Source organism: Pseudolysinimonas kribbensis (assembly GCF_039531715.1).
In the GTDB taxonomy this organism is placed as follows: domain Bacteria; phylum Actinomycetota; class Actinomycetes; order Actinomycetales; family Microbacteriaceae; genus Pseudolysinimonas; species Pseudolysinimonas kribbensis.
On sequence record NZ_BAAAQO010000002.1, the window covers coordinates 534,204 to 590,494 of the forward strand.

Below are 56,291 nucleotides of genomic sequence, written 5' to 3' on the forward strand. Positions count from 1 at the left end.
CACGCTCGCCAGGAGCCCGAGCACCGCCGTCGGATGGGTGTGCGCCACATACGCGGTCGGCCGCACCGACTGCACAGCGGCGTGCACGAGCGTCTCGATCGAGCCGCGGCGCCGGATGCCGTCGTGCTCGCCGGCGTCGAGCATCGCGGTGAGGTCCTCCTGCGTGGCGGACGCGTCCTCCATGAGATCGACCAGCGGCGGCACCTCGGTGACGACGAAGTCCTCGCGGGCGGCTCCCGCCATGAACGATCCGGAGGCCTTCACGAGCATGCGGCCGTCGTCCAGGCGCATCGAGGTGTTGCCCTCCGCGAGGACCACGAAGTCCTTGGCGGGATCGCCGAGGCGGTGCGTGAGGGCGAGGAGCTCGTCGGGCACGAGGCCGGGCTGCCAGGCGGTGGCCATGGTTCTTCCTTCAGGGTCGGGCGTCGTGCGCTCGGGCGAGCGCGCGCGCGGGATCGGGGCGGCCGCTCGACGCGCGGACCACCAGCTCGGGGATGAGCAGCTCGTGGCGGTGCACGTGCACGGCACCGCGATCGATCTCATCGAGGAGCAGACGCACGGCTCGGCGGCCGAGCCGCTCGCGGGGCTGCCGCACGGTGGTCAGCGGCACGGTCGCGGCCTCCGACCACGAGAGGTCGTCGAAGCCGACGATCGAGACGTCGTCGGGCACCCGGATGCCGGCACCCGCGAACTCGAGCAGCAGGCCGAGCGCGATGAGGTCGTTGCCGCACATGATCGCGGTGGGCAGGTCGCCGGATGCCCGCGCCGCGAGCTGCGCGCCCGCCGCCCGGCCGTCGGTGATCCGCCACGAGTCGGTGACGATCCGCTCCGCGACGATGCCCGCCTCGGCCAGCGCCCCCGCGAATCCCGCGAACCGCCGATCGACCTGCAGGCTGCTGCCGAGGTTGCCGACGAACGCGATCCGGCGATGGCCGAGCGCGATGAGGTGCTCGCCGGCGAGCCGCCCGCCGGCGACGTCGTCGGTCTTGACCCAGCAGCGGGTGGAGCTGTCGTCGACGCGGTCGACGTAGACGAGCGGGATGCCGCGCGAGTCGAGGCGCTCCAGGTCCTCCGCCGACGCGCGCACCGGGGCGATCATGATGCCGTGCACCCGCTGGCGCACGAGCACCTCGAGGTTGTCCTGCTCACGCTCCGCGTCGTCGCCGTTGTGGATCATGACGACGCCGACGCCGAGCTCCTTGGCCTCGGCCTCGGCGCCCAGTGCGACGTCGACGAAGAACGGGTTGGCCAGATCCGCCAGGGCGAGCCCGAGGGTGCGCTGGCGGCCGGCGGGGAACTTGCGGGCGTGCTGGATGGGCGTGAAGCCGAGCTCGGCGATCGCCGCGAGCACCCGCTCCCGCGTGGGAGCGGAGACGTATCCGGGGCGGTTCAGCACGTTGCTGACGGTGCCGGCCGAGACGCCCGCGTGGCGGGCGACATCGTGGATCGTGGCCATGTCCGTCCTTCGCTCAGCCCGGATGGCCGGGGCCCGCGACGCAGAACGCCGCAGGCCCCGGCATGGTGTCCTGCTAGAAGGAGAACTTGCCGACGTTCGACTTGTCGAACACGAACATGGGTCCGAGAACGACCTCACCGCCCTTGCCGACCGTGAACTTGCCGAGCTTGCCCGCCTTGAAGGTGTCGCCCTCCTTGCCCGTGATGGTGCCCTTGATCAGGGCGTCCGCCGCGTACGAGGCGAGGTATCCGAGGTCCTCGGGGTTCCAGAGGCCGAACTGCTCGACGACGCCGCTGTTCACGTAGGTCGCCATCTCGCTCGGCAGCCCGAGGCCCGTGACCCACACCTTGCCCTGGAACTGCGGGGTGTCGGAGAGGTAGTGCGCGGCCTCCTTCACCGCGACCGTGTCGGGCGCGATGATGCCCTTGAGGTCGGGGATGCTCTGCATGAGGCCCTGCGCCGCCTGGTACGACTTCTGGTCGTCGTCCTCGCCATACGCGACCTTGGCGATCTTGATCTCCGGGTGGTCCTTCTTGATGAGGGCCGTCATGGCGTCCACCCACGCGTTCAGGTTCGCGGCGTTGGCGCCGCCGGACTCGATCGCGATCGTGCCGCCGGCCGGGCCGAGGTGCTTCGCCATGAGGTCGACGAGACCCTTGGCGATGCCGTCGACGGTCGCCTGGTTGATGAAGACGTCGCGGCAGTCGGTGTCGGTGTCGAAGGCGACGACCTTCACGCCGGCCTTCTGGGCGGCCTTCAGGTCGTTGCAGACCGCGCTCGGGTCGTTCGCCGCGATGGCGATCGCCTTCTGCCCGGTCTGGATCGCGGTCTGGATGAACGGCACCTGGTCGGCCGACCCGGTGGCGGTCGGTCCGACCTCCTTGAACTTCAGGCCGAGGGCGTCGGCCGCCGTCTTGGCGCCCTTGTCCGACGCCTCGAAGTACTTGTTGCCGAGGCTCTTCGGGATGACGGTGATGCTGCCGCCGGAGGAGTCGCCTCCGCCGCCGCCGGAGCCGCCGGTGGCCGCCGCGCATCCGGAGAGGAGCGCCGCCGCGGCAGCGATGGCGACCGCTCCCAGCGCGATGCGCCGGGTCGAGGTCGTTCTGAACGTGAACCTCATTGTCCTGCCTTCCTATAGGTCACTTGGTGCAGTCGGGGTCGAGATGGTGCGGTCATGCGCCTGCCGTGATGACGGAGGCCTTCGCCCGGCGCCGTCGCGAGATGAACCCCGCGACACTGGCGACGACGACGGAGAAGATGAGGGCGGCGCCGGTGACGACGCTGATGGTGTCGGAGCCGACGCCGGCGAGCTGCAGCGTTTTGTTCAGCGCCGCGATGAGCACGCCGCCGGCGATCGCTCCGAGCAGGGTGCCGCGGCCGCCCCAGATCGAGACGCCGCCGAGCACGATGGCCGTGACCACCTGCAGCTCGAGGCCGAGACCGTTGGTGCCGATCGCGTTGCTGTACTGCAGCGTGTAGTACACGCCCGTCGCCGACGCGACGAGCCCGCTCAGGATGAACAGGGTCAGTCGGGTGCGGTTGACCCGCACGCCCGAGAAGGCGGCGGTCTCGGGGCTCAGCCCGATCGCGAAGACGCCGCGCCCGAACGGAGTGAAGTGCAGGAGCACCGCGAAGGCGATGGCGAGCACCACGACCGCGACGGTGATGATCGGGATCGGCGCCCCGGTGAACAGCGGCGAGCCGACGAACGAGGTGACGTCGATCGGGAACTTCGTGATCGCCGTGGTGCCCAGCAGGCCGACGGCGATGCCGCGGAACAGCGCCAGCGTGCCGATCGTGACGGCGAGGCTCGGCAGCCCGACGAAGGTGACGAGGACGCCGTTCAGCGCCCCGACGAGTCCCCCGGCGACGACGGAGACGATGCCGGCGAGGGGCAGGGGCACGCCCGCCTGGAACATCAGGCCGAAGATCGCGCTCGAGAACCCGAGGATGCTGCCCACCGACAGGTCGATGTCGCCGGTGATGATGATCAGCGTCACCGGCAGGAGCATGAGCAGGATCGGCGCCGAGTTCAGGATCATCGTCAGGTACGTGTACGGCTGCGCGAAGTACGGCACGGTCGTGGTCGCGACGATCAGCAGCAGCACGATGGCGGCGATGATGGCCGCCTCGGTGCGCAGCAGGAGGCGGCGCCAGAGCGGCCGGCCGTGCGTCCGGTACGAGGCGGCGGCCTTCTCGACGGCGGCCGAGTCCACGGCGGCCGTCGCGGTGGCGGCGGTGGTGTCGCTCATGCCGCACTCCCCCTTCTCTTGGCCCGGCGGGTTCGGGTGATGAACAGGATGCGGTCGAGCAGGATCGCGCCGACGATGAGGATGCCGACGATGGCCTGCTGCCAGAGGCTCGGCACACCGAGCACGGGGAGCGCGTTGCTGATGGTCGCGAGGAAGAAGCCGCCCAGCGCGACGCCCCAGATGGTGCCCGAGCCGCCGACGATCGCGACGCCGCCCACGACGGCGGCGGCGACGGCCTGCAGCTCATACCCGGTGCCCACCTGCGCGTCGCCGGTGGCGAAGATCGCGAGATAGACGAGCCCGCCGAGGCCGGCCAGGGCGCCGCTCGTGACGAACGCCGCCAGGGTCAGCCGGCGCTCCCCGAGACCGAACAGGGTGGCGGCCTCCGGGTTGGAGCCGAGCGCGTACAGGTCGCGCCCCGACCGCCGGCTGGTCATGAACCATCCGATCAGCAGCACGACCACGAGCACGACGAGCAGCAGCACCGGGATGCCGAAGAACTGCAGCGTGCCGAACGAGCGGTACTGCGCGGGAAGCCAGCTGGAGCGGATGAAGTGCGGCCCGATCCACAGGATCGCGATGCCGCGGTAGGCGTACAGCGTGCCCAGCGTGATCACCAGGGACGGCACCCGCAGGAAGGCGACCAGCAGGCCGTTGACGAGTCCGAGCACCGCCCCGAGCGCGATCCCGATGAGGATCACCAGCACGATCGGGATGCCGGGCACGTTGGCGAAGAGGGTGCCCGCCGTGTAGGTCGACAGGCACAGCACCGACCCGACCGACAGGTCGATGTTCCGGGTGATGATGACGATCGCCTCACCCAGGCTGATGAGGATCAGGATGGTCGGCTGGCGCAGGAGCTCGCGCCAGCCGCCGTCGCTGAAGAGGAAGCCCGGCTGCGAGATGCTGGTCAGCGCCACGAGCGCGACGATGAGGACGACCAGGCCGAGCTCGCGGGCACGGACCAGCTTGCCGAGGAACGACCGCTGGCCGCCGACCGGCGGGAGGGTGTGCGCGACGCTCATGCTGCGGCCTCCGCTGCGTGCGTGGCGGCGAACATGACCTTCTCCGGCGTCGCCGCCTCCCGGGTCAGCTCCGCGGTGATCCGGCCCTCGCGCACGACGAGCACGCGATCCGCCATGCCCAGCACCTCCGGCAGCTCGGACGAGATCATCAGCACCGCGACGCCGGTGCCCGCCAGCTCCGAGAGGAGGCGGTGCACCTCCGCCTTGGTGCCCACGTCGATGCCGCGCGTCGGCTCGTCGACGATCAGCAGCTTCGGCTGGGTGGCCAGCCATTTGCCGAGCACGACCTTCTGCTGATTGCCGCCGGAGAGCATCTGCGCCTCGGCGTCGAGTGCGAAGGTCTTCACCTGCAGGCGTGCGGCCCAGGTTCGGGCGCTCGGCTCCTCGCGCGCGGAGGTGATGAAGCCGAGCCGCGCGAGCTTGTCGCGGATGGCGAGCGTGATGTTGCTCTGCACGCCGGCGGTCATGGCCAGGCCCTGCTTGCGCCGGTCCTCGGGCACGAAGCCGATGCCCAGCCGCATCGCGACCGCCGGGTTCCTGCCCGGCACCGCCCTGCCGGCGATCCGCACCGATCCGGAGTCGTACGGGTCGACGCCGAAGACGGCGCGGGCGATCTCGCTGCGGCCGGCGCCGACGAGCCCCGCCAGGCACACGATCTCGCCGGAGCGCACCGTGAAGCTGACGTCGTCGAACACGCCGGCGCTCGTGAGGTGCTCCACCTCGAGCACCGGGTCGCCGATCTGCGCCTCCTGCTTCGGGAAGAGGTTGTCGACGCTGCGGCCGACCATCTGCCGGATGATCTCGTCCTCCGTGGTGGTCGACGTCTCGTTGGTCGCCACGTAGCTGCCATCGCGCATGACCGTCACGACGTCGCACAGGGCGAACACCTCGTCGAAGCGGTGCGAGATGAAGATGATGCCGCGGCCCTCGTCGCGCAGCTGACGGGCGATGCCCATCAGGCGCTCGACCTCGACGCCGGACAACGCGGCGGTCGGCTCGTCCATGATGATGACCCTCGCGCCGACCGAGATCGACTTGGCGATCTCGACGACCTGCTGGTCGGCGATCGAGAGTCCGCGCGCGTCGCGGTCCGGGTCGATCGGCACGCCGAGTCGCTGGGTCAGCTCGCGGGTCTCGCGCCGCATCCGGGCCCGGTCGAGGGTGCCGAAGCGCGTGTACGGCTGGCGCCCGACGAACAGGTTCTCGGCGACCGTCAGGTCGGGGAAGAGCGTCGGCTCCTGATAGATGACCGCGATGCCGGCATCCTTCGCCTCGCGGGTGTTGTGGAAGTCGACGCTCTCGCCGTCGAGCAGGAACTCGCCGGCGTCGCGGCGGTACAGGCCGCCGATGATCTTGACCAGCGTCGACTTGCCGGCGCCGTTCTCGCCGATGAGGGCGTGGATGGAGCCCGCCCGCAGCGTCAGGTCCGCGCCGGCCAGCGCGGCCACCGCGCCGAACGACTTGGTGACGCCGTGCAGTTGAAGCAGCGGTGTGTCGGTCATGCGGCTTCCACCTCGATCTCGATCGCGTACGACCTGCTCTCGCCGGGCTCGAGCCGCGGCAGCTCGCCGGCGGCCCGAGCGGCCGCCCGGCCCTGGATCTGCGCGGTGTTGGCGGGCTCCAGGCCGAGCACGTAGTGCTTGGTCGCGGTGAGCTTCCACTGGAAGATCGCCGGGAGGGCCTCCGAATACCGCAGCGTCAACGTCAGCCCGCGGGCCTCGTTCGTCACGCGGGCGACGCGGTCGTCGCCGGCGACGTGGACGTACACCTGCTCGCGGGTGCCGACCACCGGCTCGCCGATCTCGGCCCGGCGATCGAACCCCGCGGCGGCGTCGGGGTCGCGCGGGGCGACCGATCGGGCGGGGATGTCGACGACGGTCCCGGCGTCGAGCAGCGGCCACCCGAGGTTCACGTGGTACAGGACCATGTGCGGATGGGAGCGCTCGCCCTCATTGGTCACGGTGTCGTCGATCCGGAACGAGGTGGAGCCCACGCGGGAGGTGATCCGGCGTCGCAGCAGCAGGTTCTCCTGGAAGACGCCGGTCTGGCGCACCTCGCCGGCGACCGTGATCAGCTCGCGGGTGGCGACGACCTCCGTGACGCGGGCGGGCACGTGGCCGATGCGGCCGTGCATCCCGGCGACGCCGTCCTCGTCGTCGGCGGGCGGGCCGAAGCTGTCCAGCCCGCAGGTCGTGACGAGTCCGCCGCCGAAGGTGCGCAACCAGCCGCGGCCCTCCGGCTCGTAGGCGTCGGGGCGGGTGATGCCCGACGCGGAGAGCCATGCGAGCGGCAGGCCGTTGATCGTGGCCGCCCCGATGTCGAGCGCCCGGTCCGGGTGCACGTCGAACTCGAGGCCGCCGCCGTTGACGACCCGGAGGCGGCGGGCGCCGCGCGCCGGACCGTCATCCTCCACGAATCGATCGACGCGGGCGACCTGATCGAGCGAACCGACCCGGAGGAGGGCCGACTCGACCGGGGCACCGAAGATGTCAGCCAACGGGACCAAGCTCCCGGTTGCCGGGACCGAAGTGCTTGAGGATGACGATGTCGTCGGTCGCGCTGCGATTGCTGATCGTCACGCCGGCGCGCGCTGCCGCCTCCGAGACGAAGAACTCGTCCTGGCTGAGCTGGCCGTAGCGGATCAGGGTGGCGGCCTGCGCGTCGTGCACGCCGAAGGTGCCGGAGCCCTGCACGAGGAGGGCGCCGTACGCGTCCTGGTCGGTGACGGTCACGGTCTGGCCGGGGCGCACCGTGAGCTCCTTCGCGCTGAACGAGTTCGAGCGGAAGACGATCCAGTTCTCCACGTACGCGCTGCCGCCGTCGGCCTCCGAGGTCGCGGTGGCGTACGGCCGCATGAAGCGGTTGGGCACGAAATCCACGTCGACGTTCTTGTCCCAGTCGAGCAGGTCGGTCACGAACTCGTAGTCGCCGTGGTGATCCTCGGGAACGTCCTTCCAGAGCAGTGCCTCCGGCACCTCCTGGTTGTTGCTCCACGATTCGCACATCGCGAACAGGTCGTTCGCGGCCTGCGGCTCGTAGGTGCAGATGCTCGCGGGCGCGTGCAGCACGCCGGCCGGGATGTCCCACCCCGTGCCAAGTTGCGTGCGGTATCCGAGCGAGAGGTCGGTGATCCGGTTGTCGCCGCCGTCGGCGAAGCGGCGCAGGCGCTCGATGAACTGCTCGCGCGTGACGCCCGGCTGCAGGCCGAGGAACGAGATCGGCTGAGTGCCGAGGTTGTCGTTCATATGCGGCGAGTAGTAATACGCCTCGGGCTTGCCGACCTTGCCGAGCTGCGCCGCCATCTCGTCCGTGTGGTGCACGTGCAGCGGCAGCGGCATCAGGTTGTCGAAGAACTTCGAGTACATCGTCCAGGCGCCGAAGGCGTCCCAGAGCCGGGAGCCGATCACGTCGGCGCGGTGGTGCGCGACGAACTCGTCGAACGGGAGCAGGCCGCCGTCGGGGTCGACGACGAGGCTGAGCCCCTCATGAGCACCGGTCAGCGGTCCGTTGTCGGCGCGGATCGCGGAGGCGAGCCAGCGCTCGTCGATGCCGCCGCGCCCCTGACCCAGCGGGAAGTAGTCGTCGGGGTGCAGGCGGATGCGCTTGCCCGGCGTGCAGAACGCGCGCGGCACCCAGGCCGGAGCGAGACGGACGATGCCGTCGCCGGCCTCCAGTGCGCGGTCGTAGGCACTGGCGGATGTCACGACGTTGTCGTAGGCCTCTGAGCTCATCGATGACGCTCTTCCTGGTTCAGGCGTCGCCGTCGTGGCGACGCTGCCGATCGATTGGGTTCAATGAACCACGTCCGGGGACAGTAACACCGCGTCCCGGCTGCGTCAATATTCCGGATCGACACACGTTCGTTCCCCGCCAGAATCAGGCATCGGGGCCCTCTCCTGTTACAATTGGAGGTGAAGTTAACATCAGACTCACACGCGAAGGGGCAACCATGGCCACCACCGGCAGCACGGAGTCGGAGGCCCGCCGCAAGCTGCTGCTCGCCTCGCTGGAACGCGAGAACGTCATCCGGCTGACCGAGGCCGCCGACACGCTCGGCGTCTCGGCGATGACCATCCGCCGCGACCTCGACGACCTCGAGAGCGAGGGCCTCCTGAGGCGGGTGCGCGGCGGCGCGATCTCCGTCATCGGCCCGCGGCCGTTCGAGGAGCGACGGGCCGTCCGGTCCCGCGCGAAGGAGGTCATCGCCGAGAAGGCGATGGGGCTCGTGCCGCGATTCGGCTCGATCGCCCTCGACGCCTCCACCACCGTCGGCACGATGGCGAGCAGGCTGGGACCGCGGTCGGGGCTCATGGTCACCACGAACTCGCATCCGACCTACGCGATGCTCAAGGGCACCGTGGGAGTGACACCGATCCTCGTCGGCGGCGAGACCGAGGAGGCGACCGACACCTTCGTCGGCCCGCTCGCGGTGCAGGCGGCGCAGTCGCTGCGCTACGTGCGGTTCTTCGCCTCGGCGAGCGCCGTCGACGCCTCGTTCGGCACCACCGAGGTCTCGCTCGCCGAGGCGCAGATGAAGCAGGCGTTCGCGCAGGTCTCGAAGGAGGTCGTGCTCTGCATGGACTCCTCGAAGCTGCGCCAGGAGTCCATCGCCGCCGGTCTCGAGCTCTCCAAGGTGGCCGTGCTCATCACCGAGCTCGCCCCGGACGACCAGCGGCTCGAGGAGTTCCGCGACCTGGTCGAGCTGCGCTGACCCGGGCCGGGCGCCGTGTGACTTTTCGTGTGAAGTCTTGTTACATTTCACACCTGCGCACATTCCGCCCTATCATCGCGGTCAGACCCTCCACGGATGCAGGAGCACCAGCACCATGACCAACCCCACGGCGGCCGAGCTGGTCGCACGCAGCAACCGGCTCGGCAGCGACCCCCGGATCACCAACTACGCGGGCGGCAACACGTCGGCCAAGGGGACCGAGATCGACCCCGTCACGGGCGAGCCCGTCGAGCTGCTGTGGGTCAAGGGGTCCGGCGGCGACCTCGGCACGCTGACCCCCGCCGGGCTGTCGGTGCTGCGCCTGGACCGCTTCCGCGGACTGCGCGACGTCTACCCGGGCGTCGACCGCGAGGACGAGATGGTGGCCGCCTTCGACTACTGCCTCCACGGCAAGGGCGGCGCCACGCCCTCGATCGACACCGCGATGCACGCCCTCGTCGACGCCGCGCACGTCGACCATCTGCATCCGGACGCCGGCATCGCGATCGCGACCTCCGCCGACGGCGAGGAGCTCACGGCGACGATCTACGGCGGCCGGGTCGTCTGGGTGCCCTGGCGCCGCCCCGGCTTCCAGCTCGGGCTCGACATCGCCGCCATCAAGGAGCAGAACCCGGATGCCGTGGGCTGCATCCTCGGCGGCCACGGCATCACCGCGTGGGGCGACAGCTCCGAGCAGTGCGAGGCGAACAGCCGCTGGATCATCGACACCGCGCAGGCGTACATCGACGCGCACGGCTCGGCGAACCCCTTCGGCGACGCCGTCCCCGACAACGCCCCGCTGCCGGAGCCGGAGCGCCGCGCCAAGGCCGCCGCCCTCGCCGCCACGATCCGCGGCATCGCATCCCAGGACCGGCCGATGGTCGGTCACTTCACCGACGACCCGCGCGTCCTCGAGTTCCTCGCCGGCGCCAAGGCGGCGCAGCTGGCCGAGGCGGGCACCAGCTGCCCCGACCACTTCCTCCGCACCAAGATCAAGCCGATGCTGCTCGACCTCCCGGCCGGTGCCCCCGTCGACCAGTCGATCGCGCGGCTCACGGAGCTGCACGACGCGTACCGGGCCGACTACACCTCCTACTACGAGGCGTACGCCGCACCCGACAGCCCCGCGATGCGCGGCGCCGACCCGGCGATCGTGCTCGTGCCCGGCGTCGGGATGTTCAGCTACGGCGCCACCAAGCAGACCGCTCGGGTGGCCGGCGAGTTCTACCTCAACGCGATCAACGTGATGCGCGGCGCCGAGGCGCTCTCGACCTACACGCCGATCTCGGATGAGGAGAAGTTCCGGATCGAGTACTGGGCGCTCGAGGAGGCGAAGCTGCAGCGGATGCCGAAGCCGCGCTCGCATCAGGGCAGGATCGCGCTGGTCACCGGCGCCGCATCCGGCATCGGCAAGGCCATCGCCACCCGCCTCGCCGCGGAGGGCGCGTGCGTCGTCGTGGCGGACCTCGACGCCGCGAAGGCGAGCGCCGCCGCCGCGGAGCTCGGCTCGACCGACGTGGCCGTCGGTGTCGCCGTCGACGTCTCGGACGCGGCGGCCGTGAAGGCGGCCGTCGACGCGGCGCTGCTGGCCTTCGGGGGGCTGGACCTGGTCGTGAACAACGCGGGGCTGTCCATCGCCCGCTCCCTCCTGCAGACGAGCGAGGCGGAGTGGGACCTGCTCCACGACGTCATGTCGAAGGGATCGTTCCTGGTGTCGCAGGCCGCGGCGACCCCGCTCATCGAGCAGGGGATGGGCGGCGACATCGTCTACATCTCGTCGAAGAACTCCGTCTTCGCCGGACCCGACAACCTGGCGTACTCGGCGACCAAGGCCGACCAGTCGCACCAGGTGCGCCTGCTGGCCGCGGAGCTCGGCGGCCACGGCATCCGGGTCAACGGGATCAACCCCGACGGCGTCGTGCGCGGCTCGGGGATCTTCGCGTCCGGCTGGGGAGCCAACCGCGCGAAGACCTACGGGGTCAAGGAGGAGGACCTGGGGCAGTTCTACGCCAACCGCACCATCCTCAAGCGCGAGGTCGTGCCGGAGAACGTGGCCGACGCCGTGTACGTGCTGACCGGTCCCGAGCTGAGCCGCACCACCGGGCTGCACATCCCGGTCGACTCCGGCGTCGCCGCCGCCTTCCTTCGCTGAGCGCCCCGTGACCGGAGGGGCCGTCGCCGCCATCGACCTCGGCGCGAGCAGCGGGCGCGTGGTGCTGGGGCGGATCGACGACGGCATCGTGCGGCTGGACATCCTGGAGCGCTTCGCGAACACGCCGGTGCGCGTGTGGGAGGGCTCGGGCTCCGGACTGCACTGGAACCTGCTCGAGCTGTACCGGCCGATCCTGCAGGGGCTTCGCCGGGCGGTCGCCGCCGAGCCCGGGCTGCGCAGCATCGGCATCGATTCGTGGGGGCTCGACTACGGCATCCTGCGCGACGGGGCCCTGCTCGGCAACCCGTACTCCTACCGCGACGAGCGCACCGCCGGCGGCGTGCGGGCGACGCACGAGCTGATCGCGCCCGAGGAGCTGTACGCGATCAGCGGGCTCCAGTTCATGCCGATCAACTCGATCTACCAGTTCACCGCCGACCGTCTCGCCGGTCGCCTCCAGCCCGGTGACACGGCCCTCCTCATCCCCGATCTGATCGGGTACTGGCTCACCGGCGAGGTGATCGCCGAGCGGACCAACGCATCGACCACCGGGCTGCTCGACGTGCGCGCGCGCACCTGGTCGGCGAGCCTGGCCGACCGCCTCGGGCTCTCCGCCGGCCTGCTGCCTCCGATCGTCGACCCTGGCACGGAGGTCGGGACCCTGCTCCGGCCCGTCGAGGTCGAGGTCGGGGCCTCGGTGCCCGTCGTCACGGTGGGCTCGCACGACACGGCCTCCGCGGTCGTCGGCGTTCCCGCCCTCGACGACGACTACGCCTACATCTCGTGCGGCACGTGGGCCCTCGTGGGGGTCGAGCTCGACGGCCCGGTGCTCGACGACGCGGCTCGTGTCGCCAACTTCACGAACGAGGCGGGCCTCGACGGCCGCATCCGGTTCCTGCAGAACATCACCGGCCTCTGGCTGCAGTCCGAGAGCATCCGCACCTGGGAGCGCGACGGCCGCGACATCGACCTGACCGCGCTCCTCGAGGCCGCCGAGGCGCTCGGCACGGGATCGCTGTTCGATGCGAACGACCCGCGCTTGCTTCCGCCGGGCGACATGCCCGCCCGGATCGCGCAGTGCTGCCGCGAGGCCGGGCAACCGGTGCCGCAGAACCCCGCGGAGTTCGTGCGGGCGATCAACCAGAGCCTCGCCGAGGCGTTCGCGGTGGCGGTGCGCACGGCGGCCGACCTGTCGGGCAAGGATGTGAAGGTGATCCACGTGGTCGGTGGCGGCTCGCAGAACGCCCTGCTCTGCCGGTTGACGGCCGACCGCAGCGGACTCCCCGTCGTCGCGGGACCCGTCGAGGCGACCGCGCTCGGCAACGTCATGTCGCAGGCCCGCACGGCGGGACTCGTCACCGGCGGTCTCGACACGCTGCGCGCGACGGTCGCGCGGTCCACGTCGCTGCGCCGCTACGAGCCGAGAAGCGGTGCTCGATGACCCCCGCCCGCCTCTCCGGCAGCGTCGCCGCGGTCGACCTCGGCGCGACGAGCGGCCGGGTGGTGCTCGGCCACGTCGGCGGCGGGGAGCTGCGGCTGACCGACGTCGCCCGGTTCGCGAACCAGCCCGTGCGCACGCTCGACGGCCTGCACTGGAGCGTGCTCGAGCTCTACCGCGACGTCGTCGAGGGGCTCGCGGCGGCCACGCGCCAGGAGCCGCAGCTCGCGAGCATCGGCATCGACTCCTGGGCCGTCGACTACGGCCTGCTGCGCGGAGGGCGGCTGCTCGGCGATCCCTACGCCTACCGCGACGAGCGCAACGCCGCCGCCGTCGACATCGTGCACGGGACGATCGGCGCCGACGAGCTCTATCGGCGCAACGGCCTGCAGCACCTGCCCTTCAACTCGCTCTTCCAGCTCACCGCCGACCGGACCGCCGGCGTGCTCGACCTCGCCGACGCGTTCCTGCTGCTGCCCGACCTGCTCGGCTACTGGCTCACCGGGAGCAGCGTCGCCGAGCGCACCAACGCCTCGACGACCGGGCTCGTCGGCGTCGAGAGCGGCGCGTGGGACGCCGACCTCATCGAGCGGCTGGCGCTGCGACCGGAGATCTTCCGCCCGCTCGTCGACGCGGGGACCGACCTCGGCGGGCTCGCGCCGACCGCGGTGCGCGGGGTGGGCGCGACGCGTGCGCGGGTGAGCGCCGTCGGATCGCACGACACCGCCTCGGCCGTGGTCGCGATCCCGGCGACCGGACCCGACTTCGCCTACATCTCGAGCGGCACCTGGTCGCTCGTCGGCGTCGAGCTGGAGCGCCCGGTGCTGAGCGACGCGTCGCGGGAGGCCGGCTTCACCAACGAGGGCGGCGTCGACGGGCGAGTGCGCTACCTGCACAACGTCATGGGCCTGTGGCTGCTGACCGAGTGCATCCGCGACTGGGAGCGGTCGGGGGAGACGGTCTCGCTCGCGGCCCTGCTCGAGCAGGCCGGCGCGGTGACCGCGGACGTGCCGGTCTTCGACGCCGACGACGAGGCCTTCCTCGCGCCGGGAGACATGCCGGCCCGGATCGCCGCGTGGCTCACGGCGCACGACCGGCCGGTGCCGGCATCCCGCGCCGAGCTCGTGCGCTCGATCCTGCAGAGCCTCGCGAACGCCTACGCCGGCGCGGTGCGCAGCGCCGCCCGGCTGAGCGGCCGTGACGTGGGCGTCGTGCACATCGTCGGCGGCGGATCGCAGAACGCACTGCTCTGCCAGCTCACCGCCGACGCGACCGGGCTCCCGGTGCTCGCGGGACCGGTCGAGGCGACGGCGATCGGCAACGTGCTCGTGCAGGCGCGCGCGCTCGGCTTCGCGTCCGGTGATCTGGAGGCGCTGCGCGCGCTCGTCGTGCGCGCCTTCCCCGTGACGACCTATCGCCCGCGGTCGTCTCACTAGCCTGGCGAGCGTGACCGACCCAGAGCGCATCGCCTACGGACCCCTCGAGCTGAACTACGGGCTCCTCCATCGCGCGACCGGCCCCTCCCGGGGCACCGTGGTGCTGATCCACGGCGGATTCTGGCGGTTCCGGCCCGAATACATGGACGGCCCCGTGCCGCTCGGCGCGGCGTTCGCCGAGCGCGGCTGGGATGTCTGGGAGCCCGAGTACCGCGCCCTCGGCGCCGGCGGCGGCTGGCCCGCCACCCTCGACGACGTGGCGGCCGCGATCGACCACCTCGCCGAGCTGCACGCGTCGCACGGCATCGCCGCCGACGCACCCGTCACGGTCGGCCACAGCGCGGGGGGCCATCTCGCCGTCTGGGCGACCACCCGCGACGAGCCGCGCGTACCGGTGCGCGCCGCGATCAGTCTCGCGGGGGTGCTCGACCTGGCGCTCGGCGAGCGCGAGGGCATCGGCACCGGGGCGGTCGTGGGGTTCCTCGGCGGCACATCGGCCGAGCATCCGGAGCGCTACGCCGCGGCGGACCCGGCCGCGCGCATCGTGCCGGACGCCCGGGTGCGGATCGTGCACGGCGACACCGACGACGTGGTGCCGATTTCGCAGGCGCACGCGTACGTCGCCGAGGCGACCGCGGCCGGTCAGGACGCGCGGCTCGACGCCGTCGCGGGCGACCACGACGTCGTCATCGACCCCGCCGATCCGAGCTTCGCGATGACACTCGCCGCGCTGGAGGAACTCACCGTGCCCCACCCGCCGGTCGGGTAGCGCCGTCGGCGCGTATCGAGGCCTCGGCGCCGCGCGACATTGTTCGACAATCTGCTACCTTGTCGAGCAATGTCCGCTCCCGCCAGCGTGCTGCCCGGCACGATCGCCGACGCCCTGCGCGCCGACGTCGTCGAGACGCGCCTCGCCCCCGGCGAGACCGTGACCGAGGCGGCCGTCGCGCTGCGATTCGGCGTCGCCCGCTCGACCGCGAGGATCGCGATCGAGAAGCTCGTGGCCGAGGGGATGCTGCGCCGCGAGGTGCATCACGCCGCGCGGGTGCCCGAGCTCTCACGCGACGACATCGTCGACCTGTACGCGACGCGCGCGGTCGTGGAGGGCGCCGCCATGCGCTGGCTGGCCGAGCAGGGCGCCGTTCCGGCGGACGCCCTCGCGGCGCACCGCGGCATCCGGGCGGCCGCGAAGGACGGCGGCGCGTTCGCGGCCCAGGACATCGCCTTCCACCGCGCGCTGGTCGCCGGCCAGCGTTCCCCGCGGCTCGCCCGCGTGCACGACCAGCTCATGGGCGAGATCGAGCTCGGCATCGGGCAGGTGCAGGCGCACGGCCTGATGTCGGCGATGACGATCGCCGAGCAGCACGAGTACGTGCTCGCCGCGGTCATCGCCGGCGACGGCGAACGCGCGGAACGCCTCGCCCGCGAGCACGTGATGAGCGCCCGGGACGCGCTCCTCGCCCACTTCGACACCACCCACCGACCGGAGGACTGATCCATGGTCCAGCGCCAGTTCCCGAAGCCCGCCCAGGTCTTCGAGCTCATGAAGTTCAAGAAGCCGGTCTGGAGCGCGAAGGAGCGCCGGCTCAGCGCCGCGCTCACGATCGACGACCTCCGCCTGATCGCGAAGCGGCGCACACCGAGGGCCGCGTTCGACTACACCGACGGCTCCGCCGACGACGAGATCTCGCTCACCCGTGCGCGCCAGGCCTTCCAGGACATCGAGTTCACGCCCGGCATCCTGCGCGGGATGTCGGACGACGTCGACACGACCCGCACGATCCTCGGGGGCCCCTCCGCTCTCCCGTTCGCGATCGCGCCGACCGGCTTCACGCGCCTCATGCAGACCGAGGGAGAGACCGCGGGGGCCGCAGCGGCGGGGGCGGCCGGCATCCCGTTCACGCTGTCGACGCTCGGCACGACGTCGATCGAGAACGTCAAGGCCGCCAACCCCGGCGGCCGCAACTGGTTCCAGCTCTACGTCATGCGCCAGCGCGAGATCTCGTACGGCCTCGTCGAGCGCGCGGCGAAGGCCGGCTTCGACACCCTGCAGTTCACCGTCGACACCCCGGTCGCCGGCGCGCGGCTGCGCGACAAGCGCAACGGGTTCTCGATCCCGCCTCAGCTCACGCTCGGCACGATCGTCAACGCGATCCCGCGCCCATGGTGGTGGGTCGACTTCCTGACGACCCCCAAGCTCGAGTTCGCGTCGCTCTCCTCCACCGGCGGCACGGTGGGCGAGCTGCTCGACGCCGCCATGGACCCGTCGATCTCGTTCGCCGACCTCGACGTCATCCGGGGCATGTGGTCGGGCAAGATCGCGATCAAGGGCGTGCAGTCGCTCGAGGACGCGAAGAAGCTCGCCGACCTCGGGGTCGACGCGATCATCCTGTCGAACCACGGCGGCCGCCAGCTCGACCGGGCGCCGATCCCGTTCCGGCTGCTGCCGCACGTCGTGCGCGAGGTCGGCGACGACGTCGAGATCGGCGTCGACACCGGCATCATGTCGGGCGCCGACATCGTCGCGGCGATCGCGCTCGGCGCCGACTTCACGATGATCGGCCGCGCCTACCTCTACGGCCTCATGGCCGGCGGCCGCGCCGGCGTCGACCGCACGATCGCGATCCTCGCCGACCAGCTGCGACGCACGATGAAGCTGCTGGGCGCCGCCTCGCTCGACGAGCTGACGCCCGCGATGGTGACCCAGCTGCAGCGCCTGGTGCCGGTCGCCGCGCCCTGACCGCTGCACCCCGACCTCCGGGCGGCGGCGCTGTGGTGGTCGCCGCCGCCCGGTCGCACACCGGCACGCGTCGCCATCCCGCGCTAGGACGACGCCTGCGACTCCGCCCCGAGCCACGCGCCCGCGATGAGCGTCGCGCCGAGCTCGGTGGGGTGCACGCCGTCGGCGGCGAGCGCCTCCTCGCCGTACTGCCGGGCGGCATCCGCCATCACCTGGGCGAGCGGCACGAAGCCGGCGCCGAACTCGTCGGCCAGCCGGCGGACCACGGCGCGCTTGGCATCCAGGTCCTCCTCGGCCCAGTGCTTCTGGGCCGACGTGACCGGCGCGACGAACGGCTCGACCAGGATGACCCGCGGCGCGATCGTCTCGTGCGCGCGCTTCAGGATGGTGCGGTAGTCGTCCTCGAACGCCTCGGCCGTCGTGGGGTCGCCGCTGTCGTAGCGGCGCCAGGTGTCGTTGATGCCGACGTACACGGTCAGGATCTCGGGATCGTGGTCGAGCGCGTCCGCCTTCCAGCGCGCCCGCAGGTCGCGCACCCGGTTGCCGCCGATCCCGGTGTTGACGATCGGCCGCTCGTCGCCGCGCTGGGCGAGCTCGGTCGCGACCATCCGCACCCAGCCGTGGCCGAGACCCTCGGGATCCTCGCGGCGCCCCGCGTCGGTGATGCTGTCGCCGATGAACACCAGGGGCCGCGCCATGTGGTCAGCCTAGGTCGCGGGGCAGGCGAGGATGGACCCGTGGAATTCTGCATCTTCGTCGAGCCGCAGGAGGGGCTGACCTGGGAGCAGCTCGCCACGATCGCGCGGGAGACGGAGCGCCTCGGTTTCGACGGCTTCTTCCGCTCCGACCACTACATCGCCCCCGATCGCGCGCTGCGCGGCGCCCCCGCGATCTCCGACGCCTGGACGACGCTGGCCGGCCTCGCGGTCGCGACGGAGCGCGTGCGGCTCGGCACGCTCGTGACGCCGGTGACCTTCCGGCATCCGGGCGCGCTCGCGGTGCAGGTGGCGAACGTGGATGCCATGTCGGGCGGGCGCGTGGAGCTCGGGTTCGGCGCGGGCTGGAACGCTCCGGAGCACGCGGCCTACGGCATCCCGTTCCCCGGCAAGCGCTTCGGCCTGCTCACGGAGGCGCTCGAGGTCATGACCGGGCTGTGGGCGACCGCGCCCGGCGAGACGTTCTCGTTCGAGGGCGAGCACCTCCGCCTCGACCGCGCCCTCGGGGTGCAGCGCCCCGTGCAGGACGCGATCCCGCTCATCATCGGCGGGGGCGGCGCCACCCGCACCCCGGCGCTGACCGCCCGGTTCGCGACCGAGTACAACACCGGATGGGAGCCGGATGCCGTGATCGCCGAGCGCTTCGCCCGCGTCGTCGCCGCGTGCGAGGCGGCCGACCGCGACCCGGAGACGCTCGGCCTGTCGGTCGCCCTCACGGCCACGATCGGCGCGACCCCCGCCGACGCGGATGCGCGGGCCCGCGCGATCGGGCTCGACCCGGCCCGGCAGCGCACGCACGGCCTGCACGGCACGCCCGCGCAGGTCGCCGACCGTATCGCCGACCTGGCCGGGCTCGGCGCCGGACGCGTCTACCTGCAGCTGCTCGACCCCACCGATCTCGAGCAGCTCGAGCTGCTCGTCGAGGCGACGCAGGCCGCCGGATGAGCGCCGGCGACCTCGTCATCGTGCTGCCGGGCGGGGGCTACGGCACGCACGCGCCGCACGAGGCCGAGCCGGTCGCCGAGTGGTTGGAGGGCCTGGGCGTCGCGGCGAGCGTGTTCCGCTACCCGGTCGCGACCCGGCACCCGGGTCCGCTGAACGCGGTGCGCGCCGAGGTGCGCCGGGCACGAGCAGCCGGCGCGACGCGAGTGGCGCTGCTCGGGTTCTCGGCGGGCGGACATGCGGCCGGGATGGCGGCCCTCGCCCCCACGGCGGCGCCCGACGAGCGCGTCGACGCCGCGATCCTGTGCTACCCGGTCGTGTCGATGCAGCTGGCCACCCACGCGGGGTCGCGCCAGAACCTGCTGGGGGACGCCCCGACGGACTCCGAGCGCGCCGCGACCTCGCTCGACCGGCTCGTCACGCCGCAGGCGCCGCCGTTCTTCGTGTGGCACACCGTCGCCGATCGGGCGGTGCCGGTCGAGCATTCGTACCTGCTCGGCTCGGCCCTCGCGGCGGCCGGGGTGCCGCATGAACTGCACGTGTTCCCCGACGGGGTGCACGGCATCGGGTTCGGCGCGGATGTGCCCGGAGCGAACGCGTGGCCGCGGCTCTGCGCCGACTGGCTCGAGCGCGGAGGATGGGTCACATGAGCAACTGGAACGACACCGTGCTGCAGCAGTTCCACGACAACGGCGGGTTCGTCGAGCGGTTCGGCCGCCGGCTCGTCGTACTGCACACGATCGGGGCGAGGTCGGGCGCGCCGCGGGAGAACCCGGTGATGGGGCTGCCGGAGGGCGACGGCTGGATCGTGGCCGCCACCTTCGCGGGCCAGCCGGTGGATCCGGCCTGGGCGCACAACCTGCGGGCGCACCCGGATATCGACGTCGAGGTCGCCCTGCCCGACGCCGGGATCGAGAAGCACGCCGTGCATGCGACCGAGGTGGCGGAGCCCGAGCGCTCCGAGCTGTGGAAGCGGTTCCTGGCCGCGTCACCCGGGTTCGCGTCGTACGAGGAGAAGACCGACCGGGCGTTCCCGATCTTCCACCTGACGCCGCGCTAGATCTGATCGACCGACGGCCGAGACGGCCGTCGGCGCTGGCGTCGCGGCGGAGGCCAGAAATGGCCTCCGCTCATAGCTCCAGCGCGCCGAGGAGGTTCGTCGCGACGGTGGAGTGCACCGACTCCGTGTCGGAGGGGTGGTAGATGCCCGCGAGCACGTCGCGCTGCAGGCGGGCGAGCTCGCTGCCGGCGCCGTACCCGCCGCCGCCCGCGAGCCGCATCGCCTGGTCGACGACGTAGCGCGCCGTCTCGGTCGCGCGGTGCTTGGCGCCGGTGAGCTTGCGGAACCAGTCCCCGCCGTGGTTCACGAGGCCGTCGACGTCGGCGGCGAGGGTCTCGAGGTCGGGGGCGAGCGCGTCGAGGGCGAGCGCGGCATCCGCGACCCGCCAGCGCAGGTCGGGGTCCTGCGCGTAGGAGAGCCCGGTGCGCATCGAGGTGCGCCGCCTCGTCGCCTCGACGCCGAGCACGAGCGCCCGGTCGGCGATCCCGGCGTAGACCGATCCGATCAGCAGGAGGAAGTTCGCGAAGATCGCGAACACGAACGGGTCGGCGTTCGGTCCGATCGGCAGGAACCGCGAGATCCGCTCGTCGGGGACGAACGCCCCCTCGAGCCGCGTCGTGTTCGACTGCGTCGCGCGCATGCCGAGGGTGTCCCAGTCGTCGAGCGTCGTGACGCCGGGGGCGTCGGACCCCGCCGCGTCGCGGGTCAGGAACCCGTGCACGAGCCGCGGCCCGTCCGGGCCGTCCTCCTGCCGCCCGAACACGCCGAGGCGGGTCCACGCCGGGGCGAGCGAGGTGAAGATCTTGGTGCCCGTGAACGCGAAGCCGCCCTCGACCGCGTCGACGCGGGTGCGCGAGTCCCACAGCACGAGGTCGTTGCCCGGCTCGCTGTTGCCGAACGCGAACAGCTCGCCGGCCTCGGCATCCCGCAGCACCCAGTCCAGGGAGCCGTCGCCGCGCTCGTGCAGCACCCGCGCGACCCCGGTCCAGACCAGGTGCATGTTGATGCCGAGCGCGGTCGCCGGAGCGTACGCGGCGAGCAGCCGCTGGTCGCGCGCGGTCTCCAGCAGCGGGCGCGGCGCGAGATAGCCGGCCTCCCGGAGCGCATCGAGATCCTCGGTGAAGAACGCGTTGTCGCGGTCGTAGCCGGCGGCGCGCGACCGGATGCCGTCGAGCAGCTCCGGGGTCAGCGCGCGGGATTCCTGGGTCGCCACGCGCCCAGGCTAGTCAACGGGCGCCGGTGCCGCGCGGGTTCCGGCCGCGATCGCGGTGGCGACCGACGCGGCGGCCACCAGGGCGATCGCGACGACCGAGCCGGCGATCCCGAGCACGGGGGCCAGCGCGCCGCCCCCGAGCACGAGCACGGCGGCCGGGATCGCGACCGCCGCCGGGAACCCCGGGCGATCCAGCAGCGGCGCGTGCAGCGCCCAGATCAGCAGGAGGGCGGCTCCCGCCGGCACGGCGAGCGACAGGCCGACCACGAGCTGCTCGCCCGGGGCGGGCCGCGCCCCCACCTGCACGGCGGCATCGAGCGCCGCACCCACCGCCGCGAGCGCGGCGAACAGCAGGTAGTGGCCGTAGCCCCAGACGAACGAACGCTGCCGCCGACGCGCGAGCCCCTCCCCGGCGGGCTGCAGGAAGTAGGCCCACCAGAGCGCGACGAGCAGCACGAATCCGGCGATCGCGATCGTGACGAGCGGCGCGGTGACGCCGTGGGCGGCGAGCGCCGCATGCAATCCGTTGACCGCGGCGAGCACGGTCTCGCCGAGCAGGATCAGCACGAACAGTGCGTACCGCTCGGCGATGTGGTGCGGATGCCACGCCAGCCCGCGCCCCCGCTCCGCCCACAGCGGCGTCGCGAACTCGAGCACGACGAGCACGAGGAACGTCGGCAGGAACAGCCACCCGACGTCCGGCAGCAGCAGCCGAGCGCACCACAGGATCTGCACCACGAGAACGCCGCCGCCGTAGCGGAGGGCGACCGGCCGCCCCTCGGGATGCTCGATCGCCGCCCGCACCCAGAGCGCGATCTGACCCAGGCGCATGATGACGTAGCCGAGTGTGACGACCGCGAAGTCGTCGTGCGCGAACGCGTTCGGCACGCCGGCCGCGAGCACGAGCACGCCGGCCATCTGCAGCACCGCGAGCAGGCGGTACACGACGTCGTCGGTGTCGTACGCCGAGGCGAACCAGGTGAAATTGATCCAGGCCCACCAGATCGCGAAGAACACGAGCAGGAACGGGATGATCCGCGGCGCCACCGTGCCGTGCTCGATCGACGGAGCGAGCACGGCGACGAGCGAGCCGACCGCGACGACGAAGACGAGGTCGTAGAGGGCCTCGAGGGGGCTGGATGCCCGGAACGCCTCGGTCGTGTCGCGCGCCCGCATCCGGATGTGCACGGGCCCGCGCCGGATCATGCGGTGAGCCTAGAGCTCAGAGCGCCACGGCCACGATCGTCGCGATCAGACCGGTCAGCTGGCCGGCGAGCAGGAACACGGCGATCCCGATCGCCGCGCCCGGCGACGCCTTCGAGACGCCCGGGCGCAGCGCGGCGACGACGCCGATGACGAGCGCCGCGATCGACAGCAGCCCGATGGGCACGGCCACCCCGATGACGACGGCGGCGAACGGCGTGCCGCCCCGCACCTGCATCAGGAGCTGGATCGGAGCGGCGGCCACGCCGGCGACCGCGGCCACGATCGCCAGGACGAGCGCCACGACGCCCAGGGTGTTGGATGCCGGTCGCGGTGCCGCCAGCGCGGCCACCTCGCTCATCGCGGCACCAGCGCATTCGCGACGCTCGAATCGAGCGCGAAGACGAGCACGGTGGTCGCGGCCGAGGTGATGCCGACCGCCATGCCGGCCGCGGCGAGGCCGTGCGGCGATCCCGGCCGCGTGACCCCGATGATGCCGATCGCGGCCGCGGCGAGGGCCAGCACGAGTCCGACGACGTCCATCGCGTTGAGCGCGCCCGCGATCGAGGCGGGTGACAGGTGCGCCGTCTGCGCCAGGGTCGGCAGCGCGACGGCGACGATCCGGCCGGCCAGCGAGCAGCACGATGCCGGCGAGCACGATCGACAGGATCCCGAACGGAGCCCGGGCCGACGATGCGGCGGGGATGGCGGGGGCGGTCATGCCGGCAGCCTACGGGCGCTCCCGAGCCCCTTCTCGTCGGCCCGACGCGCTGCCCACTCGTCGTCGAGGATCGCCCACACGCCCGTGTCGGCCCAGCCTCCGGGTGCGCGCGGCTCGCGCAGGTCGCGCACGAAGCGCGCCTCCTCGCGCATGCCGAGACGTCGGCAGAGCGCGATGGACGCGTCGTTGCGGGGATCGAGCTCGGCGCGCACGCGGTGCATCCCGAGCCGGCCGAAGGCGAGATCGAGCAGGGCCGTCGCCGCCTCCCGTGCGTAGCCGCGCCCCTGCGCATCCGGATGCAGCGTCCATCCGATCTCCGCGCCGAGGTTCTCGACACTGTGCAGGTGCAGGTACATGTGCCCCACGACGCGACCGTCGAGCTCGACCGCCGGCTCGATCCAGTCGCCGTCCTGCTCGAGCCGGGTATGCGCCGTGCACAGCGTGATCGCCTCGGCGACCTGCTCGCGGGTGCGCGCGGGGTGCAGCAGGAACTCACTCACGTCGTCCCTGCCCTGGTAGTCGAGCACGTCATCCAGGTCGGCCGGCGTCATGGTGCGCAGTCGCAGGCGGTCCGTGCGGAGGGGCTCGAAGTCCCAGGGGAGGCCGGCGCTCACGCGATCGACGCTAGCGGGCGCCGGGTGCGGCCCACCAGCACGGCGTCAGCCGCGCCGCCTCACCAGCGCACCCTCACCAGCGCAACTCGAGCGTGCAGCACTTCACCCCGCCGCCGCCGAGCAGCAGCTCGCTGAGGTCGATGCCGTGCGGCACGTAACCGCGCTCGCGCAGCGACGCCTCGAACCCCGCCGCCCGGGACGCGATGACGACGTTGCGGCCGTCGCTGAACGAGTTGAGTCCGAGCACCGCGGCATCGTCGTCGCCGACCAGCACCGAGTCGGGGTAGCGCTCCTCGAGGATCTCGAGCGATGCGCGATCGAACGCGGACGGCAGATAGGCGATGCCGGGGTGCTCGGGGTCGGGGTCCAGCACCGAGAGCGCGGTGTCGAGGTGGTAGAACGACGGGTTCACGAGCCTCAACGTCACGACCTCGCGGCCGAAGATGCGCCGCAGCTCGTCGTGGCTGCCGGCGTCGGAGCGGAAGCCGGTGCCCGCCAGGATCGCGTCGCCGACGAGCAGGAAGTCGCCCTCCCCCTCGTTGACCGACACGGGCTCCGCGACCTCGAAGCCGTGCTCGCGGAACCAGTCCATGTACGCCGGCCCCTCCGGCCCGCGCTCCGGGTACTGGAACCGGGCGCCGTAGGCCATGCCGTCGAGCGTGAAGCCGCCGTTGGCCGCGTAGACCATGTCGGGCAGGCCGGGCAGCGGATCGATGAGCTCGATCCGGTAGCCGAGCGACGCGTACAGGTCGTGGAGCGTCTGCCACTGGGTGAGCGCGAGGCTCGTGTCGGTCGGGTCCTCGGGATGCATCCACGGGTTGATCCGGTAGCTCACCGTGTAGAACTCGGGGCGGCACATGAGCACGGTGCGCCGGGTCGCGATGCGCTCGTGGCGCGTGGAGGCCGGGGACGTCATCGTCATGGTTCGATGCTCGCACGCACCCATCCGGCGATTCCCGGCAGACGGCGCAATGCTCGCGCGTGGTTCCGGGGTCAGACGCAAGGAACCCGCGTACGCTCGACGTCGTGGACAGCCTCGACTACGGGATCATCGACCTCCTTCGGCAGAACTCCCGCGCCGGATACGCCGACATCGGCGATCGCGTGGGGCTGTCGGCGTCCGCCGTCAAACGCCGGGTGGACCGGCTCGTGGCGGAGGGAGTCATCCGCTCGTTCACGGTGCAGGTCGACCCCGCCGTCGACGGCAACACCACCGAGGCGTATGTCGAGCTGTTCTGCCGCGGCACCGTCGCGCCCGACGAGCTGAAGCGGATCCTGACCGGCGTGCCGGAGGTCGTCGACGCGTACACGGTGACCGGTTCGGCCGACGCGGTCGTGCACATCCGCTCGCGCGACATCCCGAGCCTGGAGGACGCGCTCGAACGGGTGCGGATCGCGCCCAGCGTCGACCACACGCGCAGCGCGATCGTGCTGTCCCACCTCATCCACCGCCACTACGACTGATCGCTCGCCGGCGCCGGCGCGCCCCTCCCTCCGGATCCGATCGGCACTTCGCCATCCGTCCGGGTGCGCGCGGGCTGCATCGGATGGCGAACCATCGATCGGATGCGTTCATCGCCGCTGACCGCCTTCGGCGACGAGGCGCTCGACGTACGGGGTCGCGGGGGCGGCGCGCAGCTCGGCGAGCGCGCCGCGCTGGGTGACGGCGCCGCGCTCCAGCACGACGACGTCGTCGGCGAGCGCCGCCACGTCGGCGACGCTGTGCGTGACGACGACGACCGGGATGCCGAGCCCCCGCAGCCGCCCGGCCAGCTCGGCGCGCAACCCGGCCCGCAACTCCACGTCGAGGGCGGCCATCGGCTCGTCGAGCAGCAGGACCGCCGGTTCGGCGGCGAGCGCGCGGGCGAGCGCGACGCGCTGCGCCTGACCGCCCGAGAGCTCGCGCGGGTAGCGGTCGGCGAGGCCGGCGAGGTCGTAGCGGTCGAGCCAGGCCTCGGCGGCCGCGCGGCCCCGGCGCCGTCCGAGCTCGAGCCGTCTCGCGAAGGCGACGTTGTCGCGCACGGTCAGGTGGCGGAACAGCACGAGGTCCTGGAACAGCAGCCCGACCCCCCGGCGCTCCGGCGGCAGCGGTACGAGGTCGTGCCCCCCGACCTCGATCGTCCCGTGCGCCGGCAGCAGTCCCGCGATCGCGCTCAGGATGCTGGACTTGCCCGCGCCGTTCGGCCCCACCAGCGCGAGCGGCCGGCCCGCCTCCGCCTCGAAGGCCGCGCGGATGACGGTGTCACCGCGGTGCACCACGAGGTCCGCTGTGAGCGCGCCGCCCACGCCCCCGCTCATCCGCGCACCCCGGGCAGCCAGCGGTCGCGCAGGGTCAGCAGCACCGCCACCGACACCGCGATGAGCACGAGCGCGATCGCGATGGCCTCGTCGGGGTCGGACTCCAGCGCGAGGTAGCTCGCGATCGGCAGGGTGCGTGTCGTGCCGGGGAAGCTGCCGGCGAACGTGATCGTCGCGCCGAACTCGCCGAGTGCCCGGGCGAAGCACAGCACCGCACCCGCCGCGATGCCGGGGGCGACCGACGGCACCGTGACGAAGCGGAAGACCTGCAACGGTCGGGCACCGAGGGTGGCGGCCGCGGCCTCCGCGCGCCGGTCGCTCGCGCGCAGCGCCCCCTCGACCGCGAAGACCAGGAACGGCATCGCGACGAAGGTCTGCGCGATGACGACGGCGCCGGTCGTGAACGGGATCGTGACGCCGACAGCCGCGAGAGCGCCGCCGAGCACGCCGCTGCGGCCCAGAAGCATGAGGAGGGCGATGCCGCCGACGACCGGCGGCAGCACCATCGGGATCGTCACCGCCGCGCGCAGCAGTCGCCGCGGCACCGCCGGCCACGACTCGGCGCGCGCGAGCACGATCGCCAGCGGCACCCCGAGCACGAGGCACAGCGCCGTCGAGATCGCGGCGGTGAGCAGCGACAGGCCGAGCGCCTGCAGCACGTCGCCGCGGGCGACGAGACCGCCGAGCGCGGCCCAGGGCGTCCGGATGAGCACGGCCACGAGCGGCAGCACGAGCAGCGCGAGACCGAGCGCCGCCACGATCCAGACGACGACCGAGGGTCCGCGCCGCCGCGCCGCGCGGGGCGTGTCCCTACGCGGACGGCGGACCGAAGCCGGCATCCCGCAGCACCTTCCTGCCCTCGGGGCCGAGCACGTAGCGCACGAACGCGGCCGCCGCCGCCGGATGCGGTGCGTGACTCAGCACGACGATCGGGTAGCGGTTGATCACCGTCGCCGCCTCGGGCACGGCGACCGTCTGCACGTCGCCCGCGGCCGCCTTGGCGTCGGTGACGTAGACGAGCCCGGCATCGGCCTCATCGAGCTCGACCTTGGTGAGCACCTGCTTGACGTCCTGCTCGAGGCTCACCGGTGTGACGTGCACGCCGGTCTTCTGCAGCAGGGCCTTCGCGGCCGCGCCGCACGGCACGGTGACGTCGCACAGGATGGTCGTCACCCCGGGCTTCGCGAGGTCGGCGAGCGACGTGATGTGCGCCGGGTTGCCCTTCGGCACGATCAGCTCGAGCACGTTCGTCGCGAACTCGGTGGGGTGGCTGGCGAGACCGGCCCGTGTCACCGTCGTCATGGGCTCGTCCGCGGCCGAGGCGAACACGTCGGCCGGTGCCCCCTGCACGATCTGCTGGGCGAGGGCGCCACTGCCGCCGTAGGCGGTCTGCACGGTGACACCGGGGTGCCGCTTCTCGAAGCCTGCCGCGAGCGCGTCGAACGACTCGGTGAGCGATGCCGCGGCGAGCACCGTGACGCCGCCGGCGAGCGTGTGCGTCGGGGGATGGGGCGCCGGGCTCGACGAGGCGCCGCCGGTGCACCCGGCGAGGGCGACGGCGAGCGCGGTCGCGGTCGCGGCGACGGCGAGCGGATGGCGCACTCAGCCCTCCGGGAGCAGCTCGACGACGACGTTGGTGGCCTTCACGCTCGCCGAGGCGAGCATCCCGGGCTCGAGGCCGAGCTCGTCGGCCGCCTCCCGGGTCATGAGCGACACCACGCGGAAGGGGCCCGCCTGCAGGTCGACCTGCGCCATGACGCCGTCCTTGACGACGTGCGTCACGAGGCCGACGAACCGGTTGCGGGCCGATGTCGCCGCGACCGGGAACGCCTCGGCCATCGCCGCGCGGGCGGGATGCTCGGTGAGCAGCGGCACGAGGTCGGAGCCCTCGACGGTCTGCCGTGTGCCGTCGTGCCGGATCGGCAGCCGGCCCGACTCGCCCCAGCGCCGCACCGTGTCGTCGCTGACGCCGAGCAGCGCGGCTGCCTCGGCGATCCGGAATCGCGTCATGGTCCCTCCGCATCCGCGGGTGTATGACCCCACGTTAGCCGCACCTGCGGGAGGACGCTCGAGCGGCCTCGGCACCCCGGGAGCCGCGCCAGCGGAGCGCCCACGTTTGCACCATTTTGGCCAGCACACCCGTGCCCAGGTGATGCAGACATGGGCGCTCGGCATCTGGCACCCGGCGCTCGGCATCCGGCGCACGGGGGCGTCAGCGGTGTCCGGCCGAAGTTGCGAGAATCGGGGGATGGCGGTGGACGCGGGCGGTGACCGGTTCCTGCGCCAGCGCGCCCTCCTCGGGTTCGGCCGCCCGGCGCAGGAGCGCCTCGCCGCCGCCCGGATCGCGGTGATCGGCGCCGGGGGACTCGGCAGCGCCGTGCTCCCGGTGCTCGCGGGCGCCGGCGTCGGCGCGATCGCCATCGTCGACGACGACACCGTCGACCTCGCGAACCTGCACCGGCAGACCCTGTACACCGCGGCCGACGTGGGGCGCGGCAAGGCCGAGGCGGCGGCAGTTGCTCTCGCCCGGATGGCCCCGGATGCCGAGATCACTCCGCTCGCCGTGCGGTTCACGCCCGACACGGCCTCGCTCCTCGACGACGTCGACCTCGTCGTCGACGGGAGCGATGCCCTCGCCACCCGCTACCTCGCGGACGACGCGGCGGCCGAGCGCGACATCCCGCTCGTGTGGGGGTCGGCGCTCGGCTGGGCCGGCCAGGTCGGGGTCGCCTGGGAACGGTACGGCGTCGGCTACCGCGACCTCTACCCGGAGCCCGCCGACGACCTCGCCGGCGACACCTGCTCGACGGTCGGCGTGCTGCCGTCGGTGTGCACGGTCATCGGGGGCCTCATGGCGTCGGAGGCGCTCAAGCTGCTCAGCGGCTCCGGCGATCCGCTCCTCGGCCGCGCGATCGTGTACGACGCGCGCCGCGGCGACCTGCGCGAGATCGCCTACCGTCGCGAGGGCGAGCCGGTGCGCCGGATGCCGGCGGCGCCCGTCCCGCACGAGACGGTCAGCCCCGCCGAGCTCGCCGCGCTGCTCGGCACGCCCGCCGGCGCCCCGGTGCTACTCGACGTTCGCGAAGACGAGGAGGTCGCGCGCGTGACGCTGCCGGGCGCCCGGCACATCCCGCTCGGCGACCTCGAGCGCCGGGTCGGCGAGCTCGACCCGGATGCCGCCACCGTCGTCTACTGCCACCTCGGCGTACGCTCCGCCCACGCGCTCGACGTGCTCGCCGCGGCCGGGTTCCGCCGCGCGCGGCATCTCGCCGGCGGCATCGACGCGTACGCCGCGCAGGTCGACCCCGCCCTCGCACGGTACTGAGGGCGCGGCACGGACATGGCGCGCACCCCCGTCGAGACCCACGCCGCGCGCGTGCGGGAGCTGCTCGCGCCGTTGCGGGAGCGCGGCACCGAGACGGTCGGGCTGCCCGATGCGCTGGGGCGGGTGCTCGCCGAGGCGGCGCGCTCGCCGATCGCGCTGCCTCCGTTCCGCAATTCGCAGATGGACGGGTTCGCCGTGCGGGCCGCGGACCTGCCGGCGACGCTGCCGATCCGCGGGGAGGTCGCGGCATCCCCGGGCGAGCCCGCCGCCCTCGCGCCCGGATCGACCGTGCGGATCATGACCGGCGCCCCGGTGCCGGTGGGCGCGGATGCGATCGTTCCGGTCGAGGCCGCCGCGATGGTGGGCGATGCGGTGCGCCTTCCCGCGACGGCGGCCGGCGCGTACGTGCGCGAGGCCGGGTCGGACCTGGCCGCGGGCGACGTCGTCGTGCCGGGCGGCATTCGGCTCGCGTCGCGGCACCTCGCGGCGCTCGCCGCCGCCGGCCTGACCGACGTTGACGTCACGACCCAGCCGCGCATCGCGATCATCAGCACGGGCAGCGAGCTGGCCGAGCCGGGCGCGCCGCTCGCGTTCGGGCAGATCCCGGATGCCAACGGCGTCGCGCTCGACGCCGCGTCCCGCGCCTCCGGGGCCACGGTCGTGCACCGCGGTCGCGTCGCCGACGCCCCCGATCGGCTCGCGGCAGAGCTCGACGCCGCCCTCGCCGCGGGCGCGGAACTCGTGCTGACGAGCGGCGGCGTCTCGATGGGGGCGCACGAGGTCGTGCGCGACCTGCTCGAGCCGCTCGGCGCGCACGTCGACGTGCTCGCGATGCAGCCGGGTGGTCCGCAGGCGACGGCATCCTGGCGGGGCGTGCCGGTCGTGTGCTTCCCGGGCAACCCGGTCTCAAGCCAGGTGAGTTTCGAGCTGTTCGTGGCGCCGATGCTGCGCGAGGTCGCGGGGCTGCCCGCGGCCGCGGCCTCACACGCGCCGCTGGCGGCGGCGCTCACATCGCCGCCCGGCAAGCGGCAGTACCTGCGCGGGCGGCGTCGAGACGACGGCGCGGTCGAGACGGTGTCGGGCCCGGGCTCGCATCTCGTGGCGGGCCTCGCCGCCGCCGAGCTGCTGCTGGTCGTGCCCGAGGAAGTGACCGCCCTCGCGGCGGGCGACATGGTGGAGGTGCGGGCGCTGTGAGCGGATTGAGTCACGTCGACGACGAGGGGCGGGCGCGCATGGTCGATGTCGGCGGCAAGCCGGTGACCCGGCGCACCGCGGTCGCGAGCGGCCGGCTCGACACGACCGCGGAGGTGATCGGCCTCGTGCGCGACGAGCGGATGCCCAAGCGCGACGTGCTCGCGACGGCGCGGCTCGCCGGCATCCAGGGCGCCAAGCGCACGAGCGAGCTGATCCCGCTCGCCCATCCGCTGCCGCTCGACACGGTCGAGGTCGAGGTCGAGCTGCACGACACGTGGATGGCGATCTCGGCCACCGCGGTCGTCACCGGCCGCACCGGGGTCGAGATGGAGGCGCTGACCGCGGTCGCGGTCGCGGGACTCACGCTGCACGACATGGTCAAAGCGGTCGATCCCGGGTGCGTGCTCGGCGACATCCGGCTCGTTTCGAAGACGGGCGGCAAATCGGACATCGGGGTCGCGAATGTGAGCGACGCGGCGATCGTGCTGGTGTCGTCGACGCGCGCCGCGGCGGGCGAGCGGGAGGACGCGACCGGCCCGGCGATCGCGGAATGGGCGTCGGCCCAGGGACTCGCTCCCGAGGTGCGCGTCGTCGCCGACAAGGAGATCGCGTCGGCGCTGCGCGCGGCGGTGTCCGAACGTCCGGCCCTCGTCGTGACGACCGGCGGCACCGGGGCGTCCCCGAGCGATCGCACGCCGGAGGCCACCCTCGCCGTGATCGAGCGCGAGCTGCCGGGGGTCGCCGAGGCGATCCGTGCGGCCGGCCTCGCGAAGGTGCCGACCGCCGCGCTGTCCCGCGGCGTGGCGGGACTGGCGGGCGGCACGATCGTCGTCAACCTGCCCGGGTCGACGGGCGGCGTGCGCGACGGCCTCGGCGTGCTCGACGCGCTGCTGCCGCACCTGCGCGACCAGCTGGCCGGAGGCGACCATGCCTGACGTGCTCAGCCGGATCGTCGACGGCCCGATCGACCGCGCCGAGCTCGAGACGTTCGCCCGCACCGATCGCGACGGGGCGGTGGTCGCGTTCGAGGGCGTCATCCGGAATCACGACCACGGCGACGCGGTGTCGGCGCTCGACTACCGCGCGCATCCCGATGCCGCCGCCTTCCTCGAGCGGATCTGCACCGAGGTCGCGGAGTCGACCGGTCTGCGCATCGCGGCGGCGCACCGCATCGGGCGGCTCACGATCGGCGACGTCGCCCTCGTCGCGGTCGTCGCCGCGCCGCATCGCGCGGAAGCGTTCGCCGCGTGCTCCCGACTCGTCGACGAGATCAAGGCCGGCGTGCCGATCTGGAAGAAGCAGCAACTCGCCGACGGCGAGACGGAGTGGGTCGGCCTGTAGGCGCCGACTACTCGGCCACCGGCAGGCGGGAGCGCCCCAGCGTCAGCACCCGATCCTCGGGCAGCCGGTCTGCCGCGCGGTGCGAGACGAGCACCACGATGCGGTCGCCGGCGGCGCGCCGCACGTCGCGCATGACGGCATCCGCGGTGGCGTCGTCGAGGTGCGCGGTCGGCTCGTCGAGCACGAGCACGTCGCAGCGGCGCAGGATCGCGCGGGCGACCGCGAGACGCTGGCGTTCACCGCCCGAGAGCGCCGATCCGTGCCGGCCGACGCGGAGGTCCAGGCCCTCGGCGGCGTCGGCGACCACACGGTCGAGGCCGACCGAGGCGAGCACCGCGTGCATCTCGTCCTCCGTCACTGGGTCGGTGCGCGGGCGCGCGACGAGCAGGTTGGCGCGCACGGTCGAGTCGAAGACGTGCGCCTCCTGCGGGCACCACGCGACCCGGGCGCGCCAGGCGTCACGGTCGACGTCGCGCAGGTCGCTGCCGCCGGCCAGCACGGCGCCGTGCGCGGGCCGGAGGTCGCCCAGCAGCGCGGTGACGAGCGTGGTCTTGCCCGCGCCGGACGCGCCGTCCACCACGAGCCAGCCCGGGGCCACGACCTCGGCGTCGAGACCGGTGACGACGGGTCGACCGTCGTCCCAGGCGAGGGCGAGGTCGCGCAAGGCGAGTCGGCGCACCACCGGTGGCAGGTCGGCACCGGCTGCCGCGACGGCAGCCCCGGCGGTTCCGGATGCCCCTCCCGCGGCGAGCCGCGACAGCACCGCCCGCAGCGCCGGGATCCGCTGCGCCGCCACCGCGGCGGACGCGACCGGCTCGAGGCAGGCGAGCACGAGGAGCGCGGCGACCGCGGCCGCCTCGGCGGTCGGCGCGAGGAGTGGGGCGAGCACGGCGGCGGTCCCGGTGCCGATCCCGGCGACGAGGGATGCCGCGGCGGCGACCGACGCCTGCCGGCGTTCGCGGCGCTCCTGCATCCGGCCCAGGCGGTCCACGACGTCGACCGCGGCGGCGTCGGCTCCGACGGCGCGCAGGTCGTCGGCCGCGTCGGCGAGCGCGGCGACGCGAGTGGTCAGCGCGGTCGCGCCCGCGACGAGCGCGCGCTGGTCACGGCGGCCGGCGAGCCAGGCCAGCAGCGGCGCGACGACGCCGGTGACCGCGAGCGCGACGGCCACCGGCCAGGCGGTGGGCGCGACCGCGGTGACGACCGCCGCGGACGCGAGCGTCACGAGCACGCCCCCCGCGAGCGGGGTCAGCACCCGCGGCAGCAGGTCGCGAAGCTGCGCCGGCAGGTTCACGAGCAGGTCGAGCGCGCGGCCCGCGTCGCGCGCGCCCCGGGCGGCCGCGCCGCGCTCGGCGAGACCGGTCCAGAGCCGCAGCCGCAGCCGGTCGACGAGCGCGAGCGCGGCGGCGTGACCGACGAGCCGCTCGGCGTACCGGGCGACGGCGCGACCGAGTCCGAAGAACCGCACGCCGACGATCGCGACGAGGAGGTACATGATCGCGGGCTCGGCGGCCGCGCGCACGATGAGCCATCCCGAAACGGCCGTGAGGGCGAGAGACATTCCGCTTGCGATCGCTCCGAGGAGGATCGCGAGCAGCCAGCGCGCGACCGCGTGGGGCGCGCGAGGCGTTCGGGTCGCGGCAGGCGCGGCGGGCGAGGGCTCAACCGGGGCGACGGCCGGAGCCGCCACGGTGCCACCCGCGGGCTCCGCGCTGATCGCGGGCGGCATCCACGCGGCCTCGCCCGCCGTCGCCGCACCGCCGAGGTCGATGACGAGCCCCGCATCGGCGCGCATCCGGGGATCGTGGCTGGAGACCAGCACGAGCAGCGGCGCCGCCCGCCGCCGGACCGCCGCGAGCACCCGCTCCGCGTTGACGGCGTCGAGGTGCGCCGTCGGCTCGTCCAGCACCAGAACGCGCGCGCCGGCGTCGGCCCGGGCGAGCGCCCGCGCGACGGCGAGCCGCCGCTGCTCGCCGGGGCTCAGCCGCCCGATGGGCGCGTCGCCGAGCCCCGCGAGATCGAGCTCGGCGAGCACCTGCCCGTGCCCCGGGCCCACGAGCGCGAGTTCGGCGAGCGGGGTCGCGGCCGCGAACCGCGGCGTCTGCCGCACCATGGCGATCCCGTCGCGCGGGATGCCGACGACGGCGCCGTCGACCTCGGCGCCCGCTCCGGCGATCCCCGCGATCGCGTCGAGCAGCGTCGACTTGCCCGCGCCGCTCGGCCCGGTCACCGCGACGACGCCCCGGCGCGGCAGTCGCGCGTTCACCGGTCCGACCGTCGCGCGCCCCGGATGCCGCACCGTGAGCCCGACGAGTCCCGGCCGGCCGAGGCGGCGCTCGGCCACGGCGCGCGTCCGATCGAGCACGGCCCGCACCCGGCGCAGCGCCGCGAGGCCGTCCTGCGCCTGGTGGTACGCCGCGCCGACCTCGCGCAGCGCCGAGAAGCAGTCCGGGGCGAGCAGCAGCACCAGGAGCGCCGCGTCGAGCCCCACCGAACCGGAGAGCAGCCGAAGCCCCAGGGTGACCGCGACGACCGCGACCGACAGCATCCCGACCAGTTCGAGCGCGAGCGCCGACAGCAGCGCGCTGCGCAGGGTGCGCTGCAGCCGGCGGCGGTAGCCGTCCTGCACCGCGGCGAGCGCCCCGGTCTGCTCGGCGGCGCGGCCGAGCCCGACCAGCACCGGAAGCCCCTCCGCGAGCTCGACCAGATGCTCGGCGAGCCGGGTCAGGGCCGAGGCCGCCGCGTCGGCCCGCTCGCGGCTGTGCAGACCGATGAGCACCATGAACACCGGCACGAGCGGCAGCGTCACGGCGACGATGAGGGCGCTGAGCGGGTCGGAGATCAGGATGCGCAGCCCGAGCGCCGCGGGGATCACGAGCGCCGACACCGCGGCCGGCAGCACCGTTCCGAGGTAGGCGTCGAGGTCGTCGAGCCCGTGCCCGGCGAGCAGCGCCTCCTCCGCACCGCGCCCGCCCTCCGCGGCCACGTGCCGCACGAGCCGCTCGCGCCAGCGGCGCTTGGTCGCGGCGGCGATCCGGCCGGCGAGCGCCCCGGATGCCCAGGACGCGACGGCGCGCAGCAGCACCCCGGCGACGCCCGGCAGCACCTCGGCGATCGTCGGCGCGTGGCCGGCGGCGATACCCGTCACAGCGGCCGCGATCGACCCCGCGATGAGCACGAGCGCCACCGCGCGCAGGCCGGCGAGCGCCGTCAGCGCGGCGATGCCCGCGCGGGCGCCGGGTCCGATGTCGGCGGTGATGCGCGTGCGCCCCACCCGCGCCCCTGTCATCGCCGCACCGCGGCCACGACCGGATGCGCCGCCGGGATGTGCTCCGGCCGCACCCGCCGCCGGAACACCCACACGCTCCACGCCTGGTACGCGATCACGAACGGCAGCGCGCACGCCGTGATGACGCTCATCACCCCGAGCGTGTAGTCGCCGCTCGCGGCGTTGGAGATCGTGAGATCGAAGGCGGGGTCGATCGTCGAGGGCAGCACCACCGGGTACACGGCGGTGAAGATGGATGCCGCCCCCGCGGCGAGGAAGATCGCGAGACCGATGAACGCCCACCCCTCCCGCCGGGCCCGCGCGGCGAGCCAGCCGAGCACGACCGCGAGGACCGCGACGCCCACGAGCGTCCAGGAGGCGGGGCCGCCGTGCTGCACCTGCACGAGCAGCACCCAGCCGATCAGGGGCAGCAGCGCGACCGGCGCCATCCGCGCGGCGTCTCGCCCCGCCCGCTCGCGCACCGGCCCGTCGGTCTTCAGCGCGAGGAAGTTCGCGGCATGGACGAGGCAGAATCCCACGACCGCGAGCCCGCCCAGCACCGCCGCGGGGCTGAACCACGCCAGCGGCCCGCCGACCCGGTCGCCGTTCGCGTCGATCGGGAGGCCGGTGGTGGTGAGCGCGAGGGCGGCGCCCACGCCGAAGGCCGCGACGAACGACCCGAGGCCGATCGCCCAGTCCCACGCGCGGGTGGCCCGGGCGCTGTGCATCTTGCCGCGGTACTCGATCGCGACGGCCCGGAAGATCAGGCCCAGCAGCAGGAACACGAGCGGCACGTAGAGGGTGGAGAACAGGGCCGCGTACCAGAGCGGGAACGCGGCGAAGGTCGCGGCGCCGGCGACGATGAGCCAGACCTCGTTGCCGTCCCAGATCGGGCCGATCGTGTTGAGCATCACGCGGCGGTCGTTCTCGCTCCGCGAGCGCACCAGCAGATGCATCCCGACGCCGAGGTCGAATCCCTCCAGCAGCAGGTAGCCGATCCACAGGATCGCGATGGCGACGAACCAGACGGTGGGCAGGACGTCCATGGGCTTCTCCGATTCCGATCAGTACGCGAACGCGAGCACGTCGTCGCGGGCCCCGTCGCCGGGTCCGTTCTCGCCGGACCCGGCCTCGTCGTCCGGGCCGTGCGCGAGCTCCGGCATCGCGGCGACCACCCCGCCCCGCACGTAGCGGAACAGCAGCACGACCTCGACGACCAGCAGCACGGCGTAGACGCTGCCGAGCGCGATGAGCGAGAACAGCAGCTCGCCCGCGGTGACGCCCGGCGACACCGCGGCGGCCGTGAACATCCAGACCCCGTCGACACCGCCCGGCGTCGGATTGGGCGCGACCACGAAGGGCTGGCGGCCCATCTCGGTGAAGACCCAGCCCGCGGTGCTGGCGGCGAAAGGAGAAAGGATGCCGAGCACCGCGAGCCGGGCCAGCCAGGTCGAGCGCGGCACCGTGCCCTTGCGGGTGAGCCACAGCGCGACGGCCGCGGCGAAGGCGGCGAGCGCCCCGAACAGGATCATGAGCCGGAATCCCCAGTAGGTGACCACCATGAGCGGCGCGTACTGGATCGTCGTGCCCGCCGCCGCGCCGTACCCGGCCTTGTCGGGGATCGTCGCGCCGTACTTCGCCTGGTACTCCGGAATGAGGTCGTCGACGCCCTTCACGGTCGTGTTGACGTCGCCGTTGGCGAGGAAGCCCAGCACCCCCGGGATCTCGACCAGGCCGACGACGCTCGAGCAGTCCTTCGCGCCGGGATCGCCGATCGAGAGCACCGAGAAGCTCGAGCCGGTCTGACACGCGGCCTCGGCCGAGGCCATCTTCATGGGCTGCTGCTGGAACATGAGCTTCGCCTGCTGGTCGCCGCTGATCGCGACGCCGGCGAAGCCGACGATCGCCACGAGGGCGCCGATCCGCAGCGAGCGCAGCCAGACGCCGTGGTCGGCGCGGTCGCGACCCGGGATCTCGGGGGCGTCGCCCACGACGACGCGGCCCCGCGCATCCACTGTGTCGATCCCGTCGTGCCGCCGGCGCCACAGGTGGTACCACGCGATGCCGAGCAGGAAGGCGCCGCCGACCGAGATCGCACCGAACAGCGTGTGGATGTACGCGGCCACGGCCGTGTTGTTGGTGAGCACGGCGCCGAGGTCGTTCAGCCGCGGGCGCCCGTCGACGAGCGTGATGCCGACCGGATGCTGCATCCACGAGTTCGCAGCGATGATGAAGAACGCTGACAGCCACGATCCGAGGATCGCCAGCCACAGCGTCACGAGGTGCACGCGCTGGGGCAGGCGGCCCCAGCCGAAGATCCAGAGACCGAGGAACGTCGACTCGACGAAGAAGGCGAGCAGTCCCTCGAGTGCGAGCGGGGCGCCGAAGACGTCGCCGACGAAGCGCGAGTACTCGCTCCACGCCATCCCGAACTGGAACTCCTGCACGAGCCCGGTCGCGACACCGAGGATGAAGTTGACGAGGTAGAGCTTGCCCCAGAACTTCGTCATGCGAAGCCACCGCTCGTCGCCCGTGCGCACCCAGAGGCCGTGGAACACGGCGACGGCAGGACCGAGCCCGAGGGTGAGCGGCACGAGCAGGAAGTGGTACACGGTCGTGATGCCGAACTGCCAGCGGGCGATGTCGAGCGCGTCCATCGGGATCCTTCCGATCTGTCTTCTACACATCGTAGAACTGATTTCGACAACAGGTAGAAGTATTTCGACGCGCTGTAGAATGACGGCATGGCGCTGGGCGATCTCGAACGCGGGGTGATGGACCTGCTGTGGCGCTCGCGCGCCGGCGCGACCGCGTACGAGCTGCAGGACGAGCTCGCGGCGGGCGGCCGGCAGCTCGCCGCCACGACCCTCCTCACCGTGCTCAGCCGGCTCGAGAAGAAGGGCTTCGCGATCGCGGACCGCAGCGCCCGGCCGCACCGCTACACCGCGGCGGCGGAGCGCTCGGCGCACGTCGCGGAGCTCATGCACGACGCGCTCGGCGAGGCCGACGACCGGCAGGCCGTGCTCGAGCGCTTCGTCGGCAGCGTCAGCGCCGACGACGCGGCGATGCTCCGCCGGATCCTCCAGGGCGGCGCGGCGCGATGAGCCTCATCGCCGCGATCGTCCTGGCCGCGGTCGCGGTCGTGCTGGCGGTGCCGGCGCCGCTGCTCTTCTCGCGCGCGGGCTGGCCGCTGCGCCACCCGGTGCTCTCTCTCGTGGTCTGGCAGCTGATCGCCGTCGTCGGCGGTCTCGCCACCGTGAGCGTGCCGCTGCTGCTCGGCGAGGCGATCGGTCGCGTCGGGCTGCTCGTCGGCATCCCGGTCGCGGTCGCGGTCGCCGCCTACCTGGGCATCCACCTGCTCCGCACGATCGTGCGGCGCGAGGCACGCCGGCGACGGCACCTCGCGCTGCTCGACCTGCTGAGCACACCCGCGCCGGCGCCGCTCGAGGCCCGCCTCATCGAGCAGGACGAGCCGCTCGCCTACTGCGTGCCCCGCCCCCGCGGCGCCGTCATCGTGATCTCCACCGGTCTGCTCGAACGGCTCGACGAACGCGAGGTCGCGGCCGTCGTCGCACACGAGCGAGCCCACGCCCGGCAGCGGCACGACGTGCTGCTGCTCGCCTTCGAGGCCTGGCGCGCGGCGCTCCCCGGCTTCCCGGTCGCGCGCATCGCGAGCGACCAGGTGGCGCGACTCGTCGAGCTGGCGGCCGACGACCGCGCGCGGCGCAAGGTCGGATCCCCGGATCTCGCGCGCGCGATCGCGCGGATCGCGCCCGCGCACGCGCACCGCGAGCACGAGCGCATCATGCGCCTCGCCGCCGCCTGACGCGGAGGACCACGGGGCCCATCCGGCCGAATGGTGGCAGCGCGTCGACGCCGAGGTGGGCGTCGCGGGAGTCGAGCGGTCGGCGGGCGTTGAGGAATTCGCCGCGATCGGTAGCTGGCGCCGCCGACCGGAACGAACTACCGATCGCGGCGCATTCGTCGACGCTCTCCTCGAGCACCCGCCTCGCGGACGCCCGACGCCTCGCCGCCGCCTGAACCCCTGCCGCGCCGCCGATCCGGGGGTCTACGGTGGCCAGATGCAGAAGGTGTCGTTGATCGCCTCGGGCCGACATCACCTGGAGCATGCGCAGCGCGCCTCGAGCGGACGCAGCGCAGAGACGATCTTCGGCGGCCACGAGCATCGCCTGCGCCAGACCCTCATCGCCCTGCGGGCAGGCCAGTCGCTGTCCGAGCACGAGAACCCGGGCGAGGCGACCGTGCAGGTGCTGTCCGGCCGGGTGCTCCTGCGATCCGGGACCACCAGCTGGAACGGTTCGCCGGGTGATCTGCTGACCGTCCCTCCGGGTCTGCACACCGTCGACGCGACCGAGGACTCGGTCATCCTGCTGACGACCGTCGTTGCGCAGGCGTCACCGCCGGGCTCACCCGAGGCGTAACGCGCGAACGGCGTGGCTCAGATGGACTGCCGGTAGCCGAAGAACTCGTGGTCGTTGTTGTAGCCACCGAGACCGCCGCCGACGTCGGCGAACTGCTCGACGAACTCGATGCCCTTGATCCACTTGACCATCTTGAAACCGAGCTGGGTCTCGTTGCGCAGCCGCAGCGGCGCCCCGTGCCCGAACGAGACCGGCTCGCCGTTCATGTCGTAGGCGAGCATCGTCAGCTTGTAGCTCATCTGCTCGATCGCCTGGGCGTCGTAGTAGAGCCCGCCCTCCGGACCGACCGCGTAGGAGTAGAAGACCACCCACTTCGCCTCGGGCTTGGGCTGCACGAGGTCGAGGATCGTCCGCATCGAGACCCCGCCCCACTTGGCCACGCCCGACCAGCCCTGGATGCAGAAGTGCTGGGTGATCTGCTCGTGATACGGCAGCGCGCGCACCTCGGCCAGGCTCAGGGTGACCGGATTCTCGACCAGCCCGCCGATCGTCAGCCGATAGGCGGCGAAGTCATCGGCCTGCAGCCTCTGGAACTCCTCCGTGTCGGGGTAGTTGCCGTTGTGCCAGAAGTACGGCGAGATGTCCTTGTCGGTGTACTGCCCCGGCTTCGAGTCGATGTGCTCGAACAGGCGCTGGGCCGGGCCGATCAGCGCGAAGCCGACCCGCTGCACGATGCGGGGATGCCGGTACGTGAACGGCGTCGCCGCCACCCAGCCGACGATCATCACCACGAGCGAGATCGCGAAGAATCCGAACCCGACCCACGACTCGTCGTCGCGCGCGGCGTACATGTGGTTCAGGTTGCGCAGCGCGCCGGTGGTGACCACGAGCGCCACGTGCACGACGATGAACGCCACGAACCAGCACAGCACGAGGAAGTGCAGCGACCGGGCGACCTGGATGCTGAAGATCGAGCTGATCCGCCGGAACCGGGTCGAGAGCGCGGGCGACATGCCGAGCCCCGTGATGAGCGCGAGCGGGGCGGCGATGAACACCGTGATGAAGTACGCGATCAGCTGCAGGCTGTTGTAGTTCGTCCAGCCGCTCTCCGCCGGCCAGTCGAGCGACGCGTACTGGATCGCGACCGAGATCGCGTTCGGGATGACGTCCCAGTGGATCGGGACCAGCCGCATCCACTGCCCCGTCGAGAAGATCAGCACGTAGAAGACGATCCCGTTGACGAGCCACAGGGTGTCGACCCCCAGGTGCCACCAGCGGGCGAGGCCGATCGAGTGCCGGCGACCCGGCAGGCCGACGCCGTCGGGGAGGGTGATCGAGTCCTGCTTCGCCGTGTACAGCGGGTCGGTGGGCACCGGCTTCTGAATGCGGAACCAGTCCCTACCGGGCGTCGAGTGGCGGGTCCAGTACAGCCGCGGATGGTCGGCGAGGATCGTCACCCCGGCCCGGATGAGGAAGATCATGAGGAAGGCGTTGAGCACGTGCTGCCAGGCCAGCCAGGCCGGGAAGCCGACCGGCGCGCCGGCGGGCAGCTCCGACATCCCGGGGTAGGTGCGGATGAACGACTCGACCGCCGGCAGGTCGCGCAGCCCCTTCGCGACCGCGATCGCGATGAGCGCCAGCGCGAAGCCGATCGGGAGCAGCCACAGCAGGTTGAACCACTTGCCCTGCCCGATGCGCACGCGCGGGGCGACGCCGTACTGCGCGGGCACGCCGCCGGCCCAGTCCTCGTCGACGACCGTGTATCGCCGGGCGTCCAGTTCTTCGCGGAAACTCTTCGTCGAGCCCCCCGCCCCGATGTCGTCCGCGGGAACGGGATTCGGATCCGTATCCATGGCCGAAACCTAGCCCTCATCCGTTCCGACCGGAACCGACGCCGCGGACGCGATCTCAGCCGATCGTGAACGCCACGGTGCGCACCGACCCCAGGCGCCCGGTGGCGGGATCGAAGTAGCGCACGCCGATCGTGTGCGGCCCGTCCGGCAGCCCCGGTGTGACGCGCTGGATGGGCGAGGTACCGAGGGTGTGGACGTTGCCCGTCCATACGCCGTCGATGAGGATCTGGATCCGCTCACCCGGGGTGCCGGAGACCTGCAGCGTGACGACCGTCTCGGCGCCCGCGGAGGGCACGGCCGCGCCATCCGCCGGCGCGTCGATCGTCGGCCGCTGGAACGACAGCGGCGCGGTGGCGTCGGAGGGTGCCGACACGTTGCCCGCCGGGTCGCGCTGCACGGCGGTGAGCGTCGCGCCGTCACGGCCGAGGTCCGGCAGCGGGATGCTCCAGCGCCCGGCGTTGTCGCCCGTCGCCGTGCCGATGGTCGCGCCGGTGTCGTCACGCAGCGTGACCGTGGCCGCCGGTTCGGCGCTGCCCTGCACGAGCGGCAGGTATTCCAGCGGGCTCGCGGGGAGCGCGTCGAGGACGGGGGGCAGCGCCACCGTGTCGACCGTCAGCGTGCGGGTCGTGGGTGGGGAGGCATTGCCGGCCCGGTCGAGCTGCAGGATCCGCAGGCGCCACGTGCCGTCCGGTACCACGACGTCCGGTGTCATCGTCCAGGAGCCGGCGGGGCCGACCACCGCGGTGCCGAGCGGCCCGAGATCGTTCACGCCATCCGGACTGAGCCGCTCGACCTCAACGGTCGCTCCCGGCTCACCGCTGCCCGCCAAGGGGGGCCGGGCGGTGTTCAGCAGCGCGGCCTCCGCCGGCACGGAGAGCACCGGGGCGAGGGGCGCCACGACATCGGGAGGGTTCGGCGGCGGGGACGCGACGGAGCCGGTGGGGGGAACCGCGCGAGGCGCCGCCGGGCGGGCGGGCGGCGCGGCGACGCGCGGCACGGCCGGAGCCGGACTCGCGAGGGGGACGGACGTCTGGTCCGGCCGGGGCGCACGGGTCGCGGGAGCCGGATGCCGCGTCGCGGTCGCGCCGGATGGCGCCGCGACCGGGGCGCCCCCTCCCACACCGCCCGCCGCGGCGACGGCGGTGATCGCGCCCGCGACGATGACCACGGCGGCGGCGGCGATCGTCGCGACCAGGCGCGTCGGGGCTCGCAGCATCATCGGCACGACGACCCCGGAGGGTGAGGAGGCCGTCGGATGCGCGCCGCCCGGCGGGTTCGATCCGGAGCCGGCGGCCAGCTTCTCCGCGAGCAGGGCGGCCCCGCCGGCACCGAGTGTCACGGGGAGCAGGATCGCGGCGAGCCGGCCGGAGACGTCGTCGATCTCCTCGAGGAGGATCGAGCAGCGGGTACAGGTGTCGAGGTGCTGGTCGAAGCGCGCGCGAGCGCGAGGCGTCAGTGCGCCGCGGTTGTAGTCGGCCATCCGCTCGGTGGTCCATCGGCACTCGGGGGGCACGCGCACGTCGCTCACGTGGGCCTGCAGCCACGCCTTCTTGAGTCCGTCGCGCGCGCGGTACGCGAGGGCGGCCGCGCCGTTGGCGGTGAGGCCGAGGTAGGGGGCCGCCTCGGCGGGCTCCATCCCCTCCACCTCCGTGTACCAGAGGATGGTCTGCCAGCGCTCCGGCAGGGTGCGGAAGGCACGCACGGTGATCGTGTTCTCGAGGGTCGCGGTCTCGATGTCGGGCAGGTCGCTGGGAATGCGCTCGGCGACGTCGTCGATGTCGACGGTCTGGCTCTTCGGCACCCAGCCGAGGGCGACGTTGCGGATGGTGCGGTAGAGGTACGGGCGGAACGCCTCCCGGGGACCCCCGCCGCGCTGCACCGCGCGGAGGATCTGCAGGTACGCCTCCGACACGATGTCGTCGGGGTCGGCGATGGACCGGAACTGCCGCGCCGCGGCCAGCCCGGCCTTCGCGTGCCGGGTCCAGAGCTCGGCGAACGCTCCCGTGTCGCCGGCGCGTGCGCGCTCGGCGAGCTCCTCGTCGCTCATTCGTCCCCCGGTCGGCGGGTGCGGTCGCTGTCGCCGCATTGATTACACACCCCGGGTGCGCCGGTGATGACGCCACATCGCGAAGTTCGTGGATGAGGGGCCGCCCGTCAGGGGGCGGGCGGCCCCTCGGCCTCCTGCTCAGTCAGAAGGCGCCGGATGTCCTCAGTGCCGTCGCTCGGGGGCGGTGCGGCGGCGGCTGAGCGCGAACCCAGCCATGCCGAGGACGATCAGCCCGCCGGCCAGCGCCGCCGCGGGGGCCACCCCGTCGACACCGGTGTGGGCGAGCTGAGCGGGCTCCGACGACACCGGGAGAGCGTCCGTCGGAAGGTCGGGCAGGTAGAACCCGAAGTCGAGCGTCAGGTTTTCGTCACCATTGCCCGGCAGGTCACCGGACTCGGCCGATGCGGTGGAGGAGTCCGCCGCCGTGTCGGCGCCGGCATGCTCGGGAGAGGTGACCATGCCGGCGAGCGCGGCGGCGGACGCCGCCCCGTCGATCGTCACGGTGTAGTGCTGACCGGCGGGCAGGGTGGGAAGGTCCTCGAAGAGGTAGTGACCCTGCGCATCGGTGACGGCGGGAGCGACGGGGGTGCCGCCGACCGTGGCGACCGGCTCGCCGTCGGGACCGGTGAGGTCGAGGGTGACGCCCGCGATCCCGCGCTCGTCCGTGCCCTGCACGCCGTCCTTGTCAGCGTCGAACCATACGTAATCCCCGACCGACACCTTGCCCACGAAGCCGAAGTCGAGGGTGGGGTCGCTGGCGCCGTTGGTGGTGAGGTCGATCGACGTCGCCGATCCGGTCGAGGAGTCCCTGCCGCGATCGGCGCCCGCTGCGGCGACGGTCGGGGTCAGGCCGGCGAGAGCCTGGGCCGAGGCGGACGCATCGATCGTGACCGTGTAGTGCTGCCCCGCGGCGAGCACCGGCAGGCCCGCGAACGAGTAGTGGCCGCTCGCGTCGGTCGTGGTGGGGCCGACCACAGCGCCGGAGACGGAGGTGACGGGTGCACCGTCGGGGCCGGTCAGAACCAGCGTGACGCCCCGGATGCCGCGCTCGGCGCCGTCCTGGACGCCGTCGTGATCGGTGTCGAGCCACACGTAGTCGCCGACGGACACGCTCTGCATGCCCGCGCCGTCACCGCCCTGGGACGTGCGGACCATGGTCGTGTCCTTCGTGCTGGTGACGCCGGCGGCGGTGAACGCGACGTGGTTGCCGAATCGGCCGGCATCCTGATCGGTGATGGTGCCCTTGTACGTGACGGTGACGAACTCGTCGGCGGCGATCCGGTCGAGGGTCAGGTCGAAGCCCGCGGCGTCGCAGTCGAGCGTGTAGCGGCTCGGGTCGAGGGCGCTCTTGATCGCGCCGGAGGCGAGGCCGTCCTGAGTGGTGATCTTGACGGTGCCGCAATCGATGGTGCTGCCGGCGGCGGGGGCGTCGGCGACGTCGATGGGTCCCGCGTACCCGGTGGTGTTCCCCGGGAGCGCGACGGACCAGTTGATGTTGTCGTTCGCGTCACGGGTGCCCTCGAACGAACCGTCGGCCCAGCCGCCGCTCTTGCCGAGCGAGCGGGAGGTCGCCACGGGCGGGGGCGGGGGGCAGTTCTCGGTGCACGGCGGGGTCGGGGCGGGCTTCGGGTCGATCGTCACCGGCACGGCGATCCCGTCGAAGTCGAGGTTCACCGGGCCACCGGTGGTCGTGACGACGCTGTGATTCCACTGCGTCGAGACGAAGCCGGTGCCGCCCACGTGGTCGTGGGTGTCGGCGTAGCCGGTGAGCGTGAAGACGATGTCGTAGCTGCCGTCGGCCTGCTTCTGCCAGACCGCGTCCGCGACCGCGGCGCCCGCGGCATCCCGCAGCACGAACGGCGCCTGACTGACCACGGTGAGCTCCGGCGGGAGCGCGAGGGTGAAGGTGTCGCCGACGGAGGCGGAGTCCGGCACCGACCAGGTGAAGGCGAGCTTCTGCCGCTCGTTGTAGCCGTACGAGGTCTTGTCGAGCGTGACGCCGGTGATCGCGGACGGGACCTCTGCGGCGTGCGCCGCGGAGGTCGGGAGCACCAGGCCGGCGAGCACGGCGACGGCGGCCGCGAGAAGGGCGGCGGCGAGGCGCACGGAGCGGGAACGGACGCGTCGAGCGCCCGAGAGGGGGAGTGTCATGGGTGAGCTTCCTGAGTGCTGAGGCGCGGCCGAACGACACCATGCCGGCGACCGGGGGGACGCCGACATTGCGAACCCACTGGATGACATGGGGAACGCGGGCCGGTTATGACGCGGTTCTCAAAAAAAATGTCCGCCATTATGCGGACAGGCGTCGCCTACCCGCCGCTGAAGGGGGGCAGCACGTCGACCCGAGCGCCGAGCGCGCGCTCCGGGTCGCGGGTGACGACCCCGTCGACCAGGAACGATCCGGATGCCAGCACGCGCTCCATCGCGCCGCCGTAGCGGTCGGCGAGCAGGGTCCGGAGTTCTCCGGCGGTCGCCGCGTCGAGGATCTCCTCCGCCCGGCCGGCGGCGTCCTCGGCGGCGGCGAAGTACCGCACGAGCACCTCAGCCACCGATGCCGCCCATCGAGCGCACCGGCCGCAGGAATCCGGGATCGTCGATCCCGTGCCCGGCCTTCTTCATCCACATCGCGCCGCGCCAGAGGTCGGCGATCTGCTCGTCGTCGGCGCCGCCGCGCAGCAGCGCGCGCAGGTCGGTCTCGTCGTCGCCGAACAGGCACGAGCGCACGCGACCCTCGGCGGTGAGCCGGGTGCGATCGCAGGCGCCGCAGAAGGTGCGCGTGACGGAGGCGATGATGCCCACCGTCGCGGGACCGCCGTCGACGAGCCACTCCTCCGCCGGCGCGGCGGGGTCGTCGCGGCCGATCGGCTCCAGCCGGAAGCGGGTGCTCAGCACGCCGAGAAGCTCCGACGCCGACACCATGGCGTCGCGGGCCCAGGCGGCGTCGGCATCCAGCGGCATCTCCTCGATGAACCGCAGCCGGGCACCCCGGTCGACCGCCCACGCCAGCAGGTCGGGCGCGTCGTCGAGAGTGGCGCGCATGAGCACGGCGTTGACCTTGAGCGGGGCGAGGCCGGCCGCGACGGCCGCGTCGACGCCGCGCAGCACCGCGGGCAGCCGGTCGCGCCGGGTCAGCTCGGCGAACCGGTGCCGGTCGACCGTGTCGAGCGAGACGTTGACGCGGGTGAGGCCGGCATCCCGCAGCGCGACGGCGTGCCGGTCGAGTCCGATGCCGTTGGTCGTCATGGCGAGCGGGATGCCGGGCGCGACCTCGGACGATCGGCGCACGATCTCGACCAGGTCGGGGCGCGTGAGGGGCTCGCCGCCGGTGAAGCGCACCTCGTGCACGCCGAGGCGGTGCACGGCGATGCCGACGAGCCGGGCGATCTCCACGGGGCTCAGCAGCTCGTTGCGGGGCACGACCGGCAGGCCCTCCGCCGGCATGCAGTAGACGCAGCGCAGCGAGCACGCGGTGGTGAGCGAGATGCGCAGATCGCGGGCGATGCGGCCGAACCGGTCGACGAGCTCCGACGTGTCCGGCCGACCGCTGACGTCCGGTGCGGTCCGGCGCACCGCGGGGATGCCGAGCGCGATCGTCATGCCGACCCCACCGGCTCGGGATGCCGCATCCCGGCCCGCTCGATCGGTGCGGCGGCGCGGCGGATCCGGTCGTCGCGCGTGTACACGTTCATGCTCGTGCCCCGCACGAACCCGACGAGCGTCAGCCCGGAGCGGGCGGCCAGCTCGACGGCGAGCGACGACGGCGCCGAGACGGCGCTGAGCATCGGGATGCCCGCCATGACCGCCTTCTGCACGAGCTCGAAGCTCGCCCGGCCCGACACCTGCAGCACGGTTCCGCGCAGCGGCAGCCGGTCGTTCAGCACGGCCCAGCCGACGACCTTGTCGACGGCGTTGTGCCGGCCGACGTCCTCGCGCACGACGAGCAGCTCGCCCGTCGCGGCATCGAACAGGGCGGCGGCGTGCAGGCCGCCGGTCTTCTCGAACACGGCCTGGTGCTCGCGCAGACGCTCCGGCAGCCGGAGGATCGCGGCGGCGTCGACCGTCATGGGGTCGGCGGCGACGTCGTAGGCCGACACCGTCTCGACCGCGTCGATCGACGCGGTGCCGCAGATGCCGCACGAGCTCGTCGTGTAGAAGTTGCGCGACCGGTCGGGTTCGGGGCCGGCGACGCCGGGTGCGAGCGCGACGTCGAGCACGTTGTAGGTGTTCTCCGTGGCGCCGGCGAGCGGCCCGCCGGTGCCCGATCCGCCCATCCCCGGCCCGCCGCAGTGGATCGCCGAGCGGAACTGCGCGCCGTGGTGGATGACGCCCTCCGACACGAGGAACCCGGCGGCCAGCTCGACGTCGTTGCCCGGCGTGCGCATGGTCACCGCGAGCGGTTCGCCCGCGATCCGGATCTCGAGGGGCTCCTCGACCGCGAGCGTGTCGGCGCGTCGCTGCTCGCGATCGCCCTCGTCCGTGCCCTCGTCCGCGGCGACCGTGAGGCGCACGACGGAGCGTCGCGCGGTGATCCGGCCCATTTTCCGAGCCTAGCCCCGCGTCCTCCGCGCTCGCCGGGCGCGGTCGTTAGCGTGGGGGCATGCCGCAGGACAGCGCGCCCCTGCGCCCGCTCGACGACCAGATCGCGCGCGTGCTCGGGCTGGCGACCCCGCTGCCGATCGTCCGGATGCCGCTCGCCGAGGCCGCGGGCCGCACCCTCGCGGCACCGGCGGTGGCGGCCGTCGACCTTCCGCTCTTCGACAGCGCGGCGATGGACGGGTATGCGGTCCGCGCCGCCGACGTGAGCATTACGCCGGTCACCCTGCGCGTCGTGGCCGACATCCCGGCCGGCTCGGCGCTCGACCCCGAGCTGCCGCCGCGGTGCGCCGTCCGCATCATGACCGGCGCGGCCGTGCCGGGCGGGGCCGACACCGTCGTGCCGTTCGAGCAGACCGAGGGCGGACGCGCGGCGGGGCGCGGGTCGCTGCCCGCATCGGTCACGGTGCTCGCGGCGACGGCGGGCGCGCACGTCCGCCACCGCGGCGAGGACGTGCGGCCGGGCGATTCGGTGCTGCCGGCCGGCGTCGAGCTCGGCGCGCGTCGGCTGTCGACGGCCGCCGCGGCGGGCATCGCCGAGGTCGACGTGCGCCCGGCGCCGCGGGTCGCCGTCATCTCGACGGGCAGCGAGCTCGCCGCGCCTGGCGCCGCGCTCGGCCGCGGGCGCGTCCCGGAGTCCAACTCGCTGCTGATCGCCGGTCTGGTGCGCGAGGCGGGGGCGCACCCCGTTCTCGTGGCGACGGTCGCCGACCGGGTCGAGGGGCTGCAGCGGACCCTCGCCGACGCCCGAGCGGCCGGTGCCGACCTCGTCGTGACGACCGGGGGCGTGAGCGCGGGCGCCTACGAGGTGGTGCGCGACGCCCTCGCCGCCGAGCTCGAATTCGTCGAGGTGGCGATGCAGCCCGGGCGCCCGCAGGCCTCCGGGCGGCTGCCGGGCGGCCCGCTGGTCGTCTCGCTTCCGGGCACGCCGACCGCGGCTGCGGTCGTGTTCGAGCTCGTCGTCCGGCCCGCGCTGCTGGCGCTGCAGGGGCGCGCGGCGCTGCACCGCCCTCGACTCCGGATGCCCGTCGACGCCCGGTACCGGCGCCGCCCGGGACGCACGGGCTACCGTCCGGTCGCGATCGATCGCGACGACCCGGCGGCGTGGATCGCCCGCGACACCGCGAGCGCCGTCTCCCGCTCGGGCCCGCACTCGGTGACCGGGCTGGGCTCCGCCGACGGGCTCGCGGTGATCCCGGCGGGCGAGGGAGCGATCGAGCCGGGCGACGCCGTCGAGGTGGTGCTGCTCGGATGACGACGCCGGATGCCGCCTCCGTGACCGCGACGCCGGCCGCGATCGTGCTCGCCGGCGGTCGGGCCGCCCGCGTCGGCGGCGCGGCGAAGCCGCTGTTCGAGATCGGCGGTGCCAGCCTCCTGGCGCGCACCGTCGCCGCGGCCCGCGCGGCCGGAGCGGACCCGGTCCTCGTCGCGGGGCCCGAGCTCGATCCGGCGCTCGACGTGACGTGGGTGCGCGAGGACCCGCCGTTCGGCGGCCCCGCGGCAGCGACGCTCGCGGCGCTCCGTCGGGTCGGCGATGCGGAGACCGTGCTGCTGCTGGCGGGCGATCTCGCGGATGCCGGGGGTGCCATCCGGACCCTGCTCGCGCCCGGCCCGCTGGCGCCCGACGTCGACGGCCGCTGCCTCGTCGACGCGGACGGCCGCCGTCAGTGGCTCGTCGGCTGGTACCGCACGACGGTGCTGCGCGCGACGCCGCTCCCGGACGGCGGCCGCGACGCCTCGTTGCGCGCCCTGCTGGCCGGGTCGATGATCGAGGAGGTGCCGGATGCGGCGGATGCCGCGGCCGACATCGACACCTGGGACGACCTGCGCGCCCACGGCGGCGCACCCGGTCGGGCCCGACGGACGGAGGACACCATGCCCCAGCACCTGCCCCCCGAGGCGCTCGACGACTGGGCCGACGCCCTGCGCGCCGAGCTCGGCATCGACGCGGCCGAGTCGCCGATCCCGGCGATCCTCGACCTCGCGCGCGACGTGTCGAACGCGGTCGCGCGACCGGCGGCGCCGCTGAGCGCCTTCATGGCGGGCCTCGCCGCGGGGCGTGCCGGTGGCGGGGAGGCCGCGGTGCGCGAGGCGATCGCGGCCGTCACGCGGGCGGCCGCCGCCTGGCCGACCCCGCAATCCTGAGCCGCGCGGGCGACCCGGCTCAGCGGCGCTCGAGCCGCACGATCACCGACTTCGACGTCGGGGTGTTGCTCACGGCGGCGACCGAGTCGAGCGGCACGAGCACGTTCGTCTCCGGGTAGTAGGCGGCCGCGTTGCCGCGCGGGGTCGAGTAGCCGACGACCCGGAACTCGGGCGCGCGGCGCAGCTGCAGCACGCCATCCGGACCCGTCCACTCCGACACCAGGTCGACGATGTCGCCCTCGGCGAACCCGAGCGCGATCACGTCGTCGGGGTTCACCAGCACCACGCGGCGCCCGCCGTGGATGCCGCGGTACCGGTCGTCCTTGCCGTAGATCGTGGTGTTGTACTGGTCGTGGCTGCGCAGGGTCTGCAGCAGCAGCCGGCCCTCGGGGATGCGCGGGTACTCGACCGGGTTCGCGGTGAACCGCGCCCTGCCCGTCGACGTCGCGAAGCTTCGGGCGTCGCGCGGCCCGTTCGGCAGCACGAACGTGCGGCCGCCCGCGATGCGTTCCTCGAAGTCGTCGAAGCCGGGCACGACGCGCTCGATGTGGCCACGGATCCGCGCGTAGTCCTCCTCGAGGCCCGCCCAGTCGGCGCGCGGCGACCCCGGGCGGTCGCGGAAGGTGCGCTGCGCGATCCGGGCCAGGATGGCGACCTCGCTCAGCAGGTCGTCCGAGGGCGGCGCGAGCCGGCCGCGCGACGCGTGCACGGCGCTCATCGAGTCCTCGACGGTCACGCGCTGCTCGCGTCCGCCGCGGCGGTCGCGGTCGGTGCGGCCGAGCACGGGCAGGATGATCGCCCGCCGCCCGGTGACGACGTGCGAGCGGTTGAGCTTGGTCGACACCTGCACCGTGAGCTCGGTGCTCCGGATGCCGGCCTCGACGACCTCGGTGTCGGGCGTCGCGCTCACGAAGTTGCCGCCGAGCGCCATGAAGACCTTGGTGCGGCCGTCGCGCATGGCGCGGATGGCGTCGACCACGTCGTGCCCCGGCTCGCGCGGCGCGGAGAAACCGAACTCGGCGTCGAGCGCGTCGAGGAACGCGGCCGGCGGCTTCTCCCAGATGCCCATCGTGCGGTCGCCCTGCACGTTGGAGTGGCCGCGCACCGGGCACACGCCCGCGCCGGGGCGCCCGACGTTGCCCTGCAGGAGCAGCAGGTTGACGACATCCCGCAGCGTGGCGACCGCGTGCGGATGCTGGGTCAGGCCCATCGCCCAGCACACGATCGTGGATTTCGAGGCGAGCAGCTCGTCGCCGACGGCCCGGATGTCGTCCTCGGCGAGGCCGGTCGCGGTCTCGATCTCGGCCCAGCTGAGGGCGCGCACGCCGGCGGTGAACTCGTCGACGCCGCTGGTGTGCTCGGCGATGAAGTCGTGATCGAGCACCCCGCCCGTGCGGTCCTCCGCCTCGAGCAGGTGCTTGGCGAGCGCCTGGAACAGCGCCTGGTCGCCGCCGAGCCGGATCTGCAGGAAGCGGTCGGCCATCGCCGTGCCGCCGCCGATGAGGCCCTTGACGGTCTGCGGGTTCTCGAACCGCTGCAGGCCGGCCTCGGGCAGCGGGTTGACCGCGACGATGCGCGCGCCGCGCTGCTTGGCCTTCTCGAGCGCCGACAGCATCCGGGGATGGTTGGTGCCGGGGTTCTGCCCGGCGACGATGAGCAGGTCGGCGTCGTGCACGTCCTCGATGGAGACCGTGCCCTTGCCGACGCCGAGGGTCTCGCCGAGCGCCGAGCCCGACGACTCGTGGCACATGTTCGAGCAGTCGGGGAGGTTGTTGGTGCCGAGCCCGCGCACGAGCAGCTGGTAGAGGAACGCCGACTCGTTCGACGCCCGCCCCGACGTGTAGAACACGGCCTCGTTCGGGTCGTCGAGCCCGCGCAGGGCGGTCGCGACGGCGTCGAGGGCGTCATCCCACGAGATCGGCGTGTAGTGGGTGGCGCCGGCCTCCTTGATCATCGGATGCGTCAACCGGCCCTGCTGCCCGAGCCACCAGTCGTCGTGGCGCTGGAGGTCGGCGACGGAATGCTCGGCGAAGAACTCCGGCCCGATCCGGCGGATCGTCGCCTCCTCCGCGACGGCCTTCGCGCCGTTCTCGCAGAACTCGGCGATGTGGCGCTTGTCGGTCTCGGGCCACGCGCATCCGGGGCAGTCGAAGCCCTGCTTCTGGTTCATCCGCAGCAGCGTCTCGGCGCTGCGCACGACGCCCATCTGCTCCTGCGCGATCTGCAGCGCGTGCACGATCGCGGGCACCCCGACGGCCCGCTTCTTCGGGGCGCGGACCGCGAGTTCCGACTCGTCGATGTCGCTCTTCGGTGCGCGCCGGGCCATGCGCCCGACTCTACGCGCGCGCCGCCCGGACATCCGATCGACACTGTGCCATCCGATGCGCGGCGCGCGGGCGCGATCGGATGGCGGAACCGCGATCGGTTGGAGCGGGGTGCGCGCCCGTGCGCCGGCCCGCGCTGTTCAGAGCTCGAGCGTCGCGAGCGGGGGGTCGATCGCGCCGAAGCGGTGCGCGGTGATCGACACGGCCTGCTCGAGCAGGAACGGCAGTAGCTCGATGCGCCCGGCCGCGGTCACCGGGTCGGCCCAGATCGCGACGTCCGGCGAGCCGCCGGTCGCCCGCGCGAGTGCGTCACCGGCCTCCGGGTCGGCGCTCACGAGCCGGATGCGGTCCGGATGGTTGGCGACCACGCGCGATGCGAACGCGGCATCCGGCTCGACGTCGATGCCGGTGATCGACAGCAGCGGCGCGCCGCCGAGGTCGGTGGCCTGCACGAGCGGCAGGAGGCCCGCGGGAAGCGGGACCGACGAGCTGATCCGGATGCTCGCCCGGGCGAGCACGCCGGCCGCGACGACGCGCACGAGCTCGGCCATCGACGCGCCCTCCGCGAGGCGCACGACCACGTCGGCGGGGCGGTACCGGAAGACGTTGCGCTCCACCTCGAGCCCCGACACGTCGCGCGCGGTCGCGAACTCGGCGGCCCACGCGGCCGCGTCGCTCAGCGCCCCGCGGCGCACGAGGTCGAACTCCTCGTAGCCGAGCGCGGGCTGGCTGGCCTCGATCACGCTCGCGACGCGGGCCTCGAGCCCGTCCAGTCGCAGGTCACCGGATGCCGCCGCGGGCACCGGCCGCCAGCTGCCGTGCGCGAGCAGCGCGTTCGGCCCGCCGGCCTTGTATCCGGGTCCGACCGACGACGCCTTCCAGCCGCCGAACGGCTGCCGCCGCACGATGGCGCCGGTGATCGGCCGGTTCACGTAGAGGTTGCCGGCCTGCACGGTGTCGAGCCACTGCGCGACCTCACCGGCGTCGAGCGAGTGGATGCCGGCCGTCAGCCCGTACTCGACCGCGTTCTGCAGCGCCACGGCCTCCTCGAGCGTCGCGGCCGACATGAGTCCCAGCACCGGCCCGAAGTACTCGATGCGGTGGAACGCGCTGCCGGCGACGACGCCGTCGCGCACCCCGGGCGACCACAGCCGGCCGTCGTCGTCGAGGCGGCGCGGCTCGACGAGCCAGCTCTCGCCCGGGCCGAGCCGGGTGAGGCCCGCGGTGAGCTTGTCGCCCGGGGGCTCGACGAGCGGCCCCATCTGCACGGCCGGATCGGTCGGCTGCCCGACCGCGAGGCTCGTGACGGCGTCGGCGAGCTGACGGCGGAAGCGCTCCGAGGTCGCGACCGAGCCGACCAGGATCGCGAGCGACGCGGCCGAGCACTTCTGGCCGGCGTTGCCGAAGGCGCTCTTCACGATGTCCGAGACCGCGAGATCGAGGTCGGCACTCGGCGTGACGATGATCGAGTTCTTGCCGCTGGTCTCGGCGAGCAGCCGCAGCTCGGGCTTCCAGCCGCGGAACAGGGCCGCCGTCTCGGTGCTGCCGGTGAGCACGACGCGGCCGACCTCCGGCGCCGTGATGAGCGCCCGGCCGAGCTCGCCCTCGTCGATGTCGACGAGCGTCACGAGCTCGCGCGGCGCCCCCGCCTCGCGGAACGCCTCCGCGAGGATCGCGCCGCAGCGCCCCGCCTGCGGGGCCGGCTTGAGGATGACGGCCGAGCCCGCGGCGAGCGCCTGCAGCACTCCACCCGCGGGGATCGAGACCGGGAAGTTCCACGGCGGCGCGACGAGCACCACCGGCACGGGCGCGAACGCGGCGCCCTCGATGCCGGCGAGCTCGCGGGCGAGTCCCGCGTAGTAGTGGGCGAAGTCGACCGCCTCGCTGACCTCGACATCCGCCTCGGCGAGCGTCTTGCCGGTCTCGGCGACCATGACCTCGATGAGCCGCCCGCGCAGGGCGGCGAGCACCTCGCCGATGCGGTCGAGCAGCTCCCCGCGCTCGGCGCCCGTCCGCGCCCCCCACGTGGCGCCCGCGGCGGATGCCGCGGCGAGCCGCTGCTGCAGCGTCGCCGGGTCGGCGACCCGGGCCTCGTGCAGCGTCGCCTCGCCGATGGCGGAGTTCTTGGCGCGATCCAGCAGCCCCCGCGCCCACTCGCGGTTGACCGCGATCGACGGGTCGGTGTCGGCGGTGTTCTCGAACGGCTCGGGAGCCCGCGGCACCGGCGGGTGCAGCCGGTTCTGGATGCGGTTGGGGGCGGGCACCGCGTCGTCGAGCAGCGCGAGGGAGGCCTCGAACCGCTCGCGCTCCCGGGCGAAGACCGCGTCGTCCTCCAGCTCGAACGCGCTGGAGAGGAAGTTCTCGCTCGAGCCGTTCTCCTCGAGCCGCCGAGCGAGGTAGCTGATCGCGGCCTCGAAGTCGTCCGGATGCACGACCGGGGTGTAGAGGAGCAGGCCGCCCACGGTCTGCCGCACCGCGCTCGCCTGGCCGGGCGTCATCCCGAGCAGCATCTCGACGTCGACACGCCGGCTGACGCCGCGCTGCTCGGCGAGCAGCCACGCGAACGCGAGGTCGAACAGGTTGTGCCCCGCGACGCCGATGCGCACGGCGTCGGTGCGCTCGGGCGCGAACGCCCGCTCGAGCAGCCGCAGGTAGTTGGCGTCGGTCGCGGCCTTGCTGCCCCAGGTCGCGAGCGGCCAGTCGTGCACGGCCGCGTCGACGCGCTCCATCGAGAGGTTGGCCCCCTTGACGATGCGCACCTTGATGCCGGCACCGCCGGCCGCCACCCGGCGCCGGGCCCACTCGGTCAGCCGGTCGAGGGCGACGACCGAGTCGGGCAGGTAGGCCTGGAGCACGATGCCCGCCTCGAGGTTCTGCAGGTCGGGGTTCTCGAGCAGCTTGACGAAGACCGCGATCGTCAGGTGCAGGTCGCGGTACTCCTCCATGTCGAGGTTGATGAACTTGGTGCCCGACGCGCGCGCCGCCCGCAGGTAGATCGGCAGCAGCCGCTCGACGACCCGCTCGACCGTCTCGTCGAAGCCCCAGAGGTTCAGCTGGCTCGCGACCGACGACACCTTGACCGAGACGTAGTCGACGTCGGGCCGGGAGAGCAGCTCGCGCGTGCCGGCGAGCCGACGCGCGGCCTCGCGCTCGCCCAGCACCGCCTCGCCGAGCAGGTTGATGTTGAGCCGCACGCCGTCGCGACGCAGGTGCGCGAGCGAGCGGGTGAGCCGCTTCGGGGAGGCGTCGATGACGAGGTGGGCGACCATCCGGCGCAGCACCCGGCGCGCGATCGGCACGATCGGCCATGGCAGCAGCGGGGCGAAGGCGCCGCCGAGGCGCACGAGCGTGCGCAGGTGCCACGGCAGGAACCGGGGGGTCAGCCGCGAGACCTGCTCGAGGCTCCGGCCGGCGACCCGCAGATCCTCGGGGCGCACGACGCGGTCGATGAAGCCGAGGGTGAACTCGAGGCCGTGCGGGTCCTTCAGCACGCCGGCGAGCCGCGTCGCGCCGGCGTCGCGCGGGGCATCCGCGCTCTGTGCGAGCCAGCGACGGACCAGGGCGACGGTCTCATCGACCGACGGCATCCCGGGAAGCACGGAATGAATGCTAGGCGACGGCCCCTGCGTGTCCAGGGTGCGGGAGCGGCCGTCCCGGCGCCCGGACAGCGATTCGGCTCCCGGGGCGGGACGAACGATGACACGTCAACTTGATTCGGACGATAGGCTCGTGGTATGCCCGCAGCCGACCGCATAAGCGAGGAGGACTGGCGCCTCTGGCGGGCGTTCTCGTCGATGAATCGCGCGCTGGCGCGGGAGATCGACCGCCAGCTGCAACGGGAT

51 protein-coding genes (2 of these 51 cut by a window edge) are annotated in these 56,291 nt (G+C 73.3%); 21 read left to right on the top strand and 30 right to left on the bottom strand.

The genetic code is table 11. The annotated features are described in order from the left end of the window. The 8 genes from ABD285_RS03285 to ABD285_RS03320 form a co-directional block, all read right to left on the bottom strand. Positions 1-402, bottom strand: the 5' portion of a protein-coding gene (locus tag ABD285_RS03285; protein WP_344200264.1) for a class II aldolase/adducin family protein. Its footprint begins 372 nt before the window's first position; 402 of the gene's 774 nt are visible here — the first part of the coding sequence; its start codon is at positions 400-402; the stop codon falls past the left edge of the window. A 10-nt stretch (positions 403-412) separates the two neighbouring features. Further along, a complete protein-coding gene (locus ABD285_RS03290) occupies positions 413-1,456 on the bottom strand; it encodes a LacI family DNA-binding transcriptional regulator (RefSeq protein ID WP_344200267.1) in 1,044 nt (347 codons plus the stop codon). Between the two features lie 73 nt (positions 1,457-1,529). Next, positions 1,530-2,576, bottom strand: a complete 1,047-nt coding sequence (locus ABD285_RS03295; protein ID WP_284253872.1) for a rhamnose ABC transporter substrate-binding protein — start codon at positions 2,574-2,576, stop codon at positions 1,530-1,532. Positions 2,577-2,628: 52 nt separating this feature from the next. Continuing rightward, positions 2,629-3,708, bottom strand: a complete 1,080-nt coding sequence (locus tag ABD285_RS03300) for an ABC transporter permease (RefSeq protein ID WP_344200270.1) — start codon at positions 3,706-3,708, stop codon at positions 2,629-2,631. Next, complete coding sequence (locus ABD285_RS03305) at positions 3,705-4,733, bottom strand: ABC transporter permease (protein WP_344200273.1); 1,029 nt, start codon at positions 4,731-4,733, stop codon at positions 3,705-3,707. The genes ABD285_RS03300 and ABD285_RS03305 overlap by 4 nt, the downstream gene beginning before the upstream one ends. Next, positions 4,730-6,235: a sugar ABC transporter ATP-binding protein gene (locus ABD285_RS03310; protein WP_284253873.1), complete on the bottom strand. Its 1,506-nt coding sequence runs from the start codon at positions 6,233-6,235 to the stop codon at positions 4,730-4,732. The genes ABD285_RS03305 and ABD285_RS03310 overlap by 4 nt, the downstream gene beginning before the upstream one ends. Beyond that, positions 6,232-7,230 carry an aldose 1-epimerase family protein gene (locus tag ABD285_RS03315; RefSeq protein WP_284253874.1) on the bottom strand — a complete coding sequence of 333 codons (999 nt, stop codon included), beginning with the start codon at positions 7,228-7,230 and terminating at the stop codon, positions 6,232-6,234. Before ABD285_RS03315 ends, ABD285_RS03310 begins: the two co-directional genes overlap by 4 nt. Then, positions 7,223-8,464: a cupin domain-containing protein gene (locus tag ABD285_RS03320; protein WP_284253875.1), complete on the bottom strand. Its 1,242-nt coding sequence runs from the start codon at positions 8,462-8,464 to the stop codon at positions 7,223-7,225. Before ABD285_RS03320 ends, ABD285_RS03315 begins: the two co-directional genes overlap by 8 nt. A gap of 218 nt (positions 8,465-8,682) precedes the next feature. Here ABD285_RS03320 and ABD285_RS03325 point away from each other — a divergent pair, with 218 nt between their 5' ends. From ABD285_RS03325 to ABD285_RS03355, 7 genes are all read left to right on the top strand, one after another. Further along, complete coding sequence (locus tag ABD285_RS03325; RefSeq protein WP_284253876.1) at positions 8,683-9,444, top strand: DeoR/GlpR family DNA-binding transcription regulator; 762 nt, start codon at positions 8,683-8,685, stop codon at positions 9,442-9,444. 115 nt (positions 9,445-9,559) lie between these two features. Continuing rightward, entirely contained in the window at positions 9,560-11,596 is a 2,037-nt protein-coding gene (locus ABD285_RS03330) for a bifunctional aldolase/short-chain dehydrogenase (protein WP_344200278.1), read from the top strand. A 7-nt stretch (positions 11,597-11,603) separates the two neighbouring features. After that, entirely contained in the window at positions 11,604-13,037 is a 1,434-nt protein-coding gene (locus tag ABD285_RS03335; RefSeq protein ID WP_284253877.1) for a rhamnulokinase, read from the top strand. Next, on the top strand, positions 13,034-14,470 hold the full coding sequence (locus ABD285_RS03340) for a rhamnulokinase (RefSeq protein WP_284253878.1): 1,437 nt from the start codon (positions 13,034-13,036) through the stop codon (positions 14,468-14,470). The genes ABD285_RS03335 and ABD285_RS03340 overlap by 4 nt, the downstream gene beginning before the upstream one ends. Before the next feature lie 10 nt (positions 14,471-14,480). After that, on the top strand, positions 14,481-15,239 hold the full coding sequence (locus ABD285_RS03345) for an alpha/beta hydrolase family protein (RefSeq protein ID WP_344200283.1): 759 nt from the start codon (positions 14,481-14,483) through the stop codon (positions 15,237-15,239). Positions 15,240-15,308: 69 nt separating this feature from the next. Continuing rightward, the gene (locus ABD285_RS03350; protein ID WP_284253880.1) at positions 15,309-15,965 is read left to right on the top strand and encodes a GntR family transcriptional regulator; all 657 of its coding nucleotides are present in this window, start codon (positions 15,309-15,311) and stop codon (positions 15,963-15,965) included. 3 nt (positions 15,966-15,968) lie between these two features. Continuing rightward, positions 15,969-17,210, top strand: coding sequence for an alpha-hydroxy acid oxidase (locus tag ABD285_RS03355; RefSeq protein WP_344200286.1), 1,242 nt, complete (start codon positions 15,969-15,971; stop codon positions 17,208-17,210). Positions 17,211-17,293: 83 nt separating this feature from the next. Here the strand turns inward: ABD285_RS03355 and ABD285_RS03360 are convergent, their stop codons facing one another. Then, a complete protein-coding gene (locus ABD285_RS03360) occupies positions 17,294-17,908 on the bottom strand; it encodes an SGNH/GDSL hydrolase family protein (protein WP_284253881.1) in 615 nt (204 codons plus the stop codon). 39 nt (positions 17,909-17,947) lie between these two features. On the opposite strand from ABD285_RS03360, the gene ABD285_RS03365 reads away from it, so the two are divergent. The 3 genes from ABD285_RS03365 to ABD285_RS03375 are packed head-to-tail and all read left to right on the top strand — an operon-like array spanning position 17,948 to position 19,928. Further along, positions 17,948-18,871 carry a TIGR03560 family F420-dependent LLM class oxidoreductase gene (locus ABD285_RS03365; protein ID WP_284253882.1) on the top strand — a complete coding sequence of 308 codons (924 nt, stop codon included), beginning with the start codon at positions 17,948-17,950 and terminating at the stop codon, positions 18,869-18,871. Next, positions 18,868-19,518, top strand: coding sequence for an alpha/beta hydrolase (locus ABD285_RS03370; RefSeq protein WP_284253883.1), 651 nt, complete (start codon positions 18,868-18,870; stop codon positions 19,516-19,518). The genes ABD285_RS03365 and ABD285_RS03370 overlap by 4 nt, the downstream gene beginning before the upstream one ends. Further along, the gene (locus ABD285_RS03375; RefSeq protein ID WP_284253884.1) at positions 19,515-19,928 is read left to right on the top strand and encodes a nitroreductase/quinone reductase family protein; all 414 of its coding nucleotides are present in this window, start codon (positions 19,515-19,517) and stop codon (positions 19,926-19,928) included. Before ABD285_RS03370 ends, ABD285_RS03375 begins: the two co-directional genes overlap by 4 nt. 70 nt (positions 19,929-19,998) lie before the next feature. Here ABD285_RS03375 and ABD285_RS03380 read toward each other — a convergent pair whose 3' ends face one another. The 6 genes from ABD285_RS03380 to ddaH form a co-directional block, all read right to left on the bottom strand. Continuing rightward, entirely contained in the window at positions 19,999-21,141 is a 1,143-nt protein-coding gene (locus ABD285_RS03380; protein ID WP_284253886.1) for an acyl-CoA dehydrogenase family protein, read from the bottom strand. Positions 21,142-21,150: 9 nt separating this feature from the next. Further along, the gene (locus tag ABD285_RS03385) at positions 21,151-22,347 is read right to left on the bottom strand and encodes a low temperature requirement protein A (protein WP_344200294.1); all 1,197 of its coding nucleotides are present in this window, start codon (positions 22,345-22,347) and stop codon (positions 21,151-21,153) included. A gap of 16 nt (positions 22,348-22,363) precedes the next feature. After that, complete coding sequence (locus ABD285_RS03390; protein ID WP_284253887.1) at positions 22,364-22,705, bottom strand: hypothetical protein; 342 nt, start codon at positions 22,703-22,705, stop codon at positions 22,364-22,366. Further along, positions 22,702-22,887 (bottom strand): hypothetical protein, encoded by a 186-nt coding sequence (locus ABD285_RS03395; RefSeq protein ID WP_284253888.1) that lies wholly within the window; start codon positions 22,885-22,887, stop codon positions 22,702-22,704. The genes ABD285_RS03390 and ABD285_RS03395 overlap by 4 nt, the downstream gene beginning before the upstream one ends. 174 nt (positions 22,888-23,061) lie before the next feature. After that, a complete protein-coding gene (locus ABD285_RS03400) occupies positions 23,062-23,679 on the bottom strand; it encodes a GNAT family N-acetyltransferase (RefSeq protein WP_284253889.1) in 618 nt (205 codons plus the stop codon). A 73-nt stretch (positions 23,680-23,752) separates the two neighbouring features. After that, positions 23,753-24,601, bottom strand: coding sequence for a dimethylargininase (gene ddaH / locus ABD285_RS03405; RefSeq protein WP_425564929.1), 849 nt, complete (start codon positions 24,599-24,601; stop codon positions 23,753-23,755). Between the two features lie 104 nt (positions 24,602-24,705). Between ddaH and ABD285_RS03410 the strand changes: the two genes are divergently transcribed. Further along, entirely contained in the window at positions 24,706-25,143 is a 438-nt protein-coding gene (locus ABD285_RS03410; protein ID WP_344200299.1) for an Lrp/AsnC family transcriptional regulator, read from the top strand. A 108-nt stretch (positions 25,144-25,251) separates the two neighbouring features. Here the strand turns inward: ABD285_RS03410 and ABD285_RS03415 are convergent, their stop codons facing one another. The 4 genes from ABD285_RS03415 to ABD285_RS03430 are packed head-to-tail and all read right to left on the bottom strand — an operon-like array spanning position 25,252 to position 27,987. Beyond that, a complete protein-coding gene (locus tag ABD285_RS03415; protein ID WP_344200302.1) occupies positions 25,252-25,977 on the bottom strand; it encodes an ATP-binding cassette domain-containing protein in 726 nt (241 codons plus the stop codon). Beyond that, positions 25,974-26,816 (bottom strand): ABC transporter permease, encoded by an 843-nt coding sequence (locus ABD285_RS03420; protein ID WP_344200305.1) that lies wholly within the window; start codon positions 26,814-26,816, stop codon positions 25,974-25,976. The genes ABD285_RS03415 and ABD285_RS03420 overlap by 4 nt, the downstream gene beginning before the upstream one ends. Then, complete coding sequence (gene modA, locus ABD285_RS03425; protein WP_284253893.1) at positions 26,788-27,579, bottom strand: molybdate ABC transporter substrate-binding protein; 792 nt, start codon at positions 27,577-27,579, stop codon at positions 26,788-26,790. The genes ABD285_RS03420 and modA overlap by 29 nt, the downstream gene beginning before the upstream one ends. Continuing rightward, positions 27,580-27,987: a TOBE domain-containing protein gene (locus ABD285_RS03430; protein ID WP_284253894.1), complete on the bottom strand. Its 408-nt coding sequence runs from the start codon at positions 27,985-27,987 to the stop codon at positions 27,580-27,582. Between the two features lie 238 nt (positions 27,988-28,225). Here ABD285_RS03430 and ABD285_RS03435 point away from each other — a divergent pair, with 238 nt between their 5' ends. From ABD285_RS03435 to ABD285_RS03450, 4 genes are read left to right on the top strand one after another with little or no spacing between them, the layout of a single operon-like run. Continuing rightward, positions 28,226-29,302, top strand: coding sequence for a ThiF family adenylyltransferase (locus tag ABD285_RS03435; RefSeq protein ID WP_284253895.1), 1,077 nt, complete (start codon positions 28,226-28,228; stop codon positions 29,300-29,302). 15 nt (positions 29,303-29,317) lie between these two features. Further along, positions 29,318-30,496 carry a molybdopterin molybdotransferase MoeA gene (locus ABD285_RS03440; protein WP_284253896.1) on the top strand — a complete coding sequence of 393 codons (1,179 nt, stop codon included), beginning with the start codon at positions 29,318-29,320 and terminating at the stop codon, positions 30,494-30,496. Continuing rightward, positions 30,493-31,431, top strand: a complete 939-nt coding sequence (moaCB, locus tag ABD285_RS03445; protein ID WP_284253897.1) for a bifunctional molybdenum cofactor biosynthesis protein MoaC/MoaB — start codon at positions 30,493-30,495, stop codon at positions 31,429-31,431. The genes ABD285_RS03440 and moaCB overlap by 4 nt, the downstream gene beginning before the upstream one ends. After that, entirely contained in the window at positions 31,424-31,837 is a 414-nt protein-coding gene (locus tag ABD285_RS03450; protein ID WP_284253898.1) for a molybdenum cofactor biosynthesis protein MoaE, read from the top strand. Before moaCB ends, ABD285_RS03450 begins: the two co-directional genes overlap by 8 nt. 7 nt (positions 31,838-31,844) lie before the next feature. Here the strand turns inward: ABD285_RS03450 and cydC are convergent, their stop codons facing one another. The 3 genes from cydC to ABD285_RS03465 are packed head-to-tail and all read right to left on the bottom strand — an operon-like array spanning position 31,845 to position 37,762. After that, the gene (gene cydC / locus ABD285_RS03455; protein ID WP_344200313.1) at positions 31,845-35,111 is read right to left on the bottom strand and encodes a thiol reductant ABC exporter subunit CydC; all 3,267 of its coding nucleotides are present in this window, start codon (positions 35,109-35,111) and stop codon (positions 31,845-31,847) included. Between the two features lie 11 nt (positions 35,112-35,122). Next, positions 35,123-36,151, bottom strand: a complete 1,029-nt coding sequence (gene cydB, locus ABD285_RS03460; protein WP_284253902.1) for a cytochrome d ubiquinol oxidase subunit II — start codon at positions 36,149-36,151, stop codon at positions 35,123-35,125. 18 nt (positions 36,152-36,169) lie between these two features. Then, positions 36,170-37,762, bottom strand: coding sequence for a cytochrome ubiquinol oxidase subunit I (locus ABD285_RS03465; protein ID WP_284253903.1), 1,593 nt, complete (start codon positions 37,760-37,762; stop codon positions 36,170-36,172). An 87-nt stretch (positions 37,763-37,849) separates the two neighbouring features. On the opposite strand from ABD285_RS03465, the gene ABD285_RS03470 reads away from it, so the two are divergent. The 3 genes from ABD285_RS03470 to ABD285_RS03480 all read left to right on the top strand — a co-directional run bounded on the left by ABD285_RS03470 (position 37,850) and on the right by ABD285_RS03480 (position 39,547). Then, positions 37,850-38,209: a BlaI/MecI/CopY family transcriptional regulator gene (locus tag ABD285_RS03470; RefSeq protein ID WP_284253904.1), complete on the top strand. Its 360-nt coding sequence runs from the start codon at positions 37,850-37,852 to the stop codon at positions 38,207-38,209. Then, complete coding sequence (locus ABD285_RS03475; protein WP_284253906.1) at positions 38,206-38,931, top strand: M56 family metallopeptidase; 726 nt, start codon at positions 38,206-38,208, stop codon at positions 38,929-38,931. Before ABD285_RS03470 ends, ABD285_RS03475 begins: the two co-directional genes overlap by 4 nt. A gap of 256 nt (positions 38,932-39,187) precedes the next feature. Continuing rightward, complete coding sequence (locus ABD285_RS03480; RefSeq protein ID WP_284253907.1) at positions 39,188-39,547, top strand: cupin domain-containing protein; 360 nt, start codon at positions 39,188-39,190, stop codon at positions 39,545-39,547. 17 nt (positions 39,548-39,564) lie between these two features. Here the strand turns inward: ABD285_RS03480 and ABD285_RS03485 are convergent, their stop codons facing one another. The 6 genes from ABD285_RS03485 to fdhD form a co-directional block, all read right to left on the bottom strand. Continuing rightward, entirely contained in the window at positions 39,565-41,340 is a 1,776-nt protein-coding gene (locus ABD285_RS03485) for a molybdopterin-dependent oxidoreductase (RefSeq protein ID WP_344200321.1), read from the bottom strand. Between the two features lie 55 nt (positions 41,341-41,395). Continuing rightward, entirely contained in the window at positions 41,396-43,387 is a 1,992-nt protein-coding gene (locus ABD285_RS03490) for a sigma-70 family RNA polymerase sigma factor (protein WP_344200324.1), read from the bottom strand. Positions 43,388-43,549: 162 nt separating this feature from the next. After that, positions 43,550-45,538 carry an SdrD B-like domain-containing protein gene (locus ABD285_RS03495; protein WP_344200327.1) on the bottom strand — a complete coding sequence of 663 codons (1,989 nt, stop codon included), beginning with the start codon at positions 45,536-45,538 and terminating at the stop codon, positions 43,550-43,552. A 158-nt stretch (positions 45,539-45,696) separates the two neighbouring features. Further along, a complete protein-coding gene (locus tag ABD285_RS03500; RefSeq protein WP_344200330.1) occupies positions 45,697-45,936 on the bottom strand; it encodes a MoaD/ThiS family protein in 240 nt (79 codons plus the stop codon). Then, entirely contained in the window at positions 45,929-46,984 is a 1,056-nt protein-coding gene (gene moaA / locus ABD285_RS03505) for a GTP 3',8-cyclase MoaA (RefSeq protein ID WP_284253913.1), read from the bottom strand. The genes ABD285_RS03500 and moaA overlap by 8 nt, the downstream gene beginning before the upstream one ends. Further along, positions 46,981-47,925 (bottom strand): formate dehydrogenase accessory sulfurtransferase FdhD, encoded by a 945-nt coding sequence (fdhD, locus tag ABD285_RS03510; protein ID WP_284253914.1) that lies wholly within the window; start codon positions 47,923-47,925, stop codon positions 46,981-46,983. Before fdhD ends, moaA begins: the two co-directional genes overlap by 4 nt. A 59-nt stretch (positions 47,926-47,984) precedes the next feature. On the opposite strand from fdhD, the gene ABD285_RS03515 reads away from it, so the two are divergent. Continuing rightward, positions 47,985-49,235: a molybdopterin molybdotransferase MoeA gene (locus tag ABD285_RS03515; protein ID WP_284253915.1), complete on the top strand. Its 1,251-nt coding sequence runs from the start codon at positions 47,985-47,987 to the stop codon at positions 49,233-49,235. Beyond that, complete coding sequence (locus tag ABD285_RS03520) at positions 49,232-50,125, top strand: DUF6457 domain-containing protein (protein WP_344200338.1); 894 nt, start codon at positions 49,232-49,234, stop codon at positions 50,123-50,125. Before ABD285_RS03515 ends, ABD285_RS03520 begins: the two co-directional genes overlap by 4 nt. Positions 50,126-50,144: 19 nt before the next feature. On the opposite strand, the gene ABD285_RS03525 is transcribed toward ABD285_RS03520, so the two are convergent. Both ABD285_RS03525 and ABD285_RS03530 read right to left on the bottom strand, forming a co-directional pair. Next, the gene (locus ABD285_RS03525) at positions 50,145-52,451 is read right to left on the bottom strand and encodes an FdhF/YdeP family oxidoreductase (protein WP_284253917.1); all 2,307 of its coding nucleotides are present in this window, start codon (positions 52,449-52,451) and stop codon (positions 50,145-50,147) included. A 138-nt stretch (positions 52,452-52,589) separates the two neighbouring features. Then, complete coding sequence (locus tag ABD285_RS03530) at positions 52,590-56,036, bottom strand: bifunctional proline dehydrogenase/L-glutamate gamma-semialdehyde dehydrogenase (protein ID WP_425564957.1); 3,447 nt, start codon at positions 56,034-56,036, stop codon at positions 52,590-52,592. A gap of 147 nt (positions 56,037-56,183) precedes the next feature. On the opposite strand from ABD285_RS03530, the gene ABD285_RS03535 reads away from it, so the two are divergent. Next, positions 56,184-56,291, top strand: the beginning of a protein-coding gene (locus tag ABD285_RS03535) for a MarR family winged helix-turn-helix transcriptional regulator (RefSeq protein WP_344200344.1). Its footprint extends 399 nt past the window's final position; 108 of the gene's 507 nt are visible here — the first part of the coding sequence; its start codon is at positions 56,184-56,186; its stop codon lies off the right edge, out of view.

Coding starts and splice junctions, on each gene's coding strand:
- ABD285_RS03295 (WP_284253872.1), bottom strand. CDS start 2,576: ATGAGGTTCACGTTCAGAACGACCTCGACCCGGCGCATCGCGCTGGGA.
- ABD285_RS03290 (WP_344200267.1), bottom strand. CDS start 1,456: ATGGCCACGATCCACGATGTCGCCCGCCACGCGGGCGTCTCGGCCGGC.
- ABD285_RS03340 (WP_284253878.1), top strand. CDS start 13,034: ATGACCCCCGCCCGCCTCTCCGGCAGCGTCGCCGCGGTCGACCTCGGC.
- ABD285_RS03350 (WP_284253880.1), top strand. CDS start 15,309: ATGTCCGCTCCCGCCAGCGTGCTGCCCGGCACGATCGCCGACGCCCTG.
- ABD285_RS03320 (WP_284253875.1), bottom strand. CDS start 8,464: ATGAGCTCAGAGGCCTACGACAACGTCGTGACATCCGCCAGTGCCTAC.
- ABD285_RS03530 (WP_425564957.1), bottom strand. CDS start 56,036: ATGCCGTCGGTCGATGAGACCGTCGCCCTGGTCCGTCGCTGGCTCGCA.
- moaA (WP_284253913.1), bottom strand. CDS start 46,984: ATGACGATCGCGCTCGGCATCCCCGCGGTGCGCCGGACCGCACCGGAC.
- ABD285_RS03525 (WP_284253917.1), bottom strand. CDS start 52,451: ATGGCCCGGCGCGCACCGAAGAGCGACATCGACGAGTCGGAACTCGCG.
- ABD285_RS03375 (WP_284253884.1), top strand. CDS start 19,515: ATGAGCAACTGGAACGACACCGTGCTGCAGCAGTTCCACGACAACGGC.
- ABD285_RS03360 (WP_284253881.1), bottom strand. CDS start 17,908: ATGGCGCGGCCCCTGGTGTTCATCGGCGACAGCATCACCGACGCGGGG.
- ABD285_RS03355 (WP_344200286.1), top strand. CDS start 15,969: ATGGTCCAGCGCCAGTTCCCGAAGCCCGCCCAGGTCTTCGAGCTCATG.
- ABD285_RS03395 (WP_284253888.1), bottom strand. CDS start 22,887: ATGGACGTCGTCGGACTCGTGCTGGCCCTCGCCGCGGCCGCGATCGGC.
- ABD285_RS03490 (WP_344200324.1), bottom strand. CDS start 43,387: ATGAGCGACGAGGAGCTCGCCGAGCGCGCACGCGCCGGCGACACGGGA.
- ABD285_RS03515 (WP_284253915.1), top strand. CDS start 47,985: ATGCCGCAGGACAGCGCGCCCCTGCGCCCGCTCGACGACCAGATCGCG.
- ABD285_RS03465 (WP_284253903.1), bottom strand. CDS start 37,762: ATGGACGCGCTCGACATCGCCCGCTGGCAGTTCGGCATCACGACCGTG.
- ABD285_RS03305 (WP_344200273.1), bottom strand. CDS start 4,733: ATGAGCGTCGCGCACACCCTCCCGCCGGTCGGCGGCCAGCGGTCGTTC.
- ABD285_RS03370 (WP_284253883.1), top strand. CDS start 18,868: ATGAGCGCCGGCGACCTCGTCATCGTGCTGCCGGGCGGGGGCTACGGC.
- ABD285_RS03470 (WP_284253904.1), top strand. CDS start 37,850: ATGGCGCTGGGCGATCTCGAACGCGGGGTGATGGACCTGCTGTGGCGC.
- ABD285_RS03420 (WP_344200305.1), bottom strand. CDS start 26,816: ATGCCGGCTTCGGTCCGCCGTCCGCGTAGGGACACGCCCCGCGCGGCG.
- ABD285_RS03415 (WP_344200302.1), bottom strand. CDS start 25,977: ATGAGCGGGGGCGTGGGCGGCGCGCTCACAGCGGACCTCGTGGTGCAC.
- ABD285_RS03430 (WP_284253894.1), bottom strand. CDS start 27,987: ATGACGCGATTCCGGATCGCCGAGGCAGCCGCGCTGCTCGGCGTCAGC.
- ABD285_RS03520 (WP_344200338.1), top strand. CDS start 49,232: ATGACGACGCCGGATGCCGCCTCCGTGACCGCGACGCCGGCCGCGATC.
- ABD285_RS03480 (WP_284253907.1), top strand. CDS start 39,188: ATGCAGAAGGTGTCGTTGATCGCCTCGGGCCGACATCACCTGGAGCAT.
- ABD285_RS03310 (WP_284253873.1), bottom strand. CDS start 6,235: ATGACCGACACACCGCTGCTTCAACTGCACGGCGTCACCAAGTCGTTC.
- ABD285_RS03435 (WP_284253895.1), top strand. CDS start 28,226: ATGGCGGTGGACGCGGGCGGTGACCGGTTCCTGCGCCAGCGCGCCCTC.
- ABD285_RS03385 (WP_344200294.1), bottom strand. CDS start 22,347: ATGATCCGGCGCGGGCCCGTGCACATCCGGATGCGGGCGCGCGACACG.
- ABD285_RS03495 (WP_344200327.1), bottom strand. CDS start 45,538: ATGACACTCCCCCTCTCGGGCGCTCGACGCGTCCGTTCCCGCTCCGTG.
- ABD285_RS03330 (WP_344200278.1), top strand. CDS start 9,560: ATGACCAACCCCACGGCGGCCGAGCTGGTCGCACGCAGCAACCGGCTC.
- ABD285_RS03390 (WP_284253887.1), bottom strand. CDS start 22,705: ATGAGCGAGGTGGCCGCGCTGGCGGCACCGCGACCGGCATCCAACACC.
- ddaH (WP_425564929.1), bottom strand. CDS start 24,601: ATGACGATGACGTCCCCGGCCTCCACGCGCCACGAGCGCATCGCGACC.
- ABD285_RS03485 (WP_344200321.1), bottom strand. CDS start 41,340: ATGGATACGGATCCGAATCCCGTTCCCGCGGACGACATCGGGGCGGGG.
- cydB (WP_284253902.1), bottom strand. CDS start 36,151: ATGGACGTCCTGCCCACCGTCTGGTTCGTCGCCATCGCGATCCTGTGG.
- fdhD (WP_284253914.1), bottom strand. CDS start 47,925: ATGGGCCGGATCACCGCGCGACGCTCCGTCGTGCGCCTCACGGTCGCC.
- ABD285_RS03325 (WP_284253876.1), top strand. CDS start 8,683: ATGGCCACCACCGGCAGCACGGAGTCGGAGGCCCGCCGCAAGCTGCTG.
- ABD285_RS03450 (WP_284253898.1), top strand. CDS start 31,424: ATGCCTGACGTGCTCAGCCGGATCGTCGACGGCCCGATCGACCGCGCC.
- ABD285_RS03440 (WP_284253896.1), top strand. CDS start 29,318: ATGGCGCGCACCCCCGTCGAGACCCACGCCGCGCGCGTGCGGGAGCTG.
- ABD285_RS03475 (WP_284253906.1), top strand. CDS start 38,206: ATGAGCCTCATCGCCGCGATCGTCCTGGCCGCGGTCGCGGTCGTGCTG.
- ABD285_RS03300 (WP_344200270.1), bottom strand. CDS start 3,708: ATGAGCGACACCACCGCCGCCACCGCGACGGCCGCCGTGGACTCGGCC.